We start from the raw sequence: 57671 nt of genomic DNA on the forward strand, positions 1-57671 counted from the left end.
TATTTCAATCCACTCCCTCCGTGTGGAGGGAGACAGCAAAATTGTACAATGTCGGAATAAATATTTTTCTCAGCAAGTACAATTCTGACAAAATCGGTTTGTTTATATATCCTCACAAGCCGAAAAAAGAGCCGTTTGATCATAATTTTCTGCATTGAACGGGTGCGAATGAACTGATGATTCCATGTTCACTCAGGGTTCGCACTAAAAGATCAGTTCCCCCTCAACATCTATTGAGGTTTTTGCTCCGTAATGCTCAACATTCGATTTCGCACGATTTCCGAGATTGTATATTCTCAGGCTGTCCTTTTTCTCATCAATCTCATCAAGCAGAGATTTCTTCAAAAGCTTCAGCTGTGCGGGATCAACTACACATTCAAAGACGGAATTCTGCACTCTGATACCGTGATCCATACATTTTTTTGCAACTCTCCTTAGCCGTTTCCGCCCTTCCTTATCCTGTGTATTCACATCGTATGTAACAAGTATCAACATATTATCACTTCCACATAAACGGCGGATAGCAGTCAATATCGCCGCGGATATATCGTGAAAGCAGCATTGCCTGCACATAAGGGAGCATTCCCCATTCCACCTTTTCTTCAAGGAACGGATGCTTAAGTTCTTCTGATTTGCGCTTCTGCCATGCGCTGAAGAAGTTTTTGCGTCCGTCCTCTGTAAGCAATACTGCGCCGTCTTCACGCTTAACAAAATCGTCATTGCTGACAAGGCGCTTATTAATAAGCGTCAGCACGAATCTGTCGCACAGTACCGAGCGGAATTCCTCAACCATATCAACTGCAAGCGAACGTCTTCCGGGACGGTCTGTATGCATGAATCCAACATATGGATCAAGTCCCACGCTTTCAAGTGCGCTTGTACACATTCCTGTTGCCATTGAATACGCAAATGAAAGCAGAGCATTCACATTATCAAGGGGCGGACGCTTATTTCTTGTATCAAATCTGAAATCATCCTTCTGCTGCAATATCATATCATTGAAAACGGAAAAATAGACCGATGCCGCTTCTCCCTCAATGCCGCGCAGACTATCCATATCACTGCAGCTTCTTGCCTGTTTTATCGAATTATAAAGAAATTCCGATTTTCTGCTGAATAATTCGGTATCTATCCTTGCGCCGTGGTCACGTATCATTCTTTCGATCACCCAACGGCTGTTGAACAGCTTTGCAGATATAATATTCCTTGCAATATCAAGCGAACCTTTTTCATCGTCCGCTATCCTGTACTGCTGACGGCGAAGAAGTACGTTTCCTTTCACTTCACCCTCAACACGGGCAATAAAGTGGCCGTTCCTGCTCATAAAGACCAGCTCTATCCCACTTTTTGCACATTTACCCATAAGTGCAGGACTTGCGCCCGCATAGCCGAAAGTCATTATACGCTCGATATTATGAAGCGGAACTCTGCCTATCTCAGTCCCCTCCTGACTTATCACAAGGTTTTCGCCTTCAAGGGAAAGATATCTATCGGGACTATTCACATAAACCGTATTCAAAAGCTTTTTCATATGTTTTCCTCCGTTCCCAGCATTTGTTCAACATAGTCCGAAGCTTTTTTGCTTCCGCATATAACAGGCAGACAGATATTTTTAAGCGAACATGCGTTACAGCATTTTCTGCGCTTAACTTTCGGAGTGTACTGTTTTTTATACAGCTCATGCATTTCTTTGATAATATCCTCTGTCCGTTTACGCAGATCAGCGTCAAATACAACTTTTACCCTGCGGCGGATCTCTCCGTAATAAAGATACCCGAAAGGGATATCACAGCAAAGCATATCTTCAAGGCAAAGCGCCTGTGCCGTAAGCTGGACAGTATCGCAGTCATCCTCTTTCGGTTCTCCCCTTTTGTATTCAACAGGAGTGACAGTGTATTTCCCTTCCAGTCCGTATAATTCGATACCGCTCTCAGAATTACGCAGCTCGACCGCATCACACTCGCCCGAAATACCGAGCCTTGCGGATGATACAGCCATTGCACGGGTTATGACCAGTTCACCGCGCTTTTCATGATGATACGCATCGTGTACACGTTCATGCATGATATTACCGTCAACAGTACGGCTGTTTTCCTCCCATTGCTGTTCAATATGTATCAGCGCCCATTGTCTTCGGCAGAAAGCAAAGTGCTGAACACCCGAAAGCATGAGATATTCGTCCTCGCTGTACATTATATCAGGTCTTCATGTTTCTCGCAGTACAGTCCTTCAAGCTCGTTCAGCTTCACATCGTAATCATCAAATGAAGCGGGACGGCTGACTCCCTCTTTCAGTTTAACTTCAAGCTGTCTGTGTACTTTAGCTGACGAGTATTTCGGAGTTTTACCCTCATGCTTCCACCAGTAAAGACGGCATACCTCCATGCTTCCGTCGGGACGTGCCGAAGAAGTGTCATTCTCAAAAAGTGTCAGGAGAGCCTGTTTTATCTTTTCGGCATCTTCATCGGTAAAACCTGTTTTTTCAGCAAGCTGACAGTTGATGCTGCCGTTTATGACGTAAAGTCCGAATCTTACAAAATGTTTATCCCCTAATGTATTCTTATCTTTTCCTTCCTTATCATAATTCTTCTTATTATTAGCAGAAGGAGCAATTTTAAAAGACTCTATTTCAATTGGAGAAATACTTTGAGCAAGATGAATAGATACAGGTCCTCTTACACCTATTGATGAACCTTTGCTTTCATCATCTTTAAAACCAAAAACTTGTCCAAAACTTCTGACATCAATCCATTCTTTACAAACTGTCTCATAAAATTCTTTATTAGTAGGCTTTTTTCCTAACGCTTTAACATTAGCATTATTTTCAACACGTTCTTTCATACTACCAAATTCATCATCACGATTATCATTTGACTGCACGAATATCTTCTCTCCCATATCCTGCAAGCGATTGCGTATCTTTCTCTTGATGCAAACATCGGAAATCTCGCCAAAACCGTCGTAATTCTCACGGGGACGGTTTCCGTTCAGCGGATCGCCGTTCGGATTTGCATTCTTAGCTGTGATGATCATTGAAAAATCTATCTTGTTCTGTAAAACTCCCATTTATTTTTCCTCCTTATTTGAATTGCTGTTGTACATATATTCAGTAAAATTATGATAACCAAGTAAGTACATTGGTTCAAGGCGGCTGTTATCAGCAAATGCAGCTGCATCCATTTTTGAAGTTATCTCATTTATCCACTTGCTGTATTTTACCTGAGCTTTTCCAAGCTTATTCAGGTATGGTCTCAGTCTCTCCTCGATGATGCGCCATGTCATAAACGGACGCTGTGAAAAAGCGTTCCAGTATCTTCTTGCATTAGTTACTCTGACGTTTCTTTCCTGTTCGTCGAAAGATTCACTTTCAGCCTTGTCAGCTATTGCAAGCAAACAGCCGTAAAGATAGCTTCTGTCGGTAATATTCGGATCGTAAGCCATTGAAACATCTCCTTTTCCATCGATTATATGTTTTCGTATCATTCCGCAGGCTGTTTCAAGTACACTGCGGTGATTATAACTGTTATCATATGCCAGCGGATTCGACGCCTTCTGATACAGCGCATGGACGATATCCGACGGCAGTTTCGCACCGTTTGTGATACAGCTGAGAAGTCTGAGGATATTATCACGCATCAGCTTTTTGTCACAGTCAATAAATGCTCCCTGCTCCGTACCAAAAGCATATCTTATAATGTCATAGACACTGAATGAATTTATTATCTTTTTCTTTGATTTTCCGTAGAATCTCAGCCATGCAGTTTCAGTATGCCATTTCTCGATATTGGCAAGATACTGCGAACTTTCCAGCTCGGAATACATTGAGATGTTGATACGGCCAGTAGTTGCGGAATCAAGTCCCATTATCATCACCTTGGTATTGGGTTCAAGTTTCTCTCTTGCGCCGAATATACGCTTGTTCAGCATATCCATATACATAGGCATAGTAGACGGGATATCTGCTGTTTTTTCATCAGGAAAATCATCAAATCCTGAATCATCGATGAAACTATCCGAGCTATCTGGGATATCCTGCATCGCACTCGCCCATACGATGACAGTTAAAGAATCTATGTTTTTGCCCTGCTTTTCTCTGAGCCATTGAAGTGCTTTATGGATCTTCTGAGAATAATCATAGCCTATCGAAACAGCCTGTTCTTTATCGGCAAATCTTCCTCTGTAGGTAAAACCGCTTTCATCGTTTGTAGATATTATCTTTGCTTTATCTCCGCTGTTGCGTATCTTTGAAGGATGCTTGTATGTTGGTGAAACATACTCACCGGAAGCATAGCAAAGCTGTTTTTCTCCCATAAGACTGCTGTTGAACGAAATAAAACTCTCCTGTAATGATCTATCTTTCCATGTCTTAACAACAGAATCATTCGTAAAAATGATTATACGTACAAAACTATCCTCTTGTGCAATACCTGCTATTTTTTCCTTTTCCTTGAATTTGCCTGATACTTCATCTATTTTTATAACACCAGCACTGACTAAATCAGATATCAGACATTTTTTATCAAGATACATATAAAGCGCCCTGACAAACGGATGAGTATGTTCCCCTGCCATCCATCTTCTCAGCTGATTCATATAATTGGTAAAATGTCCGGAATTATCTGCTTTTTTGCCCTCTGCATAATTACTGTAATCACCTGCGGTATATATCAGTTTATCCGCAAAAGGCATAGCGCATATACCGCTGCTTCTTGTGGCAGAATCCTCTGTAGCAGGTATAACAGTAACAGCATCAGACTTTTCAACGGCTTTTGCGCCTTTAAAGTTGCCATCAAGATCAATCGTTATTTCAATTTGTGCATTTGCTGTTGAATGTGCCACAGGAAGCATAACAGGTTCATTTTCATCGAATTCACGGTCACTGTTATACTCGTATATCTTGTATAATTCGTCAGTCCAGCTCACCTATACCACCTCCAACAAATTCATCAAGTCCGATAAAGTTATCAAGTTCCTTACCGAAGGGCTTGATCGGCATTTTCCTGATATGACGCTTCAGCGTACATTCTTCTGGACGTATGAAATCAATCACTCCGTTGTTCATTTCAGGATGCCACAAACGGACAGTCAGCATATCCCTGTCATCCTCATTTACCGCTTCATCTGCATAAGTTATGCCGTGATACATAAGTCCGTAGGGAATTTTACCGCAGCTATCATAAGCGCCTGTACTTTCGCCGAATTTACAAGGTTCAACATATCCCTGACACTCCCTTGTGCCGAGGAATATGTCACGGCGTCCGCCGCGTTCTATCATTCGTTTTGCGATGTTATGATGCTTATTCTCGTTCCTGTCCTTTTCAAGTTCGGGACGGTTCATATTCCACTCAAAATGCGCTCTGACCTGATAATACACATCTTCAAGATATGTGTAATAAGCAAGGTCATTGCCACCGCCGTATTTTATCGGACGTATGCCTTTTCTTGCAGTACGAATGGGATTCATTATCCTCACGCTGTCTATGTACCAGACTATTGTGGGCTTCCAGTATACGCTGTGAAGAATACCTTTCAGCGCCTCGTATGTGGGTATCGGATAGCTTGACTTCTCACCTCCTGCTCTTGTGAGGATATCCGAGAACAGCGCATACCGTCCACGGACTGCAAATTCCACTGTGTTTCTGTATATTTCTTTTGGCATTTTCCGACCTCCTTTCAGAATATCAATAATTCCTTTTCTGCTCCTTCAATATCAATTCCGACTTCATCATTATAATGGGCTTTGTCAAGAATCACCGCGCCGCAGGAAATATCACGGAGCGCATGATTTTCATAAAGCTTACGTTCAGTTCCGATATAGATGCTTACGGTATATTTCTGAGCTTTTCTCAGAAGAAGCGATATATTTTCATGGTCGTTTTCAAGTCTGCTGATGATCTCCTCGGCCTCCTCATTATAGGGAACTATCACATCCCTTGTATTTTCATCGATCACCTGAAAAAGCTTTCCTGCTGTTTTAAATGCCTGTGATTCAAATTTACTGCACGTTTTGGGATTCGGCAGCATCTCATATCTTTTCGTATTCAAAGAAAGATAATTCACAAGGGTTTCATTTATGGGAACAGAATATGAGAGCTTATCCTTTTCGTACTGATACAGCTTTCCAAAATAGTCCGAAACAGCCTCAGGTGATGATATATCGTTATATTTTCTGCTTTCAGTCATCTGCTGAGTTATATCCTGTGCTGTGGATATCTCTTTAAGAGAACCAAGTCTTTCCTCTTTCAGTTTTATCAGATAAACAGGACATACATCACCGTTTTCACCGTGCCTGTTGCATCTTCCTGCCGCCTGAACAGCACTGTCAAGTCCTGCAAGCGAACGAACAACACATCTGAACGATATATCCACACCTGCCTCAATAAGCTGAGTAGTTACACATATCACAGGCTTTTTTTCATCCAGTAGTTTACGGATCGCATCGATCTTGTCACGGCGGTGCTGAGGACACATATTCGTGCTTAAATGCACTACCTCGGTATCTTTTCCGCACTTTTCCTTTATAAGGTCATACATTTTCAGTGCTGATGATTTAGTGTTTACTATAACAAGGAGATCGCCTGCCGCTGTAAATTTTTCATAGCACAGATCAGCCGCTTCTTCATAGGAATAACCATATTTGTCGATCTTCGGGATGATCTCGGTTCGTCTGAAGGCCTCAAAATCCGCTCTGAAATCTCCCGTCATGCTTTCTTTTTCATCAATAAGCATCGGATGTCTCACATCGTCTGTCACAGGCTGAGTTGCAGTACAGAGTACAACAGCCGCACCGCAGATATTTGAAAGGAAATTCACAGCAAGATCAAACATGTTCAAGCATTTCAGCGGGACAGACTGCACCTCGTCAATGATGATAACAGACTTTGCAAGCCGGTGGAACCGCCTTACTGAAGCTGACTTTCCTGAAAACATCGCATTAAGGAACTGAACCATTGTTGTTGCGATAACAGGCTTGTCCCAACGCTCGGTGTGAAGTTCATAATCATACAATTCTTCGGAATTATCCGTTTTTTCTGCAAGGGCATTTGAATGATGTTCAATGAAATTCTCTTCGCTGGCAATAGCTTTTATTTCAGCACTGTTCTGTTCAAGAATAGACATAAAAGGTGCAGTATAAATGATCTTTTCCATGCCATGTTCGAGACAATACTCAATGGCAAACCGCAGTGACGAAAGTGTTTTTCCTCCGCCTGTAGGAACTATAAGTCTGCATATTTTCACATTATTCTTTGCAAACTCTGCACATCTGTCCGAAATGCTTTTCCTCTGCTTTGATATGACATCCGTTCTGTCAGAAAAACCTGCAAGTTTCTTTTCCATGTTATTTTTCATGGACTGCCACATTTCAGAAACTGCGGAATAATCCGTATATTCGGCATTATCCATAAATGATGCCGTATCAGTTCTGTCAGCATCTACAAGTGCAGATTCTATTGTACGTTCAAGCAATCCGAGATAAAAAGCGCAGTCAGTCTTGTTTTTTGATATATTCTTTATTTTCTGACAAATTACTCTGTATTCATCATCCGCTTTTTTAAGAAGTTCACCAAACTCATCAGCGCTGATTATCTGTGATATATTTTCTTTTATCTGCTCATAGTTCTTATCATGCACAATCCGGATATGAAAATAATCCCGACAGTTTTCGTCAACCCAGTCATGAAGTCCATGATGAGAAATGATAACTCTTGCAATAAGTCGTGCTACATTTGCATGAACTTTATCGGTTTTCTCGGTTATATATTTTGCGCCTGCATAACTATGATCGATCTCTCCACGGCTGAATCCTGATATTCCCCTGATATAATTATCAAAATCACTGCACAGCTTGCCTGCATCATGAAGCAAACCTGAAAGTATTCCGATATTCTCAGCGCCAAATAATTTACAGTATCCTGCACAAAGTTCAGCCGTATTCCGACAATGTTCACGAACCGACTGTTCACGTTCTTTACCTTCGGAAATATGTGCCGCAAACATTTATTCACCCCCAACGATACATAAAAAAGTGCCTGATCTTTCCGTTCAACTTAATAAGACAACCGTTTAGTTTGTTCCTGACCAATAATGTATATATTATATCATTTGCCTAACTATTTGTCAATATCTGCCGCAATATTCTACAATTAACCGTAATATTTTATGGGTTTATTACAAATAGTCGAATAACAAGAACATTTACCGCATCGCTTCCGCCCACATTCTGTACAACGATATATAAAAATTGTGTACCCAAAAACTGCCCGAAGGCGGTTATTGAGTACACATCTGATCTCATTAACTTTTAAAGGCTTATGAGCCGTTTTGAGTTCTTTTATCCTGTAGCAGAACTTAACGCTGACATCCGTAACAGTTAACCGATCATAAAGCAGTTTGAGTGCTGAACTTCTTCATAAATCAGACTCCTGTAAAGCAGTTGTATCAAAGTACGCTGTCAATTGACCGTTACCGTAACAGTGATATTCTTGTTGGAGGGAGAAAGCTCCGCATCGTCACTGAGGTTGATAACGGGAACGCCGCTGTTATCGAAGAGAACTCTCTTTATCCTTGTATGGCGGCACGGATCGTAAAGGGGATCGGAATTATACGTACCGCAGGCTTTGGAAGCGTGTGAAGCAGGTCTTGCGTGGTAAACGAGAAGCAGTTCGCCGTTCTCATCGGTAACGAAGCTGTTGTGTCCGGGACCAGAGGGACCGTTGAGGTCGGAGGTCGAGAGTACAGGTCTGTTCAGCTTTTTCCAGCTGTTTATGTTCATCAGGTCGGAGTTTATATCAGCCTCCATGCGTCCCACGCAGTATTCCGAACCCGTACCCGAAGCCGAGAAGAAAACGTATATCTTGTCTTTGGTTTTAAGTACGGCGGGACCTTCGTTCACACGGTTATTTACCAGTTCCCAGCTGTACTCGGGCTTTGTGAGCATTATCGGCTTTGAGATGAGCTTATAGGGTGCGGAAGGATCTATCTCAGCCATAAAGAGTGATGAATCGCCCTTTATCTCCGCCCAGATAACGTAATGTCTGCCATTGTTCTCGAAGTAGGTCATATCCAGCGAGAAGCCTGCAAAGGAGCTTGTATCTCCCGGGGAAGCCTGCATCTGACCGCACTCGGTCCAGCTGTCATTATATGGATCGTTTCCGCTGCATTTCAGCACATAGGGACGTATCGCCCACACATTGCTGCTTGAACCTGCCGCAAAGAAGATATACCACGAGCCGCCTATCTTATGCATTTCGGGAGCCCATATATGCTTTGCGAGTATGCCGCTCTGATGAGCCTTCCAGATAGTTTTTTCCTCTGCTGAGGCAAGTCCGCCGACTGTAGAACTCCTTCTGAGGATTATCCTGTCATAGCCCTTATCGGCGTTTCCGTAAGCAGGATATGAGGCAGTGAAGTAGTAGTAACCGTCGCCGCCCTCTGCAATAAAGGGATCAGCACGTTCCTCGATAAAGGGATCGCTGTACAGGTCTCCGCTTGATCTGAGTTTACCGCGGACCTTATACTCCCCTGCCCTTGAAGTATCTATGCTGCGAAGGTCGGAGCTGTCCCACTCTACAGGCAGTTCGGCAGTCATTCCGCCCGTGTATGAAGCTGTAACGGTATCGGGAAGCTTAACTTCCGAACCTCTTGCGATAGTGATATTTTTGGTCTTTATGCCTGTATTCCTGGTGGTTATGGAATCGGAGGGGAATGCCCCCACAAGTGCGGAATACTGGTCATCGTTTATGGGGATTACATAGCCGTGACGGGGAGTGAAATCGAAGCTGTAGCTGTTGCGGTTCACGGTCGTGAAATTGGTAAGGTCGGTGGTCTCCTGCATAACGTAGTAGCCGTCACCGTAGGCATCGGACATCATGAGCCACTTATCGGTACCGATGAGGTTGTAGATATTCGGTCCCTCAACGCCGATACTTCCCTCCGAGACCTGCTTGACCTCGGAATAGGGACCGCTTGCGTGGTCCGCAACTGCAAGGTAGATGCGTTTATTTGTCTCGTTCTTGTAGTACATGTAGTATTTGCCGTTCTTGCAGATGATATCGGAATCGATAGCATCGTTTCCGTTGACAGGAGCGAACAGGAGCTTCGGCTGAGTTGTGAGAGTCTTCATGTCCTTACTGTAAGCGTAGTACATGATCGTCCTGTTATCGATACCGGGAACTCTTGCGGCGAAGTATATCATATACTCGCCCTTATCGGGATCATATATCGCCTGCGGAGCCCATGCACGGTCCGCACCCTGCATATTCGGGTACTTGTTGGCTATCTCTATTATGGTATCATCGAACCAGTGAACAAGGTCCGTAGAACGTGCTGTTATCAGGTTTCTGTTGCTGCTCCAGCCGAGAGAGGACTTCATATCCGTTGCAAGCATGTAGTACATACCGTCCTCGCCCTTGAATATATATGGATCGCGTATACATTCGGTTCCTGCATTGGACTTCCAAACAGCCTTGCCGTTATTCAGTGCCTTGAAGTGGTAGCCGTCCGTACTTACAGCGTAGGAAAGGCGTTCCTGTTCGGGAGCGTTTCCGAGGAAGTAAGCGAACAGATAGGCAGTATCGGGCTTTTCGTAAGGAAGCTCGGAATAGGTATCCGCATTGATGTTACCGCCTGCAAGGAAACTGCTGAGCAGCGAGTAGTCACTGTAGTCCACAGTGCCGTTTCCGTCCATATCAGCCGCAGCGGAAGCACCCTCATCGAAGCCGCCTGTAAGTCCCCTTTCCATAAGGACTCTGTCGAACATGTCCACTTTTCCGTCCGAATCAAGATCCCCTCTCAGGAAGCGGTAGCTGCTGTCAACGGGACGGATATAGAACTTCTGTCCCTCGCCTGCCCAGTAATCCCACTGGTCGATATTAGCGCCGTTCTCGCGGCTAATGTCATAGACATCAAGAGCCGCATTTCCCGAACATTCGGCTGTTATGTAGTAGGCATCGTCGGTGCGGTGAAGGATGAAATGCTGTGAAAGAGCGTCCCTGTATTCCGAAAGGGAGACATTGCTTCCGTCGGTAGAGTCTCCGCTTTCAACGGTTAGAGCCATTCCCTTGTACAGAGATGACATTATCGAACATTTACCGTTTCCGCAGTCGGTGATTATCCAGTTCTGTGAACCGTCCGAAGCCTTCTCCCACTGCTCCGCATTGCCGTCGGGACGGGCTGTGACGTACTTGCCGCTGAGCCTTACCATAATGGTGTATTCCGAACCGCTCAGGACATCGCCGAAGGAGTCTGCACACCCGAACTCTACCGCATGGTCTGCCGCCTGTGCCGCAGGGAAGCTGACACTGCTCAAAGCCATTGCAGATGCGAGAATCGAAGCCGCTATACGTGATGATCTCATAACTTTAACCTCTTTTCTTTAAAGAATACGTTTTTTTCTTCATTTTAGCACGTTTCCCCACCATATGTCAACAGATATTCAGTAATCAGAAATCAGAAAGCAGTTGATAGTTGTCAGAAATCAGAAAGTAGAAAGCAGTTATAAGAGCTCAGTGCTAAGAACTCAGAATTTAGTGTTGAGCGCTTTCCGAGTGCCCCTACAAGCTGACGGCTGAAAAAACATCTTGAAATCCGTCTCCTTATGTGCTATAATGAAATAAAATAACTTAAATCAGGAGAAAATCATGAAATATATAGATGTTTCCAACGGACCTCAGTCCGCTTCAGCAATAGTCATGGGCTGCATGAGAATGCCCGAACTTGACGCAAAACAGGCTGAAAATATCATCAGCACAGCTTATTCCCTCGGCATAAATTTCTTCGACCACGCTACCTGCTACGGCTACGGCGAGGCTGAAACAAGGTTCGGAGAGGCTTTTGCCAAAACAGGCATTCCCCGTGATAAAGTATACATCCAGTCCAAGTGCGGCATCTACCCCAAGCGTAAGGTGTTCGACTGGTCAAAGGAAGCTATCCTCACAAGTGCCGACGAGATACTCTCACGCCTTAAGACCGACTATCTGGATGCATTCCTGCTTCACCGTCCCGACCTTCTCTTCGAGCCCGAAGAGGTCGCCGAGGCTTTCGATATTCTCTACACAAGCGGAAAAGTCCGCAGCTTCGGCGTAAGCAACCTTATGCCAATGCAGATAGAGCTGCTGAAAAAGTACGTGAAACAGCCTCTCGTATTCGATCAGGTACAGCTTTCACTGGATCAGTCACAGCTCATCGATCAGGCGCTCTATATGAATAACAAGACTACCGATATGGCTTACAGTATGGACGGAAGCCTTCTGGACTACTGCCGCCTTAACGATATCACCATACAGGCGTGGTCTCCGCTCCAGTACGGCTTCTTCAAGGGCGTTTTCGTTGATAACCCCGATTTCCCGGAGCTTAATGAAGTTCTCGGCGAACTCGCAGAAACATACGTCGTTTCAAAGACTGCCATAGCTATCGCATGGATACTTCGTCATCCTGCACATATGCAGGCTATCTCAGGTACTATGAACCCTGTACACCTTACGGAGATATGTGATGCCTGCAAGGTAAATCTCAGCCGTGAGGAATGGTACCGTCTCTATCTTGCATCAGGCAAGTTCCTGCCATGACGGATAACGCTGTCAACAGGAAAAAGCACGTCCTGCAATGGCATATCCTGCACCGCTGCAATCTCAGATGTACCCACTGCTATCAGGACGATTACGTCTCGGAGCTTTCTGCGGATACACTCAGCGGATTCCTTTCGCAGTACATTGAATTCTGCGATACACACGGATTTCGGGGACACATCAACTTCACAGGAGGTGAACCCCTGCTGTCGGATGCTCTCTTTCCGCTGATGGACAAGTGCGACAAAAACCGCATAACCTACGGTCTGCTGACTAACGGCACTCTCATAGACGCGGATATCGCAGGTCAGCTTGCGGCACATAAGGGAATACGCTTCGTGCAGGTCAGCATTGACGGCACAAAGGAGACTCACGACCGTGTAAGGGGCAAGGGCAACTTCGACAAGGCTTTCAGGGGACTTCATTACCTTAAGGATGCAGGGATACAGACTATGGCGGCTTTTACCTGTCACAAGGGCAACTACCGTGAGCTCGGCAAGGTCATAAAGGCTGTCAGGAAAAACGGTATTGACCGATTCTGGGCTGACAGGCTCATCCCTATGGGAAGCAGCAAGGAGGACGTTCTCTCCACAGAGGAATACCGTGAGGTAATAAAGCTTCTCACAAAAGAACACAGCCGCAGAACTCTTTTCAGCCATACCGATGTACACCTTAACCGCTCGCTACAGTTCCTTGAAGGCGGAAACTGCTACTATTACTGCGATGCAGGTATATCGCTCCTCACTCTGCTTGCGGACGGTACCCTGCTGCCATGCAGAAGACTGCCCCTCGCTCTCGGAAGCTGCCTTGAAAAAAGTATGAGCGAGATATACGACAACAGCGACATTATCCGTCAGCTGAAAGAGACTACCATCCCCGAGGAATGCAACTCCTGTCCCAAAGCACATCTCTGTATGGGCGGTGCAAAGTGTCTCAGCTACGCCATGACGGGTGACTATAACAGAAAGGATATAAACTGCTACTACAAATACTAAGGAGGATATATGAAAAAGAATAACATTTTATTTCGTCTGACTTTCATGATAACCGCTGCGGTAATGCTTTTACTCACTGCACAGCCCTTTGCGGCATGTGCCGACTCTGATAAGCAATACTATGTAATGTCAGCTGATTTCACCGCAAACCTCTTGGAAAACGGCGATGCCATAATCTACGAGGAATGGCTGGTCAACTACACAAAGGGCGATTTCACACGTTTCTACAAGGATATAAACGATCCCCAAAATCAGCTCGAATACTTCGATAATATCGAGGTGATCTCATGTTCGATCAACGATGACGAAGCTGCTGCACAGTACAATACAGACCGCAACGATAACCATTATTACCTTGAAAGCGGTAGCGAAAACTATACTATCCACTGGTTCAAGCATGCACACAATGAAATGGTGAAATACACCATAGGCTACAAGATAGAGAATGCAGTAAAGCTCAACAAGGATAACAGAGCTGAATTTTGTTACAGGTTCATCGGAAAGAATTTCTCAACTAATGTCAATTCGGTAAACGCTACCATAGTAACTCCGAATTCCGACAGCAGCATGACTGTTACGGTCTCGAAAGGCAGTTCGGAAACAGCAGGCAATGCAGTCAATCTACAGGCAGATAACGTTTCGGGAATGTACAAGGTAAGAATGAACATGGACAGCTCAGGCTTTGACGGTCTCAGAAGAGTTGTCGATATCGACCTTCCTTCATATTCGGAATACGAGGGCAACTCCCGTGGGATCGGCTCCACAGATGATGACGGATTCCAATTTTCTGACATTTTAGCAGTTATACTCATCGCATTATTTGTGATCGTTTTCCAGGCTTTCCCATTCAACATCATCATCGGTATTATCCTTTTCCTTGTTATAAAGAACAGTATCAACAAGAGAAAAATAAAGAAGGATCCCGAGTGTCTCGACAGAGCTGCCGACAGGCTCGATTCACTGGAAGTCCCACATGTATGGGCACTTCTGCTTCCTAAGCTGAGAAAAACGTTATCAAGTCCCTTTGCGAACTTCTACCTCTGCCTCTGCGACCTTTCAAAAAAAGGCAGGATAAAGCTCACTGATGACGGCATCCTTATTTACAACAAACCGCTCCGTGATACCTATGACTATTTCCAGAAGGAAATGGATGACAGCTACTTAGAGTTCCTTAAGGAACAGTTCTACAGCGACGTAACCGAAGAAGGCCAACTTATCAAATTCCAGTACATCAAGGATAGATTAGGCGACACCAGTAGTTTTTACGAGTTCAGAAAGGGCGATTCCCAGTGGCTCATCACCTACAGCAAAAATATCAGCAGCAGCACGCTCTATCAGGACCTTGCAGCTTCAGGTCAGCTCGAACAGGTGAAACACGACTTCGCAGCTTGGAAAAAATATGCCTATTATGCAAAAGCTGCATCAAACCCTTACGATTGTCTCACCGTACTTAAGCGTACAGGTGCCGTAAACAGCTATCTTGCCCTTTCGCTCATAAATAACCGCGAAAGCCAAACAGATCTCGTAAACGGCCCTGACAGGACCGCCGCTCCCGACCTCTACAACCTTGTATTCTTCCTTACCTATACAGCAATACCACACGATACATCACATCGTCCGACCTCGGACAGCGGACATAGCTGCAGCAGCTGCAGTAGTTGCGGAAGCAGCTGTAGTAGTTGCAGCAGCTGCAGTAGTTGCAGCAGCTGCGGCGGAGGCGGTGCGGACTAAACTCCTTGCCTCATAACTATAACTCCCCCTTACTGTCACAGACATACAGCAAGGGGGCTGTTCTTTAGTCTGAAAGCATTTAAGGATTATTTAATAATTCCCATGCTAATATATAATCACAGAAAGCGAGGGATCACGATGTATTTCAGAATACTAAAAAAGGACCTTAAACGAAAAAAGACCATGAACACCATACTGCTGCTTTTTGTGATGATAGCAGCAATGTTCGCTTCAAGCAGTGTCAACAACATCATAACTGTTATGGGCGGACTTGATAACTATTTTGAGAAAGCGGATATGAGCGACCAGTTCATCATCAACTTTGAAAAAAACGGCGAGGACAATATATCACCGCTCCTTGAAAAGATCGACAGCGTTACCGATTTCCGCAGGGAACAGCAGATAGCGGGCGATTCAAAACAGCTTACAAGAAACGGCAAAAAAATAGCTGATTTCTCAAATGCCATGATGATACTCTCTATCGATAATGCCAAGCTCAACTACTTCAACAAGGACAACGATATCATTAGGGAAGTTGAAGAGGGAAAAGCATATTTCACAGGTATCATCGTCAGCAAGCTTGATATAGCGATAGGTGATAAGTTTCAGTTCAGGTCGGGAGACACAGTCATCGAGCTTGAATACGCAGGAATAGCAAAGGACGCTTTTCTCGGTTCGGACATGATGGGCAATCCCCGAATGATAATCAATAACAGCGACTATGAAAAGCTCGCTTCCGACAAGAGCACACATGAAAACAACATGATATCGGTATACTACATAAATACCAACGATATAAAGGCTCTCCAGTCGGACCTTGCAGACCTTCCGCCCGTTAACTTCAACCAGGGAAAAAAACTTCTGAAAACGACATACATCATGAATACACTTGTTGCAGGACTTCTGCTGATACTCGGAGTATGCCTCATCCTGGTCTCATTCGTAATGCTGAGATTCACCATAAGCTTCACGATCAACGAGGAATTCCGCGAGATAGGCGTTATGAAGGCACTGGGACTTAAAAACCGCTCGGTACGTTTACTTTATCTTGTGAAATATCTTGGTATATCGGTCATCGGTTCAACTCTCGGATTCCTTCTCAGCATCCCCTTTGAGAATATGCTCCTTAAGAGCGTAAGCGACAACATGGTACTTGACAATGACAGTTCACTGATGATAGGACTTCTTTGCAGTGTGGCAGTAGTCGGCATAATCCTCCTTTTCTGCTGGAGCTGTACACGCAGGATAAAGAAGCTCTCCCCTATCGATGCGGTAAGAAGCGGTCAGACAGGCGAACGCTTCCGCAAAAAGAGCATTTTCAGTCTCGGAAAGAGCCGCCTCGGAACTACAGGCTTCCTTGCATTCAACGATGTTTTCAGCGGTCCCAAGCAGTTCGGAGTAATGACAGCTATATTTACCGTCTGCCTCCTTCTGATAATGGGACTCGCCAATACAGCCAACACCCTTGCAAGCGAAAAGCTTCTTCCGCTTATGTGTTCCACAAAGAGCGACGCATATATCACTGATACCGAGATGATATCAAAGATAGTAACAGGCGAGGTAACATATCAGGAAATGTGCAGTGATATAAAAAAGAAGCTTGCCGATAACGGCATGGATGCAACCATCCATTCCGAAACTCTTATTACTCCGAACATCTCTTTCAAGGACGAGAAATGCACCACTACATTCATGTTCTGCAGGGACACAAAGGCTTCGGACTACACATACTGTGAGGGTTACGCTCCGAAGTACGGAAACGAGATAGCAGTGACCTATCTTCTTGCTGACAAGCTCGGCGCAGGTATAGGCGACAAGATAGAGATAACCATAGGCGACAAAACCGACGAATACATTATTTCGGGATTCTTCCAGAGTATGGTACAGCTTGGCGAAACGGGAAGATTCCACGAGGATGCGGATATTCCCGATGAAATGATAACTCAGGTAATGGGATTCCAGATAGATTTCAACGACCACCCCGATAAAGCAACTGTTGACGAACGCATAGAGAAGATGAAGGATATCTTCAACACCAAGTATGTAGACGACGCAAACGGCTTCGTTATGGAGTGTATCGGCGCAGACATCAAGGACACTCTGGTAAGCGTAAAGCTTCTGGTCATTGCGGTAACAGTCATCATGACCATAATGATAGCAGTTCTTATGGAGCGTTCGTTCATTTCAAAGGAGAAATCAGAGATAGCGCTGATGAAGGCAATGGGCTTCAGAACAAGCTCCGTTATAGCACAGCACACACTGAGGTTCCTTATCGTTTCAGCGGCATCGGCTGTCATTGCAATGCTCCTCTGCAAGCCTGTAACAAAGCTCTGCATAGATCCGATATTCGGCATCATGGGAGCTATGAAGGGTATCGAATACAACATCCGTCCCGTAGAGGTGTTTGCAGTTTATCCGCTTATTATCACAGCTGCCGCAGTTATCGGCGCAATGTTCACAGCTCTTTACACGAAAACCATCAAGGCATCGGATACTTCCGATATAGAATAAAGGAGAGATCACCATGAATACTATTCTTGAAGTTAATGACCTTTGCAAGACATACATCATAAACAAGAGACAGAACAACGTGCTGAGAAACGTGAATTTCAGCATCAGCAAGGGCGAAATGGTCGCAGTTATGGGACCTTCGGGCTCGGGCAAATCCACACTGCTGTATACCGTTTCGGGAATGGACAAAATGACATCGGGCAGCGTAAAGTTCTGCGGCTCGGACCTTGCTGACATGAACGAGAACCAGCTTGCAAAAATGCGTCTCGACGATATGGGTTTCATCTTCCAGCAGATGTACATGATGAAGAACCTCTCCATTATCGATAATATCATACTTCCTGCGGTAAAATCGGACAAGAAAAAGAGCTCCCGCAAGAACATCATGAAGCGCGGAAGAGACCTTATGCACCGTCTCGGCATAAGCGATATCGCCGAAAACGATATCAACGAGGTATCGGGCGGTCAGCTCCAGAGAGCATGTATCTGCCGTAGTATGATAAACTCTCCCGATATGATTTTTGCGGACGAGCCTACAGGCGCTCTTAACCGCAACTCCTCGGACGAAGTAATGGATGAGCTCAACAAACTCAACAACGACGGCACTACCATTATGCTCGTAACACACGATGCGAAGGTCGCAGCAAAATGCACCCGTGTGCTCTACATAGTTGACGGAAACATCCGAGGTGAGTATAATATTAACAAAGAGCATTCGCTCCACGAACGTGAACGCAGTCTCAACAACTGGCTGCTGGAAATGGGTTGGTAATATGGTAGATATACTTATCGTTGAAGATAACGAGGAACTCAGCGGACTGCTGAGCGAATTCCTCAGAGCCGAAAATTATACGGTCAGCACCGCCGCAGATGCTGAAAAAGCCTTGTCCCTGTTTGAAAAATACGGGGCAAGGCTTGTCCTGCTTGATATCAATCTCCCGGGGATAGACGGTTTCGCAGTTTGCAGCAGGATAAGGGCAAAGGACAACACTCCCATTATCGTCCTCACCGCAAGGACTGACAAAGAGGATAAGCTCAGGGGCATACTCCTGGGTGCTGACGACTACATCGAAAAGCCTTACGATATAGACATCCTCATCGCAAAAATCAAGGGCATATTCGTCCGCCGTCTTGCTATGGACAGGATAACCGACGGCAATATCTCCCTTAACCTCGCCGACGGCACTGCCGAAAAGGACGGTGTCCCCCTCACCATGACCTCGAAGGAATTCGAGCTTCTCCACCTGCTTATCTCCAACAAGGGACAGACTCTCGGCAAGGACCTTATTTTCAGCAGGATATGGGGCGCAGACAGCGAATCCGAACCGCAGACACTTACCGTTCACATCAAGTGGCTCAGGGAGAAGATCGAAAACGATCCGAAAAATCCCGAGAGGATAATAACCGTGTGGGGCAAGGGCTACCGCTGGGAGGGCTGATATGAAGAGCTTCGACAGGATGATCGCTGCGGCAGTCATAATAATGCTTGCCCTTGCGGCTGCGTTCAATCTCATAATGACAAGGGAAAACAGGGCGCGTCAGCCCCTTTACAAAATAGAGATAAACCGCATAGTTCAGGCTGCCGAACACGGCGAAACGGTCCGTGCGGAGGACTATGACAATATAACAGGCATTTACCGCTATGACGGCAGCAGCAGTTTTTTCGACACCGACAGCGAGTACGCCGTAAGAGAGATAAACGGCGAGCTTTACCGCATCGAGTATTCGGATTCAAAGGAAATACGAGAACAAAGTCTCCGCAGAACAGTAAATATCGCCATTGCAGCCGTATCGCTTCTTCTGCTTGCCTTTCTGCTCTATATAAGACAGAGCATCATAAAGCCCTTCAACGAGATAAGCGGACTTCCCGAACAGCTTTCCAAAAGGAATCTCACTATGCCTCTCAAGGAGCGTAAAAGCCGGTATTTCGGAAAATTTATCTGGGGACTCGATATGCTCCGCCACGAGCTTGAGACCTCACGCAGCAAGGAGCTTGAACACGCCAAAAAGGAAAAGACCTTCCTCCTTTCCCTATCCCACGATATAAAGACTCCCCTTTCAGCTGTAAAGCTCTACGCAAAGGGCATTTCCTCGGGACTTTACACCACAAAGGAAAAAACGGCTTCCGCTGCCGAAAATATCAACAGCAAAGCCGATGAGATTGAGAATATCGTTTCAGAGCTTATGGGCAGTCTCAGCAGCGACTTCATGAATTTTGAAGTTAATAAGAGCGAGTTCTACCTCTCCCGCGTAATGGACAGGATAGAGGACTATTACCGCGATAAGCTAACGGTATCGGGCACAGACTTCACCATAGAGAAGTATAGGGACTGCATCCTCTCGGGCGATCCCGACAGGCTTGAAGAGGTGCTTCAGAACATCATCGAAAATGCCGTGAAATACGGTGACGGCGGAAGCATATCCGTAAGCTTCTCCGACGAGGAGGACTGCCGCCTCATCACCGTTAGCAACACAGGCTGTACCCTCCCCGAACAGGAACTGTCCAACGTTTTCGACAGCTTCTGGAGAGGCTCGAATTCAGGCTCACAGCCCGGCAGCGGACTCGGACTCTATATCTGCCGCCGCCTTATGGAGCTTATGGGCGGAGATATCTACGCCGAAGTTTCCTCGGGCTGTATGAATGTCACCGCAGTCTGCCGCAAACAGGTCTGAGCTCAGGGTTTTATCTTTATGACCGCCTCAATACCGCTGTTGAGTGTTCACTGTGATGAAACCAAGCTTCATATTATCTCACCTCAAAATTATAATCATTGTGCAGGGGAACATTCTCCGCTGTGATGCGCTCAACGCTTCCCCAGGAGTGGTCTTCCATTGCCTGTATGAGGTCCTCTATGTCACGGGCTGTGCCTTCCGCTTCCATTTCGACCGAACCGTCGGGAAGGTTCCTCACCCACCCCGATATACCAAGGCGGCGCGCGGTGCTGCTTGCCTTCCAGCGGAAGCCTACTCCCTGAACATAGCCGTAGAATATGATGTGTTTCCTTATCTTGTCCATTTATTTCTCCTTCATTCCTGCAAGCATTCTTCCGATAAGCAGTTTACCGTTTTCCTTAAGCCACTTATTGCACCTGTCGTATTCGGGGAAAACACGGTAAACGTCCTCGTAAAAAGCCTTTGAGTGATCCATGTGCAGACGGTGACAAAGCTCGTGTACCACCACGGAATCCAGCACTTCCTCGGGTACCGCCATAAGAAGGCAGTTGAAATTGAGGTTGCCCTTTGCGGTACAGCTTCCCCACCTTGTCTTCTGATTGCGAATAGTAATCCTGCCGTATGTAACTCCGAGTTTTTCTGCGTAGTACCGCACTTTTTCGGGTATTACACGAAGCGCCTTCTGTGCCATTTCTTCCAGCTCGTCCGCTGTAAAGGGTTCAAGCTGTTCAAGCTCGCTGTTTCTTTTCAGAGCGGCAGCTGTATGTGCTTCTATCCACTTTCTGTTTTTTTCGATCATTTCGGAAATGTCCCTGTCGGAATACCATAAAGGTACACGGACTATCAGTTTTCCCTCGTCAGATATCTGCAATGCTGCGGACTTTCTTCTGCTTCGGATTATCTCGGCATCAGCCGCAAATCTCTGCATAGTTCATCAACTCCAAATCATCATATATTCAACCGTTAACCGTAGGGAACACTGCCCTCGGCATTCCGCCGGCATACGTAAAATTCCCCGACACCCTGAAACCCTGTAGGTGCCGCCTTTGGCGATCCGCTCTTGCAGACCGTATGTATTGGATTATGCGGGCTTCCAAAGGCAGCCCCTACAAGCTAACATCTAAAAGGGCGCACAATGTGCGCCCTTCATGCTTTTTGTCACTGTTCAAGGTTGATGATGAACTTGAATGAAACTCGGCGGCTTGCACCCATATTAACTGTGCCGTCCTCGTTGAGGATAGGCTTGTCATATGCATAGCCAACAGCTTCAAGCATATTTCCGAGTTTTCCGAGAGCTGCCTCGTCAAGTCCCGATTCGCCTGTAAGGCAGTAGTTCTTAACGTTATCGGCTCTTTCCTGAGAAAGCTTCTGGTTGTATTCATAGCTTCCGTTCGTATCGGTATGTCCCTCGACTGTGATAGTCTTGATGAATCCGTCGTACTTCTCGTTGAAGATGACAGAGGTATAAGCAGTAAGGAAGCGGTTTATGAAGTCCTTACCTTCATCCGAAACATCCGAGCTTTCAGATGAGAAGAGTACCAGTGAGTCGAGCGCGATCTCACCTGTTTCACGGTTTATGGAAGCGCCTACTCCTGCGCTGTCGAAAGCACTCTGAAGGTCATTGTAAAGTTCATCGTTCTTGTTGATGATCTCCTCGACCTTCTCGGTATCCATTTCCTTAAGTGTCTGAGCGTCGTTGATAGAGAGGTTAGCGTTTACGTTCTGGGTGTAGATATCCCATGAACGTGCGGTATAGTAGTATCTCTTATTACCGTCTGTAAGAACTATACCGTCATCATCGCAGTAGAAGTAAGCAAGCTGACTGAATGTCTCTCCGCTTGCGTCAGCCCACCTGAGACGGCAGATACCGTCCTCGCAGAGCTGTATATTGACATCACGGTTTTCTCTGTCGCCGAGCTTGATATAGTCCTGAGAATCGGCTGTGAAATTAAGCTCCTGCACCTCATTGAACTTATCCGAGCCGTCCTTCAGCGAGCACTCGGTAAGATCTATCTCCTGGTTATTGTAGAGGTCCTCGGCATAGAGCTTAACGCTCTTGTTGCCCTTGCTGAAAACAATTGTAGGACCGTCGAACTTGAAGGTATATTTCAGGTTCTTGCCTGTAAATGAGTAGTCAAGCTGGTTTGCATCGGAATCATAATTGAAGTTTCTTACGGGATTAAATGATATGGTATCGCCCTTTACCGTATATGAAGCCTGAACCGTCTGACGTGCGCCGTCAGCTGAAACGAAATAGAGGTTCATGAAATTATGTCCCGAGAGATAGTTCATAGCCGTAACGTTGGAATGAGGACCTGCCTCGATACGATACGGCAGAGCAGTTACGGGAACATCGAAGCTGCTGCACTCCATATAGTCCATTTCAGAAGCGAACTTTGCAGCATCTTCCTCCGAGAGCTGAACTCCCTTCACGCCTGCCTTGGTATATTTACCGAAGAACATTTCGGGAGTGTACTCGACCTTCTCATAGACAGCAGCCGGATCTTCAACATAAGCAAGAGCTTTTTCGGGATCAACACTGAGTTCATCCTGCTGCATAAAGGTCATTTCAGCCTCTTCCGCATTCTCTTCTTCAGCAACGGTATTGCCTTCCTCATCGGTAGCTGCCTGATCGGATGCTTCTTCCTTCTGGCTCATCATATCCGAATAAGTTATGACCTCCGAGCTCTCACCGTAAAGCACCTCGGCTGCACCGCAGCCCGATGAAAGTGAAGCAACTGTCAGTGCAGCAGCTGAAGCGATTATCTTTCTGATATTCATATTATAACAATTCCTTTCAGTCGCCGTATCAGATACTGTTTACGGTTGCAACGGCATTTCCGCCGTTCAGCTTTACCTGACGCATGGCGTTATCCATTTTAACGAGAAGAGTGTCAACATTAAGTCCGTCGCTTGGCAGGTAGTGGTAAACACTTCCCGATGCTGTTGTCTGTACGGTAAGTCCGAGTATATTGAAAGGAGCAGACATGCTCGCACGTATCTTATCAGCGATCCTCTGAGCGTGGGTATCGGGAACGTCGCTGTGGAAAATGAAGCAGAATTCGTTGCCCGAGATATTGTAGATATCAGCAACATCTCCGAAGTCTGCCGAAAGCTTTGCAGCAACTGCCGAGATATACTCATCACCGAAGTTGTAGCCGTAAGAGTCGTTGAACGACTTGAAGCCGTCCATATCAAGTACAGCCACATTGAACTGGTCTGTCTCCATACGTTCCTCGAGATCGTCCACAAGGGCGTAACGGTTCTTCATACCTGTGATAAGGTTTGTGACCGTAAGGTCCTGCATCTTCTGGTTGGACTGCTCGATACGCTGACCTGCTGCTGCAAGACGTGTATTCTGAGCATCGATCTCCTTGTTTGCCTTCTTAACTCTGCTTGCTGCAAGTGCAATGCCTATCTCACCGAGGATAAGCGCAAGACCAAGTATACCGTTTGCAATTATGTAGTAGCGGAAATTCTTCTGAAGCATGTTCTCGGCGTGTTTTGAACCGAGTTCGGTAACGGCATCGAGCATTTCTCTTGCAACAGTAGCTGTGGGGTATATCTCCTGCATGAAGATATCGCCTGCGTTCTTGTTTTCGGTATCGGATATATCACCGAACACCTCGTTGAGTTTCTTTTCGTATGCGTTGATAGCGATCTTAGCCTGAGTGTATCTGTGGAGCTCAAGTTCGCTGTGATTCTCGATCTGCTCATACTGGTTCATATGAGTTCTGATAGAAGCGAATGCGTTTTTGATGTTGTTTACACTGTCTATTCCTGATGTTTCGTCAACTCCCGCAACGACCATGAGAACGTTCTCGTCTATCTCAGAGAACTTGTTGTTGATGGTATTAACGTGCTGTACAGAGCCGATAGAATTCTTGTTAACGTTGTCTCCTGCAATGTAGATAAGGTTGATGAGAAGCGCACTTATCGCGATAGTCAGGAAGAGGAAGAAAGCGGCAAGCTTGTATCCTGTAGTACGTGATCTGTTAGCCATAACTGTCCCTCCTTACTTTCCGAGAGGATAAACCAGCAGCTGAATATTATCGTCGCTGAAATTATCCTTGTTAACGAGAACCGCACCAGTATCGAGAAGAGAAGTTATGCTTTCTCCGTTAAGCATCTTGTTTGCGTATCTTACTCCGAGATATCCCATGTTGTATGGGTTCTGTACCATAGTTCCGTCGAGAACGCCGTTGTCGATGTACTTTATTACCTCGGCAGGGCAGTCGAATCCGACTACCTGAACGGAATCTGCAACGCCCATTTCATCGATAGCCTTGCAGACGCTTATGGTAACAGGCTCGTTGGTAGTATATATCAGCTTTACATCGGGATGCTCGCTGACAATTCTCTTAGCCTCTTCCTCGGCTCTCTGCTGAACGCCTCCGCAGTATACGATCTCTTCAAGCTTTACGTTGCTGCCGTACTGATCGGTATCCTGTACAGACTGGAGCTCGTCGGAATTATAGCCTGTAAGAGCATGAACGAAGCCGTCCATACGCTGAGTTGTCTGGAACTCCTCAGAGTGGTTGATTATTGCGAATTTTCCTTCGCCGCCCAGTATATCACCTGCATATCTGCCTGCGATAGCGCCTGCGCCGATATTCTGCGTTGTGATGCTGGACTGTGTATCAGCGAAGCCGGTATCGGAGTCGATAGTGATTATCGGAAGGCCCTTGTCACGCGCCTTCTGAAGAGCCTCATCCTGTCCGCTGTAGCTTATCGGGGCAAGAACTATAGCCGCAGCTCCGCTGTCGACAGCCGCCTCGATGAGTTCGTTCTGACTTTTTACAACATTTCCGCCTGTAGGAGCAGAACATTCGATGCTAATGCCAAGCTCTTCGCCTGCCTCCTCAGCGCCCTTATTGACAGTATCCCAGTATTCTGATCCTGTTCCCTTAGCTATCACGGCTATCGTCTTTTTCTCTTCTGCCGCCTTGCTGCCGCATCCGCCAGCCAGAGCCATTGACATTGCCATACAGCTCAGAACTGTTCTTTTTAACAGCTTTTTCCCTTTCATTTTTATGACCTCCATAGTTTAATTCCCGTTCCCGGGAAAAAATATGATATACCGCCCGAAAAAACCGGCTGCGGTAAAATAACCGCCATTTAAGTATAATTGTGCATAGTACACATAGTTATTTTATCATATTAAAGGACAAATTGCAAGAGTATTTAAAAATAAGGGGTACAAAAATCATGAGGATTTTATATGCATTTTTTACAAAGTGGTATATTACGAAAAGTGTAATTTAAAGCCGATATTACAGTCTTGTGCCATAGTTCGTCTTAATTTACAAAAGTGGCCTTGAAAGTTTTATGCTATTGTACTATCCATTTTTCTTGACAATTTTTCTGTTAAGTGGTATACTAAAATAGTAAATAAATTAAGAGGATGCCTTAAGGCAGCCCCTTTCCAGGTTAAATTTTTTATTCAGTCAGGAGAGTTGATATATGCGCTGTGAAAAGTGCCATGCAGAGCTTGGCTCCGATGTGACAGTTTGTCCGCACTGCGGTACCCCCGTTTCGCAGAATGTCGAGGGCTTTGAAAACACCGTAGCGATCAAACGCGAACTAAAAAATATTATAGACCACCACGGCAGGGACATCATCAGGGATACAAATAAATTCGTGTCTCTTCTGAACGACTATATCCCCGAATACGAAAAGGAACGCCGCCTTCTCAAAAATATGCTGACTTCAGGCGTTCTTAAAAACATGATGAAGGAAAACAACCAGCAGATAGCCGTGATGAAGGCTGAAAAATACATGACAAGCGAGATCTTCCTCTCGGAAACAGCAGCCGAATTCGTTCTCGTCTGCTTCACTCACCTCCTCGGATGGGAGTACACTCCCAAGCTGACAGAGGCGAAAAAAGCTATGGCAGAAGAAGCATCCGCTCCGAAGGAAGAGAAGAAAAAGAAGGACGCTCCCGTCAATATCAACGCACGTATCTTTCGTCCCTCAGACGCCATAAGATACCGCTTCAAGGGTAACATAACGATACCCGACGGCTATACAAAGCTCGACAGCTTCTGCTTCGACGGATTCACTTTCATGCGTTCGATACAGCTTCCTCCTTCGATTGCTGCTATCGGAGAATACGCATTCTCAGAGTGCAAGCGTCTCAAAGGCGTTGAGATGCCTGCTTCACTTAAAGTCATCAAACAGGGCGCTTTCAGTCAGTGCGCTAAACTGACTATGGTAAAAATACCAAACGGCATTCTTGAGATCGAGGACAACACCTTCTCATTCTGCCGCAGTCTTGAAATCATAGAGATCCCATCAACAGTAAGCAGTATAGGCGCTGCTGCATTTTCGGGATGTGACAGGCTGAGAAAGCTCTTCCTCCCCGAAAGCATCAAGTTCATCGACGCTGACGCTTTTTCGTATTGCCCTTCACTGGTGATACGCTGCTATGAAAATTCTTATGTTCATAAATACTGTCTGAATAATGGTATAAAATTTGAAACAGTTGCAAAAGGTACAGCTTTCAGGAGCTGATCCATACAATAATAATGGTGATATGCAATTCAATACAGGAAGGTGGAATAACAAATGGTTGAGCTGAAGATCGGTCAGGAAGTCGAAATGGAATACGGCGGCTCTGCCAAGGTGCTTAGCATAATCGGCAGCGGCGGTCAAGGTATCGTTTACCTTGTTGAATTCAACGGTATGAACTGGGCGCTCAAATGGTATGACGTAGATAAGATCAAAAACCCCGAGGCGTTCAGGAAGAATATCCAGAACAATATAAAGGACGGTCCCCCAAGTGACAAATTCCTCTGGCCGAAATATCTTACAAAGGAAGACGGTTCGGGACAGTTCGGTTATATAATGGAACTCAGGCCCGAGGGATTCGATTCCTTCGTGGATATCCTGAATACCTACAAGCTGACTATTGATCCTCTTACAGGATGTGCTGTAAAGACTCCCGTAAGATTCACAAGTCTCTTCGCTATGATAACTGCCGTTATCAATATAGTAAATGCTTTCCGTCAGCTCCACAGAGCCGGAAAGAGCTATCAGGACCTTAACGACGGCGGTTTCTTCATAAATGTCTCTACAGGTGAGATCCTCGTCTGTGACTGTGACAATATCGCTCCTGACGGAAGCAACTTCGGTATCGGCGGTAAGCCGGGCTATATGGCTCCCGAAGTAGTCAGAGGCGTGGCTAAGCCGAATGTCCAGACCGATAAGTATTCCCTTGCGGTCGTTCTCTTCAAGCTTCTCTTCAGAGGCGATCCTATGGAGGGACAGAAGGTCGTCAAGGATATATGCCTTACAGAGGCTTCAGAGCTCCGTCACTACGGCTCCAATGCCCTGTTCGTGTACGATCCCGATGATGCTTCAAACAGACCTGTCCGCGGAATACACGACAACGTTATCAAGTTCTGGAGGATATACCCCGATTATATCCGCGATGCCTTCACCCGCTCATTCACTACAGGTATAAAAGAACCCAATAAGCGAATGATAGAGAATGAATGGCAGAAGCTGTTCATCCGCCTGCGTTCAGAGATAATCTCATGTAAGTGCGGAAGAACAAACTTCACTTCAATGTTTGAAAAGATCGGCGATACCTCATACCGCTGTCCGAAATGCGGTTCTACATTTGCCACACTGGCTTTCAGCAACCGCGATTACCGTATACCGCTCTACGTCGGAGCTAAGCTCTACGACTGTGAGATATCTCCCGAATCAGACGATTTCCAGACAGCTGCAGGCGAGCTTGTCGAGAATAAGCTGAAAGCAGGAATGCTCGGTATCAAGAATATTTCTGAGAAAACATGGCGTGCAAAAATGCCTGACGGCGTTTTTTACGATATACCTACCGGAAAAGGCTTCCCGATCTGGAACGGGCTTGAAGTCGATTTCGGCAGCGTAAAGGCTACTATATGAAAACAAATACAAACAAACGAAAGGGTGTTTTAAACTTATGAGCAAAGAAAATATGGCAGATCAGAAGGCTATGAACGGTCAGCCATCCGAAGCTCCGGAGAAAATACTTAAAGAAAATACCTCTGCCGAAAGCAGTATACTGGATTTTGATGACGATGATCCCCTCAGCGCTACAGGCGTTTCAAGAAAGAGCCTCGTTATCTTCTTCCTGATCGATACTTCGGGAAGTATGAAGGGTACTAAGATGGGTGAGCTGAATACAGTTATGGAGGAGCTTATCCCCGAGATAAGAAGAGTCGGTGAAGCAGATACCGAGGTAAAGGTAGCTGTTCTTACCTTCGCAACAAACGTTAAATGGATGTATTCCGCTCCTATCCCGATAGAGGAATTTGAATGGGCAAGACTCCGCGCAGATGGCGTTACAAGCATGGGAGAGGCATTCAGAGAGCTTTCTATAAGAATGTCGAGAAACAGCTTCCTTAACTCTCCTTCACTTTCATTCGCTCCCGTTATTTTCCTTATGACAGACGGCTATCCGTCGGATGACTATAAGGAAGGCCTTAAGACTCTTAAAGGCAACAGCTGGTATAAATTCGGTCTTAAAGCCGCTCTTGGCATAGGAAACGAAGCAAACGATGATATGCTCGCAGAGTTTACAGGCTCAAAGGATACCGTTGTTCACGCTTATTCAGGAAGTCAGCTGGCTCAGATGATCAAGATCATCGCTGTAACTTCTTCACAGATCGGAAGTAAGAGTATGACTCTCTCAGACGATACAAAACATGAGCTCACAGAGGCAGAAGTCTATGCCGCTAAACAGAAACTCCTCGGCGAACAGATCCAGGAGCTCGTTAAGAATCAGGACGACTCTGCTCCCGTTCCTTTCGATACAGGCTGGTAATTCAACACTAAATCTTGTATAGGAAGGGGGCTGGACATAATGCAGATCGGTTTTTGCCATACCGTGACAGGCGCAAGCCACGTCGAAAGAGGTACTGTTTGTCAGGATTATTCAGCATATCAGATAACCGACAACTATTCTATCGCCGTTGTCGCCGACGGTCATGGAAGCAAAAAACATTTCAGAAGTGATCTTGGTTCAAAATTTGCAGTGGAGGCTGCTCTCGAAACTATCGAAGAGTTCTATAAAGCAGAAGGCTTTGAAAACGCTATCCTCGCAGATGATGAAAAGATCATCAAAATGATCGAAAAGCATATCATCGCCCGCTGGGATGAGAAAATACAGGCAGATATCAGGAAAAATCCTGTTACCTATAAGGAAAAAGAACCGTTTACCGATGAGGAATTCAAAGAGTTCACTACCGCGACCTTCTATGGAACAACCCTCATTGTTGCTGTAATGAACGAACTCTTTACCTTCGGAATCCAGATCGGAGACGGAAGCCTTGTTGCTATTTTTGAAGACGCCGAAGCAGAAATGCCTATAATGTATCAGGAGTCTGCTCCCGCTAATATAACCGCTTCAATGTGCAATTCAAACGCTATCGACCTTTTCAACAGCTTTTTCATAGACGACAGATACCCTATCGCGGTATTCGTCTCTACTGACGGACTGTACACTTCTTTCAACAGCGAGGATGATTTCCTCGATTATCACACGATAATCGCAAGCAAGCTTAACGATCTTGACAATTTTGATGAGACAATCGTTAAAAATCTCACCAAACGCGCAAATTTCGGCACACAGGACGACATTTCCCTTGCGTGTGTCTTTGATGAGGACATGGTGAGCGAATCGGCTGAACTTCTCGCCGAAGCAGTCGCAAATAACAAAGAAAGAGCCAAGTCAAGAAAAGCCGAGGCACTGGCTAACCTTGAAAAACAAAGGCTCAAGAACGCCATGAGAAAAAATGGCGACGAAGAATTTTAATATAATGGAGAGATTGCTATGGAAACTAAAACAAAAAAAGGGAATACACCTGTTCTTATCATATGTGCGGTACTTTTCCTCATTCTCTGGTTCATCCAGGGCAGAATGAACGGAAGAGAAAACCCTGCTATAATGGGCCTTATCGAAAACCTTCAGGGTATATCTCAGAGAGAAAATCTCAACCTTGATTCCGTTATCGGTCCACTCAAAGGCATGTCAAGAGGCGGAAGCAGCGTCAGCGGTATCATAGCTCAGCTTCAGGTAATGATCTCAGCTATCCTCGTTCTTACAAACAAGAAGAGAGGCTTCATCACTGCTGTTATCCTTAACGTTTTTAACCTCGGATTTATCACACTTTTCTCTATCGTTCTCGCTAAGAACTTCAACGCTCTTCCCGGTGTTGCTGTTGCACTTTGTACTCTTATCATCAGCGGTATCATCTACTACTTCACACAGAAGACAGACAAGATGCACGAAGAGCTTACAAAGAGCTATGAACAGGCTATCGAGAATAACCGTATAATCCAGGAGAAGGACGAGGTTCTTTCTTACCTTGCTTACTACGACCGTCTTACTCAGATGCCTAACAGACACTCATTCATGGAAAACCTCGAAGAGCGTATTGCAAGCGGCGGAGACTGCACTATCATCTATATCGATATCGATAACTTCAAGATCATCAACGATACTTTCGGCCACAGCACAGGTGATGAGCTCCTCGTTCAGTATGCAAACAGGATCGAAGCTCTCTGCGGCGAAAACAACTTTGCTGCAAAGATCGGCGGCGACGAGTTCGGTATCATTCTCCACTCAGGCTATTCAAGCAACGATATCATCAACTTCGTTGCTCAGCTCCAGAGCGTATTCAGCGATACAATAAACCTCAGAGGCGACGATTTCAGCCTTACCGCAAGCTTCGGTACAGCTAACTTCCCTTCAGACGCAAGAAGCACAGAAGACCTCTTCAGAGCTGCTGAATCTGCTATGTTCAGCGCTAAGGCTAACGGAAAGAATCAGCTCTGCTTCTACAGAAGGAACGCATAATAAGTGATCATAACACTCCTTTGCTGCCGCGGCAGCCCGGTCCTGATGCAGCAAATGCCTCAGGACCGATAAGGGAGTATATTTGTATGAAAGGATATCAATAAAACATGGAATTGGATGCACTGTATACCAAAGCTAAATCACTGATCGATACAGTTAAGAAGGAAAAGCCCGAGGCTGTTTCCTATGCTGATTCCGCTCTGTGTATCATAGTTTCCGATGAAGAGGAACTGTTCACAGGTATAACAGGTATCAGTATAGATAAAAACAGCGTTACAACTACTTGTTCCGAGTATAATGCGATCATGTCTATGCTTGTTGAAAACAAGATCAACGCGAAACAGATGATAAGCGTTTCGTTCGCTGATAAAAGTATACTTAAACCATGCAGTAACTGCATCAAGCTTCTTTACCGCGTAAACAGCGCAAATACAGCTTGTCAGGTCGTGATCTCCGAGAAACAGTCGGTTACTGCTGAAAGCCTTGAAACTTCAGGCTCTTCCGAAAACATCTTCGATCAGATCCCTGATTTCAATTTCGCTTCGGATAGTCTTGCAAATGCAGAGCACAAACCGCTCGGTATGCCTGCCGAATTCGCAGCTGACGCAGAGGCAGACGAGGATAACCCGTTCTACGAACCGCCTATCAACAGAGAAAATAAGGAGGATGTTCCCGATTACCTCATCAGTCCACAGGCTGCAGGTCCGAACTTTCTCTATTCAGACCTCGACGATGCACGAAAAATGGGCATGAGCGGTTATCCGCACGTTCAGCAGTCCGCTCAGGGACAGCAGGTAAATCCGCAGAACGGATATGCTTTCCCACAGGACGGAAATGGCTATTTCACGCCGTATCAGCACGGGGTACCTCAGCCCCAGCAGATGCAGGGCATGAATCCTCAGCAGATGCAGCAGTATAATCCACAGTATATGCAGGGCATGAACCCCCAGCAGATGCAGCAGGGTATCAATCCTCAGCAAATGATGCAGCAAGGCATGAACCCTCAGCAGATGATGCAGCAGGGCATGAATCCTCAGCAGATGCAGCAGGGCATCAATCCTCAGCAGATGATGCAGCAGGGCATCAACCCTCAGCAGATGCAGGGCGGATACGGTATGCCTCAGCAGCAGAACGGCTATATGAACGCTGCTCCCTATAATCAGAACCCCGGAAACCGTTCTGTCAACGTTTCATACCAGAATAACGGTTCGGGATATAACGGCAGCCATTATCAGCAGAGCATACCTCAGTCTCAGCTCAATTCCACCAACGGAAGCGCTGCTGCTTACAGACAGAAAGTTAATGCATTTATGGGAAAAACAGCTGCTCCCGTACAGGGCGTCGATCACCAGATATCCTCTTCATCAGGCGCTTCTATGGAAGAACTGATGAAACAGGCAAAGGAAAAGAAGAAAGTTGCAAAGGTAAATTCAGACTTCAAAAAGAAAATGAAGGACATGGGATTTTAATAAACATTTAAGTATTTATCGTATCTCATATAATAATAATTATCACACTGCTAAAAACAATACAAAATTGTTGAAATATTTTCTACGAAAACTCACCAAAATTTCTATTCCAAATAACAAAAAAATACTTGCTAACGCCTTAGAAATGTGATATAATTGAAAATGAGGATTAAGAAAAAATTACAGAAAGTTTTATTTGTATTATAATTTATGTTCTGTAAATCATAATTGTAAAGCTTTCAACCATTTCTTGGAGGTTATTTTCTATGACGTATATGCTCAATAGTATCGAGGACGCTATTGATAGAAAGTTTCTTGTTGTAACTTCCCTCAAGGGACAGGTCCAGGCAGGAACCGTTGTTCATATAATGAACGCCTATCAAGCAAACGGTGGTGTGGTCGTCGATTACAGAGACTCGGTTTCAGGTATGGATCATACAGTTAAGTTCCCGAGTATCAAGGATTTCTACAAATGGGCAAGACCTGATAACTTCATTGCCCGTTACTACGACAGATTCTCTGTCAGAGACATTCAGCAGTACATCAAGCTTACAAACCGTACTTTCAAGTCATTTTGCCTGCCGATAATCATCGCAGCAGTAATACTCGTATGGATAATTTGTCTGCTGTTTATACCAAACATTATCGTAAAACTCATTGTTGCGGTTGCGCTTTCAATAATGGTTGCGTTTGCGATCTGGTCTATCTACAAGAATCATCATACAAAGGTCATGATGAAGCTTTATCGGAGCGTCAGCGCAGACTGGGCTGCAGGCGGTCTTGTAATCAGATAACTATAAAGGCTTTGGGAATGTTCCCAAAGCCTTTTTTATGCACTATCGCCTCCCCTGTCACTGCTCTATTGTGCATATCATACACACCTTTTATAAAGAAAAGCACGATTTATCAGTTTATAAAATACAATAATGTATTGATTTTTTGTTCAAAATATGTTATAATCCAAACGTAAGCACAAAATATTGATGCAAAATAACAAATTATGAAGAGTATTGAAACACGTATTTTTATCAGGAGGTCATTCAAGATGAGCAGATCTTTCAGAAAAATAACCGCTGCTGCCGCTTCCCTTGCATTGGCAGTTTGCAGCAACTCCGCTTTACTCACTTCTTTAACCGCTGATGCAGCTTACGGTGTGGGCGGCAACGGAAGCGCTGTTATGGAGTATCTCGACCGCGGAGTCTACGCTATCAAGTCCGGCAACGGCATGTTCATCAGCTGGCGATTCAATGCTGATGACGACGATAACGCAGAATTCAGACTCTACCGTGACGGCAATCTCATCTACACCAGCAAGGCAGGCGATCCCAATAACTTCTGGGACAGCACAGGTTCTTCATCTTCAAAATACCGCGTTGACACCATTGAAAACGGCAGCGTGGTCATGTCCTCGGACTGTAAATTCACTTCGGGTACAAACTACTTCGATATCCCTCTGGACGTTCCCAACGGCGGCACTATAAACGGTGAAGCTTACACCTATTCACCCAATGACTGCTGTGTTGGCGACGTTGACGGCGACGGACAGTACGAGATCTTCCTCAAATGGGATCCAAGCAACTCAAAGGATAATTCACAGGTAACCGACACCAAAAAGGGCATACAGGGCGTTACAGGCAAGGTCTATATCGACTGCTATACACTCGAAGGAAAAAAGCTCTGGCGTATCGATATGGGACGCAATGTCCGTGCAGGTCAGCACTACACTCAGATGTGCGTGGCTGATTTCGACTGCGACGGCAAGGCTGAACTCATAACCAAGACCTGCGACGGTACTGTTGACGGTACAGGCAAGGTCATCGGCGACGGTAATGCAAATTATGTCAGCAGTGCAGGTACTATCCTCACAGGTCCCGAATATCTCACACTTTTCGAGGGCACAACAGGTAAAGCACTTGATACTATCGACTTCCCCGTTCCCCGAGGTGATGCCACAAGCAATGCCGCAAAATCCACTTGGGGCGATAACTACGGAAACCGCTGCGAGCGTATGAATTCCGCTATCGCTTATCTGGACGGTGTTCACCCCTCCGCTGTATACGGCAGAGGTTACTATACAAGACTTACTCTTTCGGCTGTTGACGTCCGCAACGGTAAGCTTGAAAAGCGCTGGGTATACGATACAGGCTTCAATAAGAACGATCCCGGCTACGGCTGCGGAAATCACAATGTAATGGTTGCCGACTTCGATAACGACGGCAAACAGGAAGTCTGCATGGGCGCTTCATGTATCGATGATAACGGCAAGCTTCTCTGGTCCACAAAGCAGCTCCACGGCGATGCAATGCACATCGGCGATCTCGTTCCGAGCCGTGAGGGACAGGAGGTATTTATCTGCCACGAGGACGGAAAATACGGCATCTCACTTGTTGACGGCAAGAACGGTTCGATAATCTGGCATTATGACGGCGACAAGGATACGGGACGCTGCTGCGCTGACAATATAATCTCAGGCAACGGCGGTGCTGAATTCTGGGGCTCAAGACCTGCAAATGCTGTATTCGATGTTGACGGTAAGCAAATAGGCAATAAATGGCCTTCCACAAACTTCCTTATCTACTGGGACGGCGATCTGGAGCGTGAGCTTCTTGACGATATCACTATTACCGACGGTGCGGCAATAAACAACTATCCTGCAATATTCACAGCTACAGGCTGTGCTTCAAACAACAGTACAAAGGCTGTTCCATGCCTTACTGCCGACCTTTTCGGCGACTGGCGTGAGGAACTCATCCTCAGAACTACCGACAACTCAAAGCTTCGTATCTGGTGTACAAATACCGAGACAAATGTAAGACTTACAACTCTCATGCACGATATGCAATATCGTATGCAGGCAGGCTGCGAGCAGAGCTCATACAACCAGCCTCCGCACGTAAGCTACTACCTCGATTCAAACGCTCCCCTGCCCCCGAGACCTGACGTAAAGCTCAACGGTTCAGCAAATAAGATAAACGAACCCGTAATAGATATACCCGTTGTTACCGAGCCTCCTACAGAAGCTCCGAAGGTCAGCGGAGAGCTTATTCAGAACCTCGTTGTAAACGACGATGCCACAAGAGCTGACTGGAGCATCGCTCCTTCCATATCAGTCGGCGGAAACATTTTCGGCGACAGAGACTTCACTTATATAGCACTTCCCGACGTCATCAACGGCGCAGAAGCTATAAAGACAGCCTGCAACTCAAAGAACAGCATAGGCGACCTGGGAAGCTTCACCGCAGGTGAGGATATAAACGCGTATATCCTTCTCGATCAGCGTGTTGAAGCCGCAAACAACATCCCCGACTGGATAAGAAGCTGGGAAAAGACAGGTCTTACCGCTGCAAGCAGCAACGATGTTGTATTTGATCTTTACAAGAGATCATTCAGCAAGGGCGAGACAGTTACCCTCGGTACAAACGGTATGACAGGAAATGTTATCAACTATACCGTTTTCGTAACAAAAGCACAGGAACCTGCTACAGAGCCTCCTACAGAAGCTCCCACAGAACCGATAACAGAAGCTCCTACTGAGCCTGCTACTGAAGCACCTACAGATGCTCCGACAACTGTACAGCCTACAGATGCACCTCCTGTTACAGAGATACTCTACGGCGATGCATCCTGCGACGGATATGTAACTCTTGCTGATGCGCTTCTCATTCTCCAGAATATCGCCAACAGCCAAAAGTACCCTATCACTGAACCGGGCGTAAGAAATGCAGACTGCTACAACCCGGGCGACGGTATCACAGCTATGGATGCTCTTGCTATCCAGCGTCTTGATGCAAAAACAATAACTTCACTCCCTGAGATGCCGCAGTAAAAGACGGTTAAAAACAGGAACATACAGGAAGTCCCTTTTCAAAAGAGGGACTTCCTTTTTTTAAGGCACTAATTTGTCAGGCATATAATTAAAAAAAGAAAATATCTCAAAAGCCTTGACTTCTTATTACTTTTGTGTTATTATCATTATAGTAATAACAGAGGAGGTAATCCATATGGACAGCGAAAAGGAGTTCCTTGCCAACTATAAACAGAGCGACTATGAACGCCCCTCGGTAACGACCGATGTTGCAGCCTTCATGATAAGCTCTGAGGATAAGGAAAGCTACCGCAAAAATCCCGAGAACAAACTGCGGCTTCTGCTTATAAAACGCGGCGGTCATCCGTTCAGGGGTATGTGGGCGCTTCCCGGAGGCTTTCTTAACAAGGATGAAACAGTTGAACAGTGCGCCTTAAGAGAGGTGCAAGAGGAAACAAACGTTATGCCTACGGCGCTGATGCCTGTTGGAGTTTTCAGCAAACCCGGACGCGATCCCCGCGGCTGGATAATCTCAAACGCCTATGTATCGGTTATCAGCGAAGAATCCGTTAAACAGGTCGGTATGGACGATGCTGACGATGCACAGTGGTTCGCAGTTAGCTTTGAAAAGAACGAAAGCGGCGAATATCACCTCGAACTTGAATACGGTGATATACAGCTGAACGCTGTTCTTGCCGAAGAAAAGACATGCTTCGGACGCACAGAGTTCAGCATCATCGACAGCGGCGGACTTGCTTTCGACCACGCAGCAATTATTGCCGCTGCACTTACCGCTCTCAGGAATCAGGCTGAACACTATGATACTATATTCGATTTCCTCCCCGAGAAATTTACTCTTACTGCCCTTCAGAAGGTACAGGAAACGATAATGAATGTAACTGTTCTTCCGGCTAACTTCAGAAGGATGATAAGCAGCTATGTTGAGGAAACCGACGAGTATTCAAGGGGAAAGGGACACCGTCCCGCAAAGCTCTACAGACGCAAAAAATAGCATCACATAATGTGATGCATGAAAACTATTAACCGAAAGGAAGATCATTATGAAACTGGAACCTATCGTTATTTCACTTCTCGACACAGACCTGTATAAATTCAATATGGATCAGGTCATTTTCCATAAGCATACAGACCTCTGCGGTCAGTACTATTTCAAGTGCCGAAATAAGGGGATCGTATTTACTCCCGAAATGGTACAGGAGATAAATGACCAGATAGATCACCTCTGCTCACTTACTTTCAAGAAGGAGGAACTGGATTACCTCCGCTCTATCCGCTTCATCAAGGACGACTACGTTGAGTTTCTCCGCCTCTGGAGACCTATCCGTGACTATGTTACTGCTGAACTCGACGAGAACGGCGAGCTGAAAATAGTTGTGGACGGTCCCCTCTTCTCTGCAATGCAGTTCGAGATATACCTCCTTGAAATAGTAAACGAAGTGTACTTCCGCATGAAGTTCGATTACGACAAGCTCAGAAAGTCCGCTGAGGAGCGACTTGACGCCAAGATAAAGGCGCTCAATGACGGCACTTACACATTCAAATTCGCTGAGTTCGGATGCCGCAGAAGACTTTCAAGAGAGTGGGAGGACGTTGTGGTAAAGCGCCTTGTTACAGAGACTGACAAGTGCGTCGGCACTTCAAACGTTTACCTTGCAATGAAGTACAATGTAACTCCTATCGGCACTTACGCTCACGAGTTCGTGCAGATGTATCAGGGTATAGATTCTATCCCCCTTGCGTATACGAACCACTACGCTATGAAGGACTGGTATGACGAGTATGACGGCGATAACGGTACTGCCCTCACGGATACTATCACTACAGACCTGTTCCTTCTGGACTTCAACCGTTCAATGGTAAACAACTATACAGGTGTACGCCATGACAGCGGCGATCCTTATGCATGGGGCGAAAAGATCATCGCTCACTACGAGAAGTACGGCGTTGATCCGAAGACAAAGCTCCTTCTCTTCAGCGACAGCCTTGATTTCGACCGCGCACAGAAGCTCCACGAATACTTCTGCGACAGGACAAAGGTATCATTCGGTATAGGTACATTCTGCTCCAATGATACAGAGGAGAATGCGCTGAACATCGTTATAAAGCTCCAGTACGTCAACGGACGTCCCGTAGCAAAGCTCTCTGATGATATCGGCAAGGCAATGTGCCGTGACGCCGAGTATCTCGAATACCTCAAACGCTCTGTTGACTTCAGGATAAAGAGAGAATCTTAAAATAAATACAGTGTTTAATCGGGGAAAAACCTTTCTGAAGAAAGGTTCTTTCCCCGAACCCCTTTTCCAAAGACTTTCTGCCCCAAATTTTAAGCCTGACAGGGTACTCTTTTATAGTACTACTAAACAAGTAGTTTTACACGAGTACCCTGTCAGGCTTAAAATTTAAAGTAAAGGCTCAGGCAAGAGATAAGGGAGACCTCTCATCAGAAAGATCTCCCCGATAAATATCATTTATTCACCGATATCTGTAACTGAACCGATAAATATAGGTGTATCGTTCTCGTCAACTATCATATACACGAAAGGACGATCAAGGTAAATATCTATAACCTTCGGAGGAGGTGCAACAGCAGATGCCTCTGCCATGATAACAGCAGTTGCAGCAGCAGCCTCTGTGCCCTTCTTTGTGAGCTTGATGTTTGTCTTCTGAATAACATCGGCTATATAAAGCGGATTTGCTCCCTCTACAGAAAGATCGTTTATCTTGCTGAAATCAGCGGCGTATGTAAACGCAGTAGGCATACCTATCTGTTCGAGTGTCTCTTTAAGCGAACAGCTGTAGTTATAATCAAACTCTGGTATCATAGTGTGGACTACTGTGTAGCCGCTCATATCTCCGGGAGTCCTGAGCTGCTCGGAAAGCTTTTCGGGATCAAGACTTTCGATATAGTCATCGATATCTATGCCCTCATCAGGAAGGATTCCGACGAACTTGTATCTGCCTGCATAATTCTTCTTGAATGCAAGAGCATCATCAAGTACATAATAGTTATCGGATGTTTCACCAAGAGCGGATATGGTCTTTTTATTACCATCCTTGGTAGTAAATGTAGCCGGATATGGGTGATAATACTGATGCTCCCAGAGTGCATTGAAGTAAACGGTATTGATAAGAGTCATTACCTTTTCATCCTCATTAGTTTTCTGTTCAAAATCATTTTCTTTGAAAAGTTTTGGTATCATGCCCTTGGTATTTGTGTTTACCCAGCTGTTTATGTCCTTTATGGTCTGATTGTCGAAAGGAGTCTTGTATATCTCAGCATTATAGTATTTCTTATTTGTCTCAAGGAAGGAATCATATATCTTGAGCGAAGGCTTATCCTTGAACCAGATAGAATCAGCTACCATGAGCTGTTCGCTTTCCGTATCGGGAAGGTTACTGATATACCATGCCATGTAGTTATTGATATCGTCTATTGACATGGTGTCGCCGATGACTTTTTCCATTTCCTCAAGAGTCTTGCCGTCCGCACCGTTAGCAGTCATAGCAAGAGCAGCTGATGCAGAGAATGGAGAAACGAGCATGTTAGCCTTTTTCTCTTCGCTCTTATTAAGGTTCTTAAGCATCTTTATGCCGAGCTTTATCTGTGAATCTGCGAATTTCTCGTCAGCTTCAACGCCCTGTTCAGCCTCGACCGATACTGTATTGTCGAGACGTATGCTTCCTATCTCTGAAGGCAGATTGAAGTCCTTAGCAGCGCCAAGGAGATATTCGCTGAGCTGCTGAAGGTCATCTTCATCGAGCTCGCCGCTCTTATTGATATCAGAGTTTCTGAACTGATCTTCTGTGATATCGGAAGTATCGCCGCTTGTGATGAGCTGTCTGAGAAGGATGAGATCATAGATATCTATACCGCCGTTATCGTTAACGTCGCCGTAGTAATGCATACCTACAGGAGTTATCCTTAATATCTTTGAAACTGAGGATAACTGCGGATTTGAAAAAACAGCATCAGGATCCACGCTTACGTCTTCATTTGAGATAACGTCGATATTTACAAGAGTACCTGAGTATCTGCTCTGGCTGAGGTTTGCTTTTACAAGTTTTCCTGCAATAAGACGGGCACGGTCAAATTCATCGATCAATTGCTGGGCGTTTTTTGTAAACTCCTCATAGTCCTCACCCGCTGTCGATGAAGGAGTACCTAAATCAGGCGGGATAAGCTTGATTATCTGTTCACCGTAACCATAACGATCAAGGATAGTAAAGCTGTCAAGCAGCGGTTCACCATCCTCATTATTGCTGAATACAGCATCTGTTATAATAACGTCTGAAAACCTGTAATTATGGGATTCGGAAGCATTTTCTGCTGCATTTGCTGTGATGCTTCTGCCTGCGCTGAGAGGTGCTGCTGCTGAGAATGAACCTGCAATAAGAGGCGCACACAGCAGGAGAGATGTGATCTTGAGCAATTGTTTAAGCTTTTTCATATGAGAAAACTCCTTTCTGAAATAGGATCAATGAAACCGTTCAGTCCGAACAGTTACGTACATAATGTGATGGGCAATAACCGTCTAAAGGCAGTTATTGAGTACACCTTGCTTATTAAGACGTCGCCGCAAGGGAAACACTGTATGTGTAAAGCTCAACGAAATCCTTGCGGTGCCGTCTATACACTACACTCGCATGCCGCAAACGATTTATAACAGTTTTTCCAAAAAAATTTGAAAAAAAATTACAGCCCACCAAAAAACAGAAGTTTCAGGTAAGCTGCACATTGTATATCAGAGAATGACTCTGTATTTCTTCAGATATTCCTCATAGCCCTTGCTTGTGAGATCAATGATACGGTAATCCTTTTTCGGAGCAACGTATATTATCTTGATGATATCCCTTGTGAGGAGTATGTGGAGTGCACTGAGTATAGCCTCTCTTGAACAGCTTGGAGTAGTATATTTCTCAAAAATATCCTTGAGCCATACACATCTTTCCTCGTTGTCAACATCAAGATTGATCTGGTCTGTAGGATTGAGCGGATCTTCTACGAAGTGAAGATGCTTGAAAGTATAGTCAAGTATATTCCAGTAACAGTCTTTATTCAGGATCATGGGAAAACCTCCTTTAAAGTATTCTATATGTATATTATAACTTAATCTCAACCAAAAAGCAACACTTTTTTCAAAAAAACATAAGTTTATCTGCCAAGAAAAACCTTGCGTTTTTGTATACAATTAATACAAAAATTTATTGACCTTTCACTAAAATAATGATATAATTAATGCGTACTCAATAACCGCCATTAGGCGGTTATTGCCCCGAACAAAGTTCGGGGAGCACAATTTCTTCATAAAACAGTGAATTTGCGCGTCGCATTTCTTTATGTCAAGCTCATTTTGCCCTTTCTGGCAAAACAAAGTGCAAGAAAAAACTTCTATATGATTTTTCTTGCGTTTTGACAACTTAAAATCGGCTAAAACAAGCTGTATATAGCCGATTTTAAGTTGCCGAGCATACATTAATCAAGTCAAACCACAGCATTTACCATGATATGCAATTATTTTTGCATATCGCTGTTATATTTACGTCCCTCAATGCGAGTGTAGTAGATATATAGGGTATTGTTGCGATTTGGTGAAGCAAGGGACGGAGTCTTATGATGCGAGCCCTCCGCAGAACGAGGCTTCGTGCTGCGCTTCATTCGGACAAAAAACAGTTGCAGAAAGGAGTAATTTCCAATGAAAAAAGCAAGTCATTTACTTAAAACAGCCGCATTTCTGCTTTGCCTGTCCCTTACAGCAGCAAGCTTTTCAGGTGCATCACCTGCCCTGAACAAAAGCCTGTTCACAGCCAATGCAGAAGAAGAGTACGAAGAAGAAGCCGACTACATTGAAGAAATACCTGTTGCAAGATGCAAATTCCATGATGTACTGATTACTAACGGCTACAATGGTGATTTCCGCATACTTGTACCTAATGAATACGGAGTATATAACTGGGACGGCATCGATGTTTCTTTTGCAGACTATTCTTATTACCGCGATCTTTTAAGATTAGCCGAACGCGATCTTTCAAACGGCATTATCAGTGAAGATGAATTTGAGGAGCGTAAACGTGAGATCTGGGCAGCAGAAGACAAAAGTATGGAACAGTATGAAATAATAAGAAATGTTCCTTACAACGCTATCGTAACTCTTGATGCAATGGTCCTCGGTATGGATGAAGACCGTGATCTTTCTTCCAAAGACCTTCTGGAATACAGCAAGATAATAAGCGAGATCACCATTTCAGACATATTAAAGATAACTTCTCAGGGACTTCACTACTACGGCGATATCACCGATAACGGTGTTATCGATTCATATGACCTGCTCCTTATGCGTCAGGTAATCGCCTCTGAAGATCATTCAGAGCTCAGCGATGACCAGTTCAAGAACGCCGATGTAAATAAAAACGACGAAATCGACGAGGAAGACCTTCAGCAGCTGAGCGATTACCTCCTTGGTGCTGCGGACGGATTCAATACTCCTTCAGCAATAGGAAGCACACGTCTTGATAATACCGTTTCCGTCATGGCTGAAAAAGGAACCATCACAGATGAAAAATTCGCGGCTACTCAGATGAGATTCGGCGTTAATATGTTCAAGAAGCTCAACGAGGGTGAAAACAAAAAAAGCAATATGCTCATCTCTCCATTCTCGGCGGCCGCTGCACTCGCTATGACTGCAAACGGCGCTGACGGTGATACTCTTAAGCAGATGGAAGAAGTTCTCGGAGATGATCTGTCAATCGAAGAGCTTGATAATTATATGGCTGGTTTCCTGAATAAGCTTCCTGACACCGAAAAGGAAAAGGTGCTTGTTGCAAATTCGATATGGTTCAAGGATACACCGTCTCTCAAGGTCTATGACTCGTTCCTTGAAACAAACAAGAAGTATTTCAGCTCTGAGATATACAAGACCGCATTCGATGCAGATACTGTAAAGGACATCAACAGCTGGGTAAATACAAATACCAAGGGAATGATACCTAAACTTCTTAGCCCTAATGATATTGATGAATCTACTGCAATGGCTCTTATCAACACCCTTTACTTCGATGCAGAATGGCAGAATAAATACGATGATTCAACTGAAACCAAATTCACCACAAAAGACGGACAAGAAAAAAAGATAGACGGTCTTTACGGCAGTTCGGACAACTACTACGAGCTCGATAACGCTATCGCTTTCAAGAGAGCGTATGCAGGTGATTACAAATTCGTCGGAATCCTTCCCGATGAGGGTATCGACATTGACGACTATATTGCAGGTCTCGATCCTGCAAAGCTCTCGGAACAGCTAAGCACTCCCGGAGACATGGATAACGTCATCGTACATACCATGATACCCGAATTCGAGTATGATTACGGCTGCTCAATGGCAGATACTCTCAAAGATCTTGGCATGAAAAATGCATTCGACAGCAATTTTGCTGACTTCAGCAAGATAAATGACCTTTCTGTAGAGGGAGCAAACTCGCTTTATATCTCGAATGTGCTCCAGAAAACAAATATCAAGCTGACTAAGGAAGGCACAAAGGCTGCTGCTGCAACAGCAGTTATTATGGCTGCAGGTGCTGGAATTAACCCGAATCCTCCAAGATATATCTACATCTATCTGAACCGTCCGTTCGTATATATGATCGTCGACAAACACGACGTTCCTGTATTCATCGGTTCAATTTCAGATATCGGCAAATAAAAGATCAGGCGGTCTGTAGAGAATACAGACCGCCTTTTGTATTACTTTATTTTAGGACAAATTTTTGTTGACAAAATAGTTGTTGCAGCACATCCAATAGTTACCATATTTGGTGTGATCGGAGGCGTGATAAAGCAAAAAGCTGAATGACGGAGTGTTAATTTTAATCCGCCGTTAACAGCGTTCTCGTCGATAGCCTCAAAAAGCTCTGCGTTGATGTTGTTTTCGATCATTGGGTTTTTCATAGTTAGTTCCTCCATTATGTTTCTCATTATTTCTTTTTATTACTTTTTCTTAACTACGCCTGCAACTCCTGCAGCAACAGCTCCTGCAACTGCTACTGCAGCTGTACCTACGGCAGGGCAGATATTAACAGATATTCTGATCGCACAAGCAAGAGCCGGACAGCTGAACATTGCAATTGATCTTCCGCCGTTAACAGCGTTCTCGTCGATTGCCTCGAAAAGATCTGTGTTTATGTTGTTTTCGATCATTGGGTTTTTCATAGTTAGTTCCTCCATTATGTTTTTCATTTTTTCTTTTTATTACTTAAGTTATGCTATTACTGCGCAGCCAAGTTTAATCGATGTCCTTGGCATTACAGTAAGGCAAAGAATCTTAACAGACTTTATTGGCAGCAATGCCGATGAAATAGGCTGGATAGTTGTATGGATGCCGATAATTGAAAGTCCGCCGTTAACTGCGTTCTCGTCGATAGCCTCAAAAAGCTCTGCGTTGATATTGTTTTCGATCATTGGGTTTTTCATAGTTAGTTCCTCCATTATGTTTTTCATTGTTTCTTTTTATTACTTAAGTTATGCTATTACTGCGCAGCCAAGTTTAATCGATGTCCTTGGCATTACAGTAAGGCAAAGAATCTTAACAGACTTTATTGGCAGCAATGCCGATGAAATAGGCTGGATAGTTTTAGTATGGATGCCGATAATTGAAAGTCCGCCGTTAACTGCGTTCTCGTCGATAGCCTCAAAAAGCTCTGCATTGATGTTGTTTTCGATCATTGGGTTTTTCATAGTTAGTTCCTCCATTATGTTTTTCATTTTTTCTTTTTATTACTTAAGCTCTAATAATAAAGAGCATTGAGTACGAATTGATACGTGAAGACATCTGCTGTCAAATGACACTACTGTACCGCATATTGCTCTGGCAGATGGCACAAATGAAATGATAATACAGTCTCCCTTGCCAACATAGGAATCAATTCCGCCGTTAACTGCATGCTCATCGATTGCTTCGAAGAGATCTGTATTGATGTTATTCTCGATCATTGGGTTTTTCATAGTTAGTTCCTCCATTATATTTCTCATTACTTAAGACCTAATCTGATTGTACACTGAATACGAAGTGATGTATTAAGGCAGCTGAAGTCTTTTGTTACAACTGTGAGGCATGCATTTCTTACAGATGCAATAGGCGGCATCACCGATGAAATAGGCTGGATAGTTACAGTATTGATGCCCATAGCTGAAAGTCCGCCGTTAACTTCGTTCTCGTCGATTGCCTCAAAAAGTTCTGTGTTGATGTTGTTTTCGTTCATTGGGTTTTTCATTATTAGTTCCTCCATTTTTTATTACGTTTTTTCTTCTGCACGATCTGATAAAAGTAATCACAATGATCTGCTCAGGACCGATCAAATATCTTCTGTCTTAACGTTATGTCAAAGTCGGTGGTTTAAAGCTTTCTTATAGGTCCGTCAATAATTGGTGTTATGCCGCAGCGGCCGATTGTATCTATTGGGCAATTAAATGTCTGTTTAATACAAACGCCTCTTACTGACACTTTGCATCCGCAATCAGCCGATCTGGGAATACGTGCACCCGGATTCAGTCTGAGTCCTCCGTTAACGTCATGCTCATCGATAGCCTCGAAAAGCTCAGTGTTGATATTGTTTTCGATCATTGGGTTTTTCATTGTTAATTCCTCCATTCAGATTATTGGCAGTTCCCTGACTTATCCGTAAAATGCACCATGAACTTTATCAGATCGTACATTGATTATGCTCATACACCCAATAAAGGTGTACCGAACGGATCCATTGCATCATTTTACGGATCATATCCCGGCAGAACTGCATTTATATCAACTGCCTAAGCAGTCAACAGCCATTATTCAAGCCACAGTAACTGTGGGATCTCAAAATCTGTATAGTGGGAAAGCATAGCATAGCCCCAGCCTGAAAGTCCGAGCATTATGCCGTAATTCATGCAGCCCTTGAATTTAGTGGTATTCCAGTTTGCTTCAAGCTGGTCATTGTAAAGGCTGCTGAAAGAATTGAATACTGTATTCTTCAGCTTCATATCGTTAAGCTGACGTGCTGCAAGGTCGAGTACCGCAAGGTTGCCGAAATCACCGTGGCAATAGTTCGGACCATATCCAAAGCCGTACTTGCCGACGCTGTTTATTGCCTTGCGAATCTCTAAGCCGAGCTTTTCGTCGCTGTAGCCTTCACGAGCCATGAGAAGCTTGCTGAGAAGGATACCCGCAGAGCCGTGACACCACGCATGCTGTGTTGCATGGTCGGTATCCGAACGCTCCCAGCCCTCGGCTGCCTTGATGTAGTGTGCTCTTTCACGCTCTACCGAACCCTTTACTATCTCGTCATACTTGTCTGTTCCGAGATATCTGCCCGCAAGGTAAAGTCCCGAATGGATACCTGCATTTCCGTGTGCAAAGCCTGTATAGCACTGCTTCTTTTTATCTGATTCTATCTCCCAGACAGGAAGTCCGTTTTCATATCCGACAGAAGATACAAGACTGTCGGCAAGTTTCTCTATTATTGAATCGAGCTCCTGCTTCTTGTCAGCATATACATCCTTCATGCTGAGGGCTACAGGTATAACTCCTGCCGCACCTGCTATATAGTCGTAGTTCTTGTCCTCAGCTGCGGCATCAGCGCACTTTGCAAGATACTTTTCAGCGTATCCGAACCATTCCTTATTTCCCGAAGCTCTGCCGAGATGTGCGGCTGTGTACGCAGCTCCTGACAGTCCCGAAAAAGCACCTATCGGAGGATTCTTCACGTCCATAAGAGCATCATAATCCTCAGCCACGGTATTCATGGCATACTCTGCATAATCAAGATACTCCTTCTTGCCTGTTACCTTTCCAAGCTGTGAAAGGAACAGAACAACTCCGCTGTTACCGCTGTAGAGGTCACTTGCCATTACGGAAGGTATCCACTTATCCTCCTCGAAGCTGTCAACAGTTACGCAGTTCCATGCTGCATCTGTCCTGCCCTTGCCGCTGCAGCCCTTTATAGCGTTATCCATAAGCATACCGCCTATATTCTCAGCAGTTTCGAGCCACTTATCGGTATCGGTAACATGTGACATGAAGTTGAGTCCTGTAAGTTCAGCCTCATCTCTGCGCTTTACGAATGAACCCTTGATATAGTTCACCTGTTCATCAAGTGCCTTGCTGCTGAAACCGTTTATCTTTTCCTCTATGCTCTCAAGGAGAGGAGTTATCATATCCTCATCCGAGATAGCGCCGTCCTCGTTATAGAGTCTGTTATCGCCTATCTTGAAGATGAAGTAAGGTACATCGCCGTTCATGAGCGCATCATACTCGGTAAGGGCAACTGTCTTGTTCTGCTTGTAAGCATCGATGAAAATACGGTGCATGATGAGACTTCTCTCGTAGTCCTTTCTTGAGAAAGCCTGATCCTGTGCGATCGCAAGAAGCTGTGCATATGTATTTGTGGGACGGATAACTATTCTTCCGATGAGGCCTGTGAATATCTCCCTGATCTTAGCTGTATATGCAGCCTTGTTTTCCGAGATCCACTTGTATACCTCGGAAAAGCCCTTGCATATCGATGATACATACTTACTTGCCTCTACATTCTTTCCGTCGAGAACAGGATTGTTCTTCTGCGGTTCGAGTACGCTGTATGTTCTTTCGATGTGGATGTTATCGCTGTCCTCGTCAACGATGACATCGCTCTTCTGACCTGCCTTCTGGGATTCTGCTGCACTGAATCCGCCGATATCAAGGCCTCCGCCGAGATACATGGGAAGCATTCCTACATTGAGTACGGATGAACTGTATTTCTTTGCAGCAGCAGCCTTTGCACTCGTATCCTTCTTGCTCTCTTTATTATCAAGTGTAGGATGAAGGAGAGTTTCAAGGTCGATAAGTATCGGATACTCTCCGTTTGAGATAATGTTCTCAAAATGCATATCGGATCCGTTCATGGAATGAAGTACTGCAAGAAGCTCACCGCTGCGCTGATAGAAACGCTCTACCTCAGCCTCGTCCTTGCACTCGTTATGCTCAACATATCCTGCAAATCCGAAGTTCTCGTCTGTGATGATATCGGGAGTTATATGATCGTGCATCTGCGGATCTTCAGACTTCATCCAGTCCAGAAGCTCCCTGAATCCGAGGTCTATCTTCAGCTGGTGAGGCTTGTACATAAAATGCTTGCCGCTTTCAAAAACCACCTCGCCGACAGTCTTGCCCTTCTGGTGAGTATCACCGCTGCTGGTCTTTATGTAAGAGACAGGATCGTTATCCATATCGATGCCGAATACTTTCTTTATATCCTCCTTGCGTGAGAGGATGTTATCAAGTATCTCTATGCGGTATCTGCACTCTTCTTCTATCTTTCCCGAAGCAAGCGCAGTAACAGCAGCGTACTCCTTGTAGAATTTCTCCATGTTGCTGCGGTCACGGCTGTATACTTCAGTGAAATACTTCTTCTTGTCTGTTATCTCTGCCGAATCAAGAGAACCGTTCTTGCTGAGGTATCCGAATTCGTAAAGGAATGGCTTGATAAGTATATTTACTGCATTGTTGAAGAATGAAGTAAGTGATTCCGATAAAAAGCTGTCGTGCTTAATGAAATCATATCCCATGCATTTCTCAAAGAAACCACGGAAATGCTTGTTTGCTATGGGGAGCACTACAGAACCGTAGAAGCGTCCCTTCTCGTCCATATTATTGTATGCTTCAACACAGGGAGCACAAAAATCAAAATCAACATGATCGCTGAGTTCAAATCCCTCTGTACTGTCGTAATCGTTGTACTTTCTGATAAGCTCATCAAAAGTTACTTTACCGCCGAAATCAACGATCTTTTCAAACTCTTCCTTGTCTATCTCAGGGAAGAACTTCTTCCAGTAATCAACTATCTTGTCTTTTGTGAATGCTGTGCTGCTCATAATAACTCCTTGTTTTCCGATGACTGCAAAGCTTTCGCTCTGCCATGAGATCCGTGATCTCACATCACCTGTATTTCGTTTGCAGGTTTATTCTAACACAGCGAAGTAACATAATCAACAAATTCTCGGTTTAAGGTCAGTCAAATCGGGTTTTCGGCAAAAACTGACCGTCGGTTTTCAACGGTAAAATGCTGCTTTTCTCAGTTATACAGGCACAAAACACAGTTTATTCAAAAAAATCTTACTGCCAGTTTATCATTTTGGATTGACTTGAATTATAATAAATGTTATAATAAATATGTACTCAATAACCACTTTTAAGTTATTGAGCAGACATTAACAAATGTGTACATAATAATCTCTTTATGTTGTGAGGTGATGATATGATCAGAAAACTGTCTGCCGCTGCTGTTTCGCTCGCTGTGCTGTCATGTGCAGTATCGCTCCGGTCCGATGCCGCTGCTGCCGAAACTACAACTATTACTCCCGTAAGCAATGATAAGGGAGTTGTAACTTTCGATAACGGCGAAGTATGGTACAAAACCGATGAGCTTGAGGACGGCAAATACTTTCTGGTAGGTGTCACACTTCCCGACGGTACCGAACGGATACTTTCTACAGGAAAAGGTGATGAGACCTATCCTGTAATGAAATACATCACAAGCACCATGGTCAGCAGCACCTCCGCACCATTCTCCGCAATGTTTCTGGACGATATGTGCATGAGACTGAATAACGGTTCTGCCGACCTTTCATATTCCTGGAGCTATAACCGTCCCGAAACATGGGAATACTCCGACGGGCACCTTATTTTCAACGATAACGGTGTGAAGAACTATCTCTACTATGACGAATATACCGCACCCCATTTCCGCTCCACCAATATAAGTTCAATGGCTTCGACTATCAACATCTACACAAACGGCGAAACTCTCGGACGCTGTATCGGTGTTCAGCCTTACGCAGAGTCCTATGTGATAGCAGGTTCGGACTATAAAGCTCCTGTTTTCACCGTTGAGATGAAGAACGAGAACATAATCCCCGATAAGATAACATGGTACATAAACGATGAGGAGCAGTCCGAAACAGGCGCCGTATTTACCGCAGAATCACTCAGAGGACGTCCTGTGGGCACCTATAACGTCAGCTGTCTCGTTGAGGCTCATGATAATGAAGAGGTTCACTACCGTGAGAAGTCCGAGGATGCTCTCTTCGTAGTTGCAAACGGTGTCATCCCCGATTCTGTGCTGACCTTCTCGGATGTACATCAGGAATACGGGCTTATAGGTGAGGCTATTTCCGATACAATGGCCAAAAACAACGGCTGTATCCCCTCCCTTATCGTATGCAGCGGCGACTTCGTAAACGGTCCCACAGCCGATCATGACACGCTTATGTATAAGCATCTGCCCATGATACGTTCACACCTCGGCGGCATAGACAGCGTATACGTTTCAGGCAACCACGAATCAGGTCTTGCTGCGGCTGAAATGACTATATCCTGCGGTCTCGGAGCGGACGAAAGCTTCCTTGACAGCTGCGGACAGATATTCAGCGGAAGCACTTACGCACCTGATATCGCCGTCTACGGTATAAACTACTCCGCTGTGGAATCCGAAACGGAAAACGGAAAAGTCTACAGCTACGACCACGTTATCGAAGACCTGGACAGCTTCCTCAGCGAACGTGCAAAGAATTACCACGGCGAGCTTATCATAATCTCCGCACATGCAGGACTTCACACTGTAGGAGTTCAGCCTCAGAGCGTCAATCCCCTCGGTATCGAGGTAACTAAATGGGCAGGAACTTACACCTACAATATAAGCGGCTCTTACGAGCTTACTCAGCTGATAAACAAGTACGCCGACGAATACGATATGGATATCATGTACCTTTTCGGACATAACCACTCACGAGGTGAGGCGGAATTCCTGCTTCCTCCCGGTTCTGAGCTTTTCAGTACGGTGGACAGCTACGAAAAGACATTCGATTCCCAGAATATCAGCTTCACTTATGCACATTCGGGATATCTTTCAAATAATATCGGTTCCGCAGACGGACACTACAGTCTCATCCGCAAGGACAAGGACAGCATAATCTATGAAATGTCGGGACTAAATGACGGTCAGGTAAGAAAAGACGTGATACCTCTGCGCTACAAGCCTGTAGCTACCACAGCTTCGACTACCGCAGCTACTACAGTCTCTACCGTAACGACTGCTGTTTCAACTTCAACAGTATCGGCAACAGCTTCGTCATCATCAACTGCCGCAAAGACCACATCGGCAAAGAAGCACAGTCCGCTCACTTCGGACGATTTCACCGTTCTGCCTGTACTGATACCTGCAGCAGTTCTGTTTATGATCTCCCGCAAAAAACGTTCACAATAAAAATAAGGGGATACCGCAAAGGTATCCCCTTATCTTGTCAACAAGTATGGATTCACCAGGGAACGCCCTCTCTTGCAGGGCGTTCCCTCTTTCAAAACAGTCCACCGGACTGTTTTGAAATTCACCCTTTGCTGAGCGCTTCGTATCGCAGGGCTCTGCCCTGCAACCCGCCAAAGGCTCTGCCTTTGGAATCCGCTAAAGGGATAGCATCCCTTTAGAATCCCCGAATTAATGATTTCAGGCTTTTTAAAAAGCTTAAGGGGATACCACAATGGCATCCCCTTAAGTTATTCGTCGGCTAATTTTTATTTTTCATACTGAAGCCTGTCAACTGTATAATTCTCCAGCACCTTAAGCATATCCCTTGCAACTGCTTTTGCACCTTCAAGGTCGTGGTCAAGGTAGTTTCCGCACTCCTTGCGCTCGGAACCCGGTATCTTTCCGCTGAAATCAGCTATGAAGCGGAAACTCTCCTGTACAAGTGCTATTGCATCTTCCGATGATACACTGTCACGAAGTATGAGATAGAAACCCGTTCTGCATCCCATAGGTCCCACGTAAATAACGCTGTCCGAAAGTGTGCTGTTTCTGGCAACTGTTGCGAAAAGATGCTCAAAGGTGTGCATTGCACCGTTTGTGAGGTAATCTCCGCCGTTAGGCTTTTTCATGCGTATGTCATAGGTAACGGCATCGCCGTCAATACGGGAAATGTACATTCCCTTTTCAAGCTTGTCATGGTCCACTGTAAAGCTTGCTATCGTTTTCATTCCGTTCACTCCTTCGGCATTTTCTTCCTGATATCATTAAGACGTTCAAGCGCATTTTCAAGTGTCTCGTTCTTCTTTGCGTAATGAAGTCTTATGTACCTGTTCTCAGGCTCCTTGAAAAAGCTGGAACCGGGTACTGCGCCAACTCCTACATACTCCGCAAGCTTCTCGCAGAACACAAGGTCGCTCTTATAGCCGAACTCGGAAATGTCAAGAAGAATATAGTATGCACCCTGTGGCACTGTATGACTTATGCCTATGCGGTCCAGTCCCTCAAGGAACAAGTCACGCTTTTCGGTGTATTTGTCCTGAAGCCATTTATAATAATCGTCGCCGAAGCGGAGTCCTGTAACAGCCGCTTCCTGTAGCGGTGCTGCTGCGCCCACTGTAAGGAAGTCGTGTACCTTCTTCACAGTATCGATGACCTCGGGCGGTGCGATAACGTAACCCAGTCTCCAGCCAGTAATGGAATAGGTCTTTGAAAGTGACGAGCATGAGATAGTTCTCTCCCACATATCGGGAAGTGATGCGAAGTATACGTGCTTGTTGGGAGCGTATACTATATGCTCATATACCTCGTCGGTGATAACGAATGTATCGTACTTCTTTGCGAGGTCAGCAATTATTTTCAGCTCATCATAGGTGAAGACCTTTCCGCATGGGTTGGAAGGGTTACAGAGTACAAGCGCCTTAGGATGCTGTCTGAAAGCGTCCTCCAGTACCTCGGGATCAAAGCTGAAAGCCGGCGGGATAAGAGGTACGTATATCGGCTCTGCACCCGAAAGTATGGTATCAGCGCCGTAATTCTCATAGAATGGCGAAAATACGATCACCTTGTCCCCGGGATCAGTGACGGACATCATTGCCGCCATCATAGCTTCTGTGCTTCCACAGGTAACAACTATCTCACCATTGGGATCGATACTGCGTCCCATAAGGCGAGACTGCTTCTCGGCAAGCGCCTCACGGAAATTCTGAGCGCCCCATGTTATCGAGTACTGATGAAAGTCCTCCTTAGTGACATCTGCAAGGCGGTCCAGGATAGCTTTCGGCGGCTCGAAATCAGGGAAACCCTGTGAAAGATTTACAGCTCCGTATTTATTTGATATTCTTGTCATTCTGCGGATGACTGAATCAGTGAAATCCGCAGTTCTTTTTGATAATTCCGGCATGATGTCCTCCATTCGGATCGTGGTATGGTCATTTCAAATGCAGGGGCGCACATCGTGCGCCCTTTACAATATATTATAACTCTATCATATGTTATAGTCAATATTTCTCTCGTCGATAACTCTCTTTGACTTGTGCTCTGAACGTGTATTCAGTCCGCCGTCGGGGTGAACAATTACCTTTGCAGGCTTAACTCCGATACGAGCCTTAAGTGCTGCACTTACCTCTGCTGCAACTGTATCATCGTCCTTTGCAACTCCTGATGACTTTTCAACCTCAACAGCATACTTGCTTGTGAAGTCCTGCTCGAAGATACGGATGAGATACTCACCTGTAAGGTCGCTCTGCTCACGAATAACAGCTTCGATATCGCTTGGGAATACGTTAACTGCGGAAACGATGAACATGTCATCCTTTCTTCCGAGGATGCTTATTCTTCCGTGAGTACGTCCGCATTTGCACTTTGTAGTATCAATACGTCCGATATCGCCTGTCTTGAATCTGATAAGCGGACGTGCGTGCTTGCGGAGTGTTGTGAACACAAGCTCACCTGTCTGACCGGGTTCAAGAACCTCGCCTGTGTGGATATCAACTGTCTCTACGAGGATGTGATTCTCTGCGATGTGAAGACCGTCGTGGTATTCGCACTGTGCAGCGCATGCGCCGAATATATCTGAAAGACCGTAGAAATCGTATACCTCAGCGCCCCATATATCTTCAATAGCCTTACGTGTAGCGTCGATAGAACCGCCAAGCTCACCTGCAACGATGATCTTCTTGATGCTGAAGTCCTTCTTCGGATCATAGCCTGCCTTAAGAGCCTTTTCACCAAGCTGCCAAGCGTATGAAGGTGAAGTCCAGATAACTGTAGGCTGATATGTCTTAAGGATGAAGAGGAGTCTCTCGCTCGGGAGAGTTCCGCCCCAGATGCAGAGTGCGCCGAGATTCTGTGCGCCGATAACATCAGGTCCGCCTACGTAAAGTGAGAAGTTGAGAGCGTGTACATAGCGGTCATTCGGTCTCATTCCTACCTGCCAGAACCAGCGGCTCTCTGTCTCCTGGAATTCATCGAAGTCCTTCTTGGTGAATGGACTCATTGTCGGTACACCTGTTGAACCTGATGATGTGGAAACGAATACAACGTCCTCTTCGGGAACTGCTGCGAGCTCGCCGAGGAATGAACCTACGCCCTGAGTATCACGCTGTGTTTTCTTGTTGATGAAAGGGAACTTTTCGATGTCCTTGAGAGTCTTGATATCCTCGGGCTTAACGCCTGCCTCATCGAACGAACGCTTATAGTAAGGAGCGTTGTTGTAAGCGAAGCTTACGATCTCCTTAAGGTCTTCAAGCTGTTTCTTTTCAAGTTCCTCACGGGGAAGAGTTTCAAGCTCCTCGTCCCAGAATTTGCTGTTTATATCTCTGCTCATTGTAATATCCTCCGTATTCATATTTAGTATATCTGTTTGGTATGTTTATATTATACAGCCTTTTCCTGTATTTGTCCAATACCAAAGGATTATGATGAGTTATAAGCTGTTCTTATAACTCGAAATTTCTGTTTATATACTCCCATTTCTTGTCACGGGAGGCTGTGATGATGCTTATATCTTCATCTGTAAGATGTCTGAAACGTCCCTGTTTTCTGAGATATTCCTCAACGCTTGTGAACTGCTTCGGCTTGTGGTTCAGTCTGAATCTGCCGTTTTCATACTCTGCAAGGTACCAGAGTCCGCTGTCCACTACCTCTTTCGCTATGGCTACTGTCTCGTCGGGAGCAACTCCCCAGCCTGTGGGACATGGTGCGATAACGTGGATGTACTTTGTACCCTCTATCTGTGAAGCCTTGCGGACCTTCTCAATAAAGTCGCTGATGTAGCCTATGCTCGCAGTTGCCGCATAAGGGATATCATGTGCAGCTGCTATTTCGAACATATTCTTCTTAGGACGGATGTTTCCGTGTATATTTTTTCCTGCGGGAGTTGTAGTGGTCTTTGCTCCGAAGGGAGTAAGTCCGCTTTTCTGGATGCCTGTATTCATGTAGGCTTCATTGTCGTAGCAGATATAGATGATATTGTCATTACGGTCTATAGCTCCCGAAAGTGCCTGTATACCGATATCAGCAGTACCGCCGTCACCTGCGAATCCGACTGCGGTGAAGTCCTTGTAACCCCTTGCACGAAGTCCTGCTTCCACGCCCGTAAGCATTGATGCAGTTCCTGCGAATGTTGAGATTATCGAGTTATTTGAAAAGCACAGCTGAGGAAAATTGAATCCTACTGCCGACATACATCCTGCCGGAAGGACTGATACTGCCCTTTCGCCAAGTACCTTAAGTGCAGCTCTTACCGCAAGACTTCCTCCGCAGCCTGCACAGGCTTTATGTCCGTAGAAATACTCCTCGCGTGAGATGCTGTCCGCTGTTTTATTTGCCATTTTCCTCATCTCCTATGCCTATAAAGTTCACATCATCAGTACCATTGACAATATCGCTGTATATTTTTTCGATATCGGATGCTGAAATATTCTGTCCGCCGAGTCCGCCTATGTAGTTGTATCCCTTTACGCTGACTCCTGCCTTTTTCAGTGCGGAATTGACGTTTGTGAAAACTGCACCTTCGTTTCCGAAGCTTATATCCTTTTCAAGCACTGCATACGACTTTACGTTGCTGAGCACCTCTGCTATCTCCTCATTCGGGAAAGGTCTCATGTAGCGTATACGCACAACGCCTGCCTTAACGCCGCTTTCACGGAGTCTGTCCGCAGTTTCACGGCAAAGACCTGCAATGCTTCCCAGTGTGACTATAACATACTCCGCATCATCTGTGCGGTAATTCTCAATAAGACCTGTATACTCCCTGCCGAATATCTCAGCGAAGTCCTTTTCGGTCTCGGATATAACTTCCTTAGCCGCAAGTATTCCCTTGTGCTCCTTGTATTTGAATATGGAATTGGTATCGGGGCCTGCCGAGAACGCCATATTCTTCGGATTCTCGAAGTCTATGCGGTTATCCGTCTCGTAAGGCGGAAGGAACCTGTCAGCCTGTTCACTGTCAGGGATATCCACTGTTTCGTAGGTATGCGTCAGTATAAAGCCGTCCAGATTTGCCATATACGGAGTTGAAACTCTCTTGTCCTCAGCTATCCTGTAGCTCATAAGGGCAAGGTCCAGAGCTTCCTGAGCGTTCTCCGCATAAGCCTGTATCCAGCCGCTGTCAAGCTGTGAAAGACTGTCACGCTGATCGCCGTATATATTCCACGGAAGTGCTGTTGAACGGTCCGCATTCATCATGACAATGGGGAAACGTCCGCCTGCGGCGTAGTAAAGACATTCTGCCATGTAGAGAAGTCCCTGCGAGGAGGTTGCTGTAAACGCTCTTGCACCTGCGGCACTTGCGCCTATAGCACATGACATTGCGGAGTGCTCCGACTCAACGTGTACATATTCAGCTTTAAGGCTTCCGTCCTCAACCATTTCCGAAAGACGTTCCACCACTATGGTCTGCGGAGTTATAGGATATGCCGATATCACCTGCGGACGTGCAAGACGTATTCCCTCTGCGAAGGCTTCGTTGCCTGATAAAAACTTCTTCATTTGCGTTCCGCCTCCATTTCTATCGCACCTATCCTGCATATCTTGGCGCATATGCCGCATCCCTTGCAGAAGTCGTAATCTATGAGCGCTTTTCCCTCTTTTATGGAGATGACTCCGTCGGGACAGTAAAGGTAGCACTGCTCGCAGCCTACACATTTTTCACTGCTGACAACAGGTCTGATGCTGCGCCATCCGCTGTTTGCCGTAACGAGATATCCTGCCTCAAAGGAGGTATTCTCGGGAACTTCATCAAAGG

48 protein-coding genes (1 of these 48 running past the window's edge) are annotated in these 57671 nt (G+C 45.3%); 19 read left to right on the forward strand and 29 right to left on the reverse strand.

Annotated features, from left to right (window positions below; all coding sequences use genetic code 11):
* Positions 1 to 204 precede the first annotated feature (204 nt).
* The 8 genes from cas2 to BT127_RS12870 form a co-directional block, all read right to left on the reverse strand.
* Complete coding sequence (gene cas2, locus BT127_RS12835) at positions 205 to 495, reverse strand: CRISPR-associated endonuclease Cas2 (protein WP_075425383.1); 291 nt, start codon at positions 493 to 495, stop codon at positions 205 to 207.
* Positions 496 to 499: 4 nt separating this feature from the next.
* Entirely contained in the window at positions 500 to 1531 is a 1032-nt protein-coding gene (gene cas1c, locus BT127_RS12840; RefSeq protein ID WP_075425384.1) for a type I-C CRISPR-associated endonuclease Cas1c, read from the reverse strand.
* On the reverse strand, positions 1528 to 2169 hold the full coding sequence (gene cas4, locus BT127_RS12845) for a CRISPR-associated protein Cas4 (protein WP_350339286.1): 642 nt from the start codon (positions 2167 to 2169) through the stop codon (positions 1528 to 1530). Before cas4 ends, cas1c begins: the two co-directional genes overlap by 4 nt.
* Before the next feature lie 23 nt (positions 2170 to 2192).
* Positions 2193 to 3065 carry a type I-C CRISPR-associated protein Cas7/Csd2 gene (gene cas7c / locus BT127_RS12850; protein ID WP_075425386.1) on the reverse strand — a complete coding sequence of 291 codons (873 nt, stop codon included), beginning with the start codon at positions 3063 to 3065 and terminating at the stop codon, positions 2193 to 2195.
* Positions 3066 to 4922 (reverse strand): type I-C CRISPR-associated protein Cas8c/Csd1, encoded by a 1857-nt coding sequence (cas8c, locus tag BT127_RS12855; RefSeq protein WP_082335043.1) that lies wholly within the window; start codon positions 4920 to 4922, stop codon positions 3066 to 3068.
* Positions 4909 to 5658 carry a type I-C CRISPR-associated protein Cas5c gene (gene cas5c, locus BT127_RS12860; RefSeq protein WP_075425387.1) on the reverse strand — a complete coding sequence of 250 codons (750 nt, stop codon included), beginning with the start codon at positions 5656 to 5658 and terminating at the stop codon, positions 4909 to 4911. Before cas5c ends, cas8c begins: the two co-directional genes overlap by 14 nt.
* Before the next feature lie 14 nt (positions 5659 to 5672).
* A complete protein-coding gene (locus tag BT127_RS12865; RefSeq protein WP_075425388.1) occupies positions 5673 to 7997 on the reverse strand; it encodes a CRISPR-associated helicase/endonuclease Cas3 in 2325 nt (774 codons plus the stop codon).
* A 454-nt stretch (positions 7998 to 8451) separates the two neighbouring features.
* A complete protein-coding gene (locus BT127_RS12870) occupies positions 8452 to 11355 on the reverse strand; it encodes a family 43 glycosylhydrolase (RefSeq protein ID WP_075425389.1) in 2904 nt (967 codons plus the stop codon).
* Positions 11356 to 11638: 283 nt separating this feature from the next.
* Here BT127_RS12870 and BT127_RS12875 point away from each other — a divergent pair, with 283 nt between their 5' ends.
* The 7 genes from BT127_RS12875 (at position 11639) to BT127_RS12905 (ending at position 20475) form a co-directional block, all read left to right on the forward strand.
* Positions 11639 to 12565, forward strand: coding sequence for an aldo/keto reductase (locus BT127_RS12875; RefSeq protein WP_075425390.1), 927 nt, complete (start codon positions 11639 to 11641; stop codon positions 12563 to 12565).
* Positions 12562 to 13560 carry a radical SAM/SPASM domain-containing protein gene (locus tag BT127_RS12880; protein ID WP_075425391.1) on the forward strand — a complete coding sequence of 333 codons (999 nt, stop codon included), beginning with the start codon at positions 12562 to 12564 and terminating at the stop codon, positions 13558 to 13560. The genes BT127_RS12875 and BT127_RS12880 overlap by 4 nt, the downstream gene beginning before the upstream one ends.
* 9 nt (positions 13561 to 13569) lie before the next feature.
* Complete coding sequence (locus tag BT127_RS16900) at positions 13570 to 15291, forward strand: DUF2207 domain-containing protein (protein ID WP_075425392.1); 1722 nt, start codon at positions 13570 to 13572, stop codon at positions 15289 to 15291.
* Positions 15292 to 15429: 138 nt separating this feature from the next.
* On the forward strand, positions 15430 to 17802 hold the full coding sequence (locus BT127_RS12890; RefSeq protein ID WP_075425393.1) for an ABC transporter permease: 2373 nt from the start codon (positions 15430 to 15432) through the stop codon (positions 17800 to 17802).
* 13 nt (positions 17803 to 17815) lie between these two features.
* Entirely contained in the window at positions 17816 to 18574 is a 759-nt protein-coding gene (locus BT127_RS12895) for an ABC transporter ATP-binding protein (RefSeq protein ID WP_075425394.1), read from the forward strand.
* 1 nt (position 18575) lies between these two features.
* Positions 18576 to 19241, forward strand: a complete 666-nt coding sequence (locus BT127_RS12900) for a response regulator transcription factor (protein WP_075425395.1) — start codon at positions 18576 to 18578, stop codon at positions 19239 to 19241.
* 1 nt (position 19242) lies between these two features.
* Positions 19243 to 20475, forward strand: coding sequence for a sensor histidine kinase (locus tag BT127_RS12905; RefSeq protein ID WP_075425396.1), 1233 nt, complete (start codon positions 19243 to 19245; stop codon positions 20473 to 20475).
* Positions 20476 to 20548: 73 nt separating this feature from the next.
* On the opposite strand, the gene BT127_RS12910 is transcribed toward BT127_RS12905, so the two are convergent.
* The 5 genes from BT127_RS12910 to BT127_RS12930 form a co-directional block, all read right to left on the reverse strand.
* Positions 20549 to 20818, reverse strand: coding sequence for an acylphosphatase (locus BT127_RS12910; RefSeq protein WP_075425397.1), 270 nt, complete (start codon positions 20816 to 20818; stop codon positions 20549 to 20551).
* Positions 20819 to 21403: a M48 family metallopeptidase gene (locus tag BT127_RS12915; RefSeq protein ID WP_075425398.1), complete on the reverse strand. Its 585-nt coding sequence runs from the start codon at positions 21401 to 21403 to the stop codon at positions 20819 to 20821.
* 230 nt (positions 21404 to 21633) lie between these two features.
* A complete protein-coding gene (locus BT127_RS17275) occupies positions 21634 to 23256 on the reverse strand; it encodes an OmpA family protein (protein ID WP_075425399.1) in 1623 nt (540 codons plus the stop codon).
* 28 nt (positions 23257 to 23284) lie between these two features.
* Complete coding sequence (locus tag BT127_RS12925; protein WP_075425400.1) at positions 23285 to 24478, reverse strand: diguanylate cyclase domain-containing protein; 1194 nt, start codon at positions 24476 to 24478, stop codon at positions 23285 to 23287.
* Between the two features lie 12 nt (positions 24479 to 24490).
* Positions 24491 to 25504 carry an ABC transporter substrate-binding protein gene (locus tag BT127_RS12930; protein ID WP_075425401.1) on the reverse strand — a complete coding sequence of 338 codons (1014 nt, stop codon included), beginning with the start codon at positions 25502 to 25504 and terminating at the stop codon, positions 24491 to 24493.
* 434 nt (positions 25505 to 25938) lie between these two features.
* On the opposite strand from BT127_RS12930, the gene BT127_RS12935 reads away from it, so the two are divergent.
* From BT127_RS12935 to pncB, 10 genes are all read left to right on the forward strand, one after another.
* Positions 25939 to 26988 (forward strand): leucine-rich repeat domain-containing protein, encoded by a 1050-nt coding sequence (locus tag BT127_RS12935; RefSeq protein ID WP_075425402.1) that lies wholly within the window; start codon positions 25939 to 25941, stop codon positions 26986 to 26988.
* Positions 26989 to 27042: 54 nt separating this feature from the next.
* Positions 27043 to 28386, forward strand: coding sequence for a serine/threonine protein kinase (locus tag BT127_RS12940; RefSeq protein WP_075425403.1), 1344 nt, complete (start codon positions 27043 to 27045; stop codon positions 28384 to 28386).
* A 37-nt stretch (positions 28387 to 28423) separates the two neighbouring features.
* On the forward strand, positions 28424 to 29287 hold the full coding sequence (locus BT127_RS12945) for a vWA domain-containing protein (protein ID WP_082335047.1): 864 nt from the start codon (positions 28424 to 28426) through the stop codon (positions 29285 to 29287).
* Positions 29288 to 29326: 39 nt separating this feature from the next.
* Positions 29327 to 30277, forward strand: a complete 951-nt coding sequence (locus BT127_RS12950; protein ID WP_075425404.1) for a PP2C family serine/threonine-protein phosphatase — start codon at positions 29327 to 29329, stop codon at positions 30275 to 30277.
* 18 nt (positions 30278 to 30295) lie between these two features.
* Positions 30296 to 31321, forward strand: a complete 1026-nt coding sequence (locus tag BT127_RS12955; RefSeq protein ID WP_075425405.1) for a GGDEF domain-containing protein — start codon at positions 30296 to 30298, stop codon at positions 31319 to 31321.
* 107 nt (positions 31322 to 31428) lie between these two features.
* Positions 31429 to 32790 (forward strand): mediator complex subunit 15 domain-containing protein, encoded by a 1362-nt coding sequence (locus tag BT127_RS12960; RefSeq protein ID WP_075425406.1) that lies wholly within the window; start codon positions 31429 to 31431, stop codon positions 32788 to 32790.
* A gap of 266 nt (positions 32791 to 33056) precedes the next feature.
* Entirely contained in the window at positions 33057 to 33584 is a 528-nt protein-coding gene (locus tag BT127_RS12965) for a hypothetical protein (protein WP_075425407.1), read from the forward strand.
* A gap of 251 nt (positions 33585 to 33835) precedes the next feature.
* Complete coding sequence (locus BT127_RS12970; protein ID WP_075425408.1) at positions 33836 to 36616, forward strand: rhamnogalacturonan lyase family protein; 2781 nt, start codon at positions 33836 to 33838, stop codon at positions 36614 to 36616.
* 175 nt (positions 36617 to 36791) lie between these two features.
* The gene (locus BT127_RS12975; protein ID WP_075425409.1) at positions 36792 to 37607 is read left to right on the forward strand and encodes an NUDIX hydrolase; all 816 of its coding nucleotides are present in this window, start codon (positions 36792 to 36794) and stop codon (positions 37605 to 37607) included.
* Between the two features lie 49 nt (positions 37608 to 37656).
* Positions 37657 to 38850, forward strand: coding sequence for a nicotinate phosphoribosyltransferase (pncB, locus tag BT127_RS12980; protein ID WP_075425410.1), 1194 nt, complete (start codon positions 37657 to 37659; stop codon positions 38848 to 38850).
* A gap of 234 nt (positions 38851 to 39084) precedes the next feature.
* Here the strand turns inward: pncB and BT127_RS12985 are convergent, their stop codons facing one another.
* Both BT127_RS12985 and BT127_RS12990 read right to left on the reverse strand, forming a co-directional pair.
* On the reverse strand, positions 39085 to 41064 hold the full coding sequence (locus BT127_RS12985; RefSeq protein ID WP_075425411.1) for a serpin family protein: 1980 nt from the start codon (positions 41062 to 41064) through the stop codon (positions 39085 to 39087).
* Positions 41065 to 41358: 294 nt separating this feature from the next.
* Positions 41359 to 41682: a hypothetical protein gene (locus tag BT127_RS12990; protein WP_075425412.1), complete on the reverse strand. Its 324-nt coding sequence runs from the start codon at positions 41680 to 41682 to the stop codon at positions 41359 to 41361.
* A 627-nt stretch (positions 41683 to 42309) separates the two neighbouring features.
* Here BT127_RS12990 and BT127_RS16340 point away from each other — a divergent pair.
* Positions 42310 to 44313, forward strand: a complete 2004-nt coding sequence (locus tag BT127_RS16340) for a serpin family protein (RefSeq protein ID WP_082335048.1) — start codon at positions 42310 to 42312, stop codon at positions 44311 to 44313.
* Positions 44314 to 44354: 41 nt separating this feature from the next.
* Here BT127_RS16340 and BT127_RS13000 read toward each other — a convergent pair whose 3' ends face one another.
* The 8 genes from BT127_RS13000 to BT127_RS13035 all read right to left on the reverse strand — a co-directional run bounded on the left by BT127_RS13000 (position 44355) and on the right by BT127_RS13035 (position 49496).
* Positions 44355 to 44558, reverse strand: coding sequence for a hypothetical protein (locus BT127_RS13000; RefSeq protein WP_075425413.1), 204 nt, complete (start codon positions 44556 to 44558; stop codon positions 44355 to 44357).
* 39 nt (positions 44559 to 44597) lie between these two features.
* Positions 44598 to 44819: a hypothetical protein gene (locus BT127_RS13005; RefSeq protein ID WP_075425414.1), complete on the reverse strand. Its 222-nt coding sequence runs from the start codon at positions 44817 to 44819 to the stop codon at positions 44598 to 44600.
* A 48-nt stretch (positions 44820 to 44867) separates the two neighbouring features.
* Complete coding sequence (locus BT127_RS13010) at positions 44868 to 45080, reverse strand: hypothetical protein (RefSeq protein ID WP_075425415.1); 213 nt, start codon at positions 45078 to 45080, stop codon at positions 44868 to 44870.
* 48 nt (positions 45081 to 45128) lie between these two features.
* Positions 45129 to 45344, reverse strand: a complete 216-nt coding sequence (locus tag BT127_RS13015; protein ID WP_075425416.1) for a hypothetical protein — start codon at positions 45342 to 45344, stop codon at positions 45129 to 45131.
* 39 nt (positions 45345 to 45383) lie between these two features.
* Positions 45384 to 45611 carry a hypothetical protein gene (locus tag BT127_RS13020; protein WP_075425417.1) on the reverse strand — a complete coding sequence of 76 codons (228 nt, stop codon included), beginning with the start codon at positions 45609 to 45611 and terminating at the stop codon, positions 45384 to 45386.
* A gap of 26 nt (positions 45612 to 45637) precedes the next feature.
* On the reverse strand, positions 45638 to 45880 hold the full coding sequence (locus tag BT127_RS13025; RefSeq protein ID WP_075425418.1) for a hypothetical protein: 243 nt from the start codon (positions 45878 to 45880) through the stop codon (positions 45638 to 45640).
* A 122-nt stretch (positions 45881 to 46002) separates the two neighbouring features.
* Positions 46003 to 46242, reverse strand: a complete 240-nt coding sequence (locus tag BT127_RS13030; RefSeq protein WP_075425419.1) for a hypothetical protein — start codon at positions 46240 to 46242, stop codon at positions 46003 to 46005.
* A gap of 194 nt (positions 46243 to 46436) precedes the next feature.
* A complete protein-coding gene (locus BT127_RS13035) occupies positions 46437 to 49496 on the reverse strand; it encodes a type 2 lanthipeptide synthetase LanM family protein (protein WP_075425420.1) in 3060 nt (1019 codons plus the stop codon).
* A 383-nt stretch (positions 49497 to 49879) separates the two neighbouring features.
* Between BT127_RS13035 and BT127_RS13040 the strand changes: the two genes are divergently transcribed.
* The gene (locus BT127_RS13040; RefSeq protein WP_075425421.1) at positions 49880 to 51886 is read left to right on the forward strand and encodes a metallophosphoesterase; all 2007 of its coding nucleotides are present in this window, start codon (positions 49880 to 49882) and stop codon (positions 51884 to 51886) included.
* A gap of 305 nt (positions 51887 to 52191) precedes the next feature.
* Here BT127_RS13040 and BT127_RS13045 read toward each other — a convergent pair whose 3' ends face one another.
* The 6 genes from BT127_RS13045 to BT127_RS13070 form a co-directional block, all read right to left on the reverse strand.
* Positions 52192 to 52653 (reverse strand): S-ribosylhomocysteine lyase, encoded by a 462-nt coding sequence (locus BT127_RS13045; protein WP_075425422.1) that lies wholly within the window; start codon positions 52651 to 52653, stop codon positions 52192 to 52194.
* Positions 52654 to 52658: 5 nt separating this feature from the next.
* Positions 52659 to 53825 carry a pyridoxal phosphate-dependent aminotransferase gene (locus tag BT127_RS13050; protein ID WP_075425423.1) on the reverse strand — a complete coding sequence of 389 codons (1167 nt, stop codon included), beginning with the start codon at positions 53823 to 53825 and terminating at the stop codon, positions 52659 to 52661.
* 84 nt (positions 53826 to 53909) lie between these two features.
* The gene (locus BT127_RS13055) at positions 53910 to 55250 is read right to left on the reverse strand and encodes a phenylacetate--CoA ligase family protein (RefSeq protein WP_075425424.1); all 1341 of its coding nucleotides are present in this window, start codon (positions 55248 to 55250) and stop codon (positions 53910 to 53912) included.
* 112 nt (positions 55251 to 55362) lie between these two features.
* On the reverse strand, positions 55363 to 56256 hold the full coding sequence (locus tag BT127_RS13060; RefSeq protein ID WP_075425425.1) for a thiamine pyrophosphate-dependent enzyme: 894 nt from the start codon (positions 56254 to 56256) through the stop codon (positions 55363 to 55365).
* Positions 56246 to 57415 (reverse strand): transketolase C-terminal domain-containing protein, encoded by a 1170-nt coding sequence (locus BT127_RS13065; RefSeq protein ID WP_075425426.1) that lies wholly within the window; start codon positions 57413 to 57415, stop codon positions 56246 to 56248. Before BT127_RS13065 ends, BT127_RS13060 begins: the two co-directional genes overlap by 11 nt.
* Positions 57412 to 57671, reverse strand: the 3' portion of a protein-coding gene (locus BT127_RS13070) for a 4Fe-4S binding protein (protein ID WP_075425427.1). It continues 34 nt past the right edge of the window; only the last 260 of its 294 coding nucleotides appear in the window; its start codon lies off the right edge, out of view; it ends in the stop codon at positions 57412 to 57414. Before BT127_RS13070 ends, BT127_RS13065 begins: the two co-directional genes overlap by 4 nt.

The organism is Ruminococcus sp. XPD3002 (genome assembly GCA_900119535.1).
In the GTDB taxonomy this organism is placed as follows: Bacteria; Bacillota; Clostridia; order Oscillospirales; family Ruminococcaceae; genus Ruminococcus; species Ruminococcus flavefaciens_H.

What these genes read in the sequence shown, in the direction of transcription:
- BT127_RS16340 (WP_082335048.1), top strand. Translation starts at nt 42,310, where the DNA reads ATGAAAAAAGCAAGTCATTTACTTAAAACAGCCGCATTTCTGCTTTGC.
- BT127_RS12970 (WP_075425408.1), top strand. Translation starts at nt 33,836, where the DNA reads ATGAGCAGATCTTTCAGAAAAATAACCGCTGCTGCCGCTTCCCTTGCA.
- BT127_RS13055 (WP_075425424.1), bottom strand. Translation starts at nt 55,250, where the DNA reads ATGAGCAGAGATATAAACAGCAAATTCTGGGACGAGGAGCTTGAAACT.
- BT127_RS13005 (WP_075425414.1), bottom strand. Translation starts at nt 44,819, where the DNA reads ATGAAAAACCCAATGATCGAAAACAACATAAACACAGATCTTTTCGAG.
- BT127_RS13000 (WP_075425413.1), bottom strand. Translation starts at nt 44,558, where the DNA reads ATGAAAAACCCAATGATCGAAAACAACATCAACGCAGAGCTTTTTGAG.
- cas4 (WP_350339286.1), bottom strand. Translation starts at nt 2,169, where the DNA reads ATGCTTTCGGGTGTTCAGCACTTTGCTTTCTGCCGAAGACAATGGGCG.
- cas2 (WP_075425383.1), bottom strand. Translation starts at nt 495, where the DNA reads ATGTTGATACTTGTTACATACGATGTGAATACACAGGATAAGGAAGGG.
- BT127_RS12880 (WP_075425391.1), top strand. Translation starts at nt 12,562, where the DNA reads ATGACGGATAACGCTGTCAACAGGAAAAAGCACGTCCTGCAATGGCAT.
- BT127_RS13040 (WP_075425421.1), top strand. Translation starts at nt 49,880, where the DNA reads ATGATCAGAAAACTGTCTGCCGCTGCTGTTTCGCTCGCTGTGCTGTCA.
- BT127_RS17275 (WP_075425399.1), bottom strand. Translation starts at nt 23,256, where the DNA reads ATGAATATCAGAAAGATAATCGCTTCAGCTGCTGCACTGACAGTTGCT.
- BT127_RS12975 (WP_075425409.1), top strand. Translation starts at nt 36,792, where the DNA reads ATGGACAGCGAAAAGGAGTTCCTTGCCAACTATAAACAGAGCGACTAT.
- BT127_RS13050 (WP_075425423.1), bottom strand. Translation starts at nt 53,825, where the DNA reads ATGCCGGAATTATCAAAAAGAACTGCGGATTTCACTGATTCAGTCATC.
- cas5c (WP_075425387.1), bottom strand. Translation starts at nt 5,658, where the DNA reads ATGCCAAAAGAAATATACAGAAACACAGTGGAATTTGCAGTCCGTGGA.
- BT127_RS16900 (WP_075425392.1), top strand. Translation starts at nt 13,570, where the DNA reads ATGAAAAAGAATAACATTTTATTTCGTCTGACTTTCATGATAACCGCT.
- BT127_RS12935 (WP_075425402.1), top strand. Translation starts at nt 25,939, where the DNA reads ATGCGCTGTGAAAAGTGCCATGCAGAGCTTGGCTCCGATGTGACAGTT.
- BT127_RS12960 (WP_075425406.1), top strand. Translation starts at nt 31,429, where the DNA reads ATGGAATTGGATGCACTGTATACCAAAGCTAAATCACTGATCGATACA.
- BT127_RS13065 (WP_075425426.1), bottom strand. Translation starts at nt 57,415, where the DNA reads ATGAAGAAGTTTTTATCAGGCAACGAAGCCTTCGCAGAGGGAATACGT.
- BT127_RS13015 (WP_075425416.1), bottom strand. Translation starts at nt 45,344, where the DNA reads ATGAAAAACCCAATGATCGAAAACAACATCAATGCAGAGCTTTTTGAG.
- BT127_RS13020 (WP_075425417.1), bottom strand. Translation starts at nt 45,611, where the DNA reads ATGAAAAACCCAATGATCGAGAATAACATCAATACAGATCTCTTCGAA.
- pncB (WP_075425410.1), top strand. Translation starts at nt 37,657, where the DNA reads ATGAAACTGGAACCTATCGTTATTTCACTTCTCGACACAGACCTGTAT.
- BT127_RS12875 (WP_075425390.1), top strand. Translation starts at nt 11,639, where the DNA reads ATGAAATATATAGATGTTTCCAACGGACCTCAGTCCGCTTCAGCAATA.
- BT127_RS12990 (WP_075425412.1), bottom strand. Translation starts at nt 41,682, where the DNA reads ATGATCCTGAATAAAGACTGTTACTGGAATATACTTGACTATACTTTC.
- BT127_RS13025 (WP_075425418.1), bottom strand. Translation starts at nt 45,880, where the DNA reads ATGAAAAACCCAATGAACGAAAACAACATCAACACAGAACTTTTTGAG.
- cas7c (WP_075425386.1), bottom strand. Translation starts at nt 3,065, where the DNA reads ATGGGAGTTTTACAGAACAAGATAGATTTTTCAATGATCATCACAGCT.
- BT127_RS12900 (WP_075425395.1), top strand. Translation starts at nt 18,576, where the DNA reads ATGGTAGATATACTTATCGTTGAAGATAACGAGGAACTCAGCGGACTG.
- BT127_RS13060 (WP_075425425.1), bottom strand. Translation starts at nt 56,256, where the DNA reads ATGGCAAATAAAACAGCGGACAGCATCTCACGCGAGGAGTATTTCTAC.
- BT127_RS13010 (WP_075425415.1), bottom strand. Translation starts at nt 45,080, where the DNA reads ATGAAAAACCCAATGATCGAAAACAATATCAACGCAGAGCTTTTTGAG.
- cas1c (WP_075425384.1), bottom strand. Translation starts at nt 1,531, where the DNA reads ATGAAAAAGCTTTTGAATACGGTTTATGTGAATAGTCCCGATAGATAT.
- BT127_RS12865 (WP_075425388.1), bottom strand. Translation starts at nt 7,997, where the DNA reads ATGTTTGCGGCACATATTTCCGAAGGTAAAGAACGTGAACAGTCGGTT.
- BT127_RS12910 (WP_075425397.1), bottom strand. Translation starts at nt 20,818, where the DNA reads ATGGACAAGATAAGGAAACACATCATATTCTACGGCTATGTTCAGGGA.
- BT127_RS12905 (WP_075425396.1), top strand. Translation starts at nt 19,243, where the DNA reads ATGAAGAGCTTCGACAGGATGATCGCTGCGGCAGTCATAATAATGCTT.
- BT127_RS12955 (WP_075425405.1), top strand. Translation starts at nt 30,296, where the DNA reads ATGGAAACTAAAACAAAAAAAGGGAATACACCTGTTCTTATCATATGT.
- BT127_RS13030 (WP_075425419.1), bottom strand. Translation starts at nt 46,242, where the DNA reads ATGAAAAACCCAATGATCGAAAACAATATCAACACTGAGCTTTTCGAG.
- BT127_RS12950 (WP_075425404.1), top strand. Translation starts at nt 29,327, where the DNA reads ATGCAGATCGGTTTTTGCCATACCGTGACAGGCGCAAGCCACGTCGAA.
- BT127_RS12945 (WP_082335047.1), top strand. Translation starts at nt 28,424, where the DNA reads ATGAGCAAAGAAAATATGGCAGATCAGAAGGCTATGAACGGTCAGCCA.
- BT127_RS12940 (WP_075425403.1), top strand. Translation starts at nt 27,043, where the DNA reads ATGGTTGAGCTGAAGATCGGTCAGGAAGTCGAAATGGAATACGGCGGC.
- BT127_RS13035 (WP_075425420.1), bottom strand. Translation starts at nt 49,496, where the DNA reads ATGAGCAGCACAGCATTCACAAAAGACAAGATAGTTGATTACTGGAAG.
- BT127_RS12895 (WP_075425394.1), top strand. Translation starts at nt 17,816, where the DNA reads ATGAATACTATTCTTGAAGTTAATGACCTTTGCAAGACATACATCATA.
- BT127_RS12925 (WP_075425400.1), bottom strand. Translation starts at nt 24,478, where the DNA reads ATGGCTAACAGATCACGTACTACAGGATACAAGCTTGCCGCTTTCTTC.
- BT127_RS12985 (WP_075425411.1), bottom strand. Translation starts at nt 41,064, where the DNA reads ATGAAAAAGCTTAAACAATTGCTCAAGATCACATCTCTCCTGCTGTGT.
- BT127_RS12965 (WP_075425407.1), top strand. Translation starts at nt 33,057, where the DNA reads ATGACGTATATGCTCAATAGTATCGAGGACGCTATTGATAGAAAGTTT.
- BT127_RS12915 (WP_075425398.1), bottom strand. Translation starts at nt 21,403, where the DNA reads ATGCAGAGATTTGCGGCTGATGCCGAGATAATCCGAAGCAGAAGAAAG.
- BT127_RS13045 (WP_075425422.1), bottom strand. Translation starts at nt 52,653, where the DNA reads ATGAAAACGATAGCAAGCTTTACAGTGGACCATGACAAGCTTGAAAAG.
- BT127_RS12870 (WP_075425389.1), bottom strand. Translation starts at nt 11,355, where the DNA reads ATGAGATCATCACGTATAGCGGCTTCGATTCTCGCATCTGCAATGGCT.
- BT127_RS12890 (WP_075425393.1), top strand. Translation starts at nt 15,430, where the DNA reads ATGTATTTCAGAATACTAAAAAAGGACCTTAAACGAAAAAAGACCATG.
- BT127_RS12930 (WP_075425401.1), bottom strand. Translation starts at nt 25,504, where the DNA reads ATGAAAGGGAAAAAGCTGTTAAAAAGAACAGTTCTGAGCTGTATGGCA.